The 56,686-nt window shown below is 71.8% G+C and carries 50 protein-coding genes and 1 other RNA gene (1 of these 51 cut by a window edge); 26 read left to right on the plus strand and 25 right to left on the minus strand.

The features are described from left to right. The 3 genes in view from JOL79_RS24880 to JOL79_RS24890 are tightly spaced (each overlapping or abutting the next) and all read right to left on the minus strand, a layout consistent with a single transcriptional unit that may run on beyond the window. A protein-coding gene (locus JOL79_RS24880; RefSeq protein WP_210158297.1) for an SCO2522 family protein crosses the window boundary here: on the minus strand, positions 1-134 show its 5' portion. 823 nt of this gene lie to the left of the window's left edge; the window shows 134 of its 957 coding nt (coding positions 1-134); it begins with the start codon at positions 132-134; its stop codon lies off the left edge, out of view. Then, positions 131-1,045 (minus strand): SCO2523 family variant P-loop protein, encoded by a 915-nt coding sequence (locus JOL79_RS24885; RefSeq protein WP_210158298.1) that lies wholly within the window; start codon positions 1,043-1,045, stop codon positions 131-133. The genes JOL79_RS24880 and JOL79_RS24885 overlap by 4 nt, the downstream gene beginning before the upstream one ends. Then, the gene (locus JOL79_RS24890) at positions 1,046-2,878 is read right to left on the minus strand and encodes an SCO2524 family protein (RefSeq protein ID WP_210158299.1); all 1,833 of its coding nucleotides are present in this window, start codon (positions 2,876-2,878) and stop codon (positions 1,046-1,048) included. A gap of 321 nt (positions 2,879-3,199) precedes the next feature. Here JOL79_RS24890 and JOL79_RS24895 point away from each other — a divergent pair, with 321 nt between their 5' ends. Beyond that, positions 3,200-4,162 carry a 2-hydroxyacid dehydrogenase gene (locus JOL79_RS24895; RefSeq protein WP_210158300.1) on the plus strand — a complete coding sequence of 321 codons (963 nt, stop codon included), beginning with the start codon at positions 3,200-3,202 and terminating at the stop codon, positions 4,160-4,162. A gap of 118 nt (positions 4,163-4,280) precedes the next feature. Continuing rightward, complete coding sequence (locus JOL79_RS35595; RefSeq protein ID WP_210158301.1) at positions 4,281-5,975, plus strand: thiamine pyrophosphate-binding protein; 1,695 nt, start codon at positions 4,281-4,283, stop codon at positions 5,973-5,975. Here JOL79_RS35595 and JOL79_RS24905 read toward each other — a convergent pair whose 3' ends face one another. Both JOL79_RS24905 and JOL79_RS24910 read right to left on the minus strand, forming a co-directional pair. Then, a complete protein-coding gene (locus JOL79_RS24905) occupies positions 5,976-7,274 on the minus strand; it encodes a sensor histidine kinase (protein ID WP_230985428.1) in 1,299 nt (432 codons plus the stop codon). It lies immediately after the preceding gene. 281 nt (positions 7,275-7,555) lie between these two features. Then, entirely contained in the window at positions 7,556-8,731 is a 1,176-nt protein-coding gene (locus JOL79_RS24910) for a M20/M25/M40 family metallo-hydrolase (RefSeq protein ID WP_307848707.1), read from the minus strand. A gap of 84 nt (positions 8,732-8,815) precedes the next feature. Between JOL79_RS24910 and JOL79_RS24915 the strand changes: the two genes are divergently transcribed. The 4 genes from JOL79_RS24915 to rnpB all read left to right on the plus strand — a co-directional run bounded on the left by JOL79_RS24915 (position 8,816) and on the right by rnpB (position 12,050). Next, a complete protein-coding gene (locus JOL79_RS24915; protein WP_210158303.1) occupies positions 8,816-9,679 on the plus strand; it encodes a Nif3-like dinuclear metal center hexameric protein in 864 nt (287 codons plus the stop codon). Continuing rightward, positions 9,676-10,416: a zinc ribbon domain-containing protein gene (locus tag JOL79_RS24920; protein ID WP_210158304.1), complete on the plus strand. Its 741-nt coding sequence runs from the start codon at positions 9,676-9,678 to the stop codon at positions 10,414-10,416. The genes JOL79_RS24915 and JOL79_RS24920 overlap by 4 nt, the downstream gene beginning before the upstream one ends. Further along, positions 10,413-11,615 (plus strand): bifunctional RNase H/acid phosphatase, encoded by a 1,203-nt coding sequence (locus tag JOL79_RS24925; RefSeq protein WP_210158305.1) that lies wholly within the window; start codon positions 10,413-10,415, stop codon positions 11,613-11,615. Before JOL79_RS24920 ends, JOL79_RS24925 begins: the two co-directional genes overlap by 4 nt. 41 nt (positions 11,616-11,656) lie before the next feature. Next, positions 11,657-12,050, plus strand: an RNA gene (gene rnpB / locus JOL79_RS24930) — RNase P RNA component class A. A 230-nt stretch (positions 12,051-12,280) separates the two neighbouring features. Here rnpB and JOL79_RS24935 read toward each other — a convergent pair. The 3 genes from JOL79_RS24935 to JOL79_RS35600 form a co-directional block, all read right to left on the minus strand. Next, a complete protein-coding gene (locus tag JOL79_RS24935) occupies positions 12,281-12,667 on the minus strand; it encodes a DUF6578 domain-containing protein (RefSeq protein ID WP_307848714.1) in 387 nt (128 codons plus the stop codon). 191 nt (positions 12,668-12,858) lie between these two features. Further along, a complete protein-coding gene (locus tag JOL79_RS24940; protein ID WP_210158307.1) occupies positions 12,859-13,311 on the minus strand; it encodes a hypothetical protein in 453 nt (150 codons plus the stop codon). Between the two features lie 105 nt (positions 13,312-13,416). After that, positions 13,417-14,163 carry an AraC family transcriptional regulator gene (locus JOL79_RS35600; RefSeq protein WP_210158308.1) on the minus strand — a complete coding sequence of 249 codons (747 nt, stop codon included), beginning with the start codon at positions 14,161-14,163 and terminating at the stop codon, positions 13,417-13,419. A gap of 217 nt (positions 14,164-14,380) precedes the next feature. Here JOL79_RS35600 and JOL79_RS24950 point away from each other — a divergent pair, with 217 nt between their 5' ends. Next, positions 14,381-15,103, plus strand: a complete 723-nt coding sequence (locus JOL79_RS24950; RefSeq protein WP_210158309.1) for an alpha/beta fold hydrolase — start codon at positions 14,381-14,383, stop codon at positions 15,101-15,103. 187 nt (positions 15,104-15,290) lie between these two features. On the opposite strand, the gene JOL79_RS24955 is transcribed toward JOL79_RS24950, so the two are convergent. Both JOL79_RS24955 and JOL79_RS24960 read right to left on the minus strand, forming a co-directional pair. After that, positions 15,291-16,769 carry a hypothetical protein gene (locus tag JOL79_RS24955; RefSeq protein WP_210158310.1) on the minus strand — a complete coding sequence of 493 codons (1,479 nt, stop codon included), beginning with the start codon at positions 16,767-16,769 and terminating at the stop codon, positions 15,291-15,293. A gap of 247 nt (positions 16,770-17,016) precedes the next feature. Then, on the minus strand, positions 17,017-17,514 hold the full coding sequence (locus JOL79_RS24960) for an FBP domain-containing protein (protein WP_210158311.1): 498 nt from the start codon (positions 17,512-17,514) through the stop codon (positions 17,017-17,019). A gap of 75 nt (positions 17,515-17,589) precedes the next feature. Here JOL79_RS24960 and JOL79_RS24965 point away from each other — a divergent pair, with 75 nt between their 5' ends. Next, positions 17,590-18,159, plus strand: a complete 570-nt coding sequence (locus JOL79_RS24965; protein ID WP_210158312.1) for a TetR/AcrR family transcriptional regulator — start codon at positions 17,590-17,592, stop codon at positions 18,157-18,159. Positions 18,160-18,399: 240 nt separating this feature from the next. On the opposite strand, the gene JOL79_RS24970 is transcribed toward JOL79_RS24965, so the two are convergent. From JOL79_RS24970 to JOL79_RS24990, 5 genes are all read right to left on the minus strand, one after another. Continuing rightward, entirely contained in the window at positions 18,400-18,708 is a 309-nt protein-coding gene (locus JOL79_RS24970) for an antibiotic biosynthesis monooxygenase family protein (protein ID WP_210158313.1), read from the minus strand. Beyond that, positions 18,705-19,727 (minus strand): NAD-dependent epimerase/dehydratase family protein, encoded by a 1,023-nt coding sequence (locus tag JOL79_RS24975; RefSeq protein WP_210158314.1) that lies wholly within the window; start codon positions 19,725-19,727, stop codon positions 18,705-18,707. Before JOL79_RS24975 ends, JOL79_RS24970 begins: the two co-directional genes overlap by 4 nt. Positions 19,728-19,812: 85 nt before the next feature. After that, on the minus strand, positions 19,813-22,131 hold the full coding sequence (locus tag JOL79_RS24980; protein WP_210158315.1) for a SulP family inorganic anion transporter: 2,319 nt from the start codon (positions 22,129-22,131) through the stop codon (positions 19,813-19,815). A gap of 52 nt (positions 22,132-22,183) precedes the next feature. Beyond that, entirely contained in the window at positions 22,184-24,175 is a 1,992-nt protein-coding gene (locus tag JOL79_RS24985; protein ID WP_210158316.1) for a hypothetical protein, read from the minus strand. A gap of 183 nt (positions 24,176-24,358) precedes the next feature. Further along, on the minus strand, positions 24,359-24,895 hold the full coding sequence (locus JOL79_RS24990) for a YbhB/YbcL family Raf kinase inhibitor-like protein (protein ID WP_210158317.1): 537 nt from the start codon (positions 24,893-24,895) through the stop codon (positions 24,359-24,361). A 253-nt stretch (positions 24,896-25,148) separates the two neighbouring features. Here JOL79_RS24990 and JOL79_RS24995 point away from each other — a divergent pair, with 253 nt between their 5' ends. Beyond that, positions 25,149-25,664 (plus strand): PH domain-containing protein, encoded by a 516-nt coding sequence (locus JOL79_RS24995; protein ID WP_307848708.1) that lies wholly within the window; start codon positions 25,149-25,151, stop codon positions 25,662-25,664. Then, positions 25,661-27,229, plus strand: coding sequence for a PH domain-containing protein (locus tag JOL79_RS25000; protein ID WP_307848709.1), 1,569 nt, complete (start codon positions 25,661-25,663; stop codon positions 27,227-27,229). Before JOL79_RS24995 ends, JOL79_RS25000 begins: the two co-directional genes overlap by 4 nt. A 29-nt stretch (positions 27,230-27,258) precedes the next feature. Here the strand turns inward: JOL79_RS25000 and sepH are convergent, their stop codons facing one another. From sepH to JOL79_RS25015, 3 genes are all read right to left on the minus strand, one after another. After that, entirely contained in the window at positions 27,259-29,136 is a 1,878-nt protein-coding gene (gene sepH / locus JOL79_RS35145) for a septation protein SepH (protein WP_269143909.1), read from the minus strand. A gap of 502 nt (positions 29,137-29,638) precedes the next feature. Further along, on the minus strand, positions 29,639-30,931 hold the full coding sequence (locus JOL79_RS25010; RefSeq protein WP_210158318.1) for a D-arabinono-1,4-lactone oxidase: 1,293 nt from the start codon (positions 30,929-30,931) through the stop codon (positions 29,639-29,641). Between the two features lie 117 nt (positions 30,932-31,048). After that, entirely contained in the window at positions 31,049-32,239 is a 1,191-nt protein-coding gene (locus tag JOL79_RS25015) for an MFS transporter (RefSeq protein ID WP_210158319.1), read from the minus strand. A gap of 181 nt (positions 32,240-32,420) precedes the next feature. Between JOL79_RS25015 and JOL79_RS25020 the strand changes: the two genes are divergently transcribed. Then, positions 32,421-33,611: a lytic transglycosylase domain-containing protein gene (locus tag JOL79_RS25020; protein WP_307848710.1), complete on the plus strand. Its 1,191-nt coding sequence runs from the start codon at positions 32,421-32,423 to the stop codon at positions 33,609-33,611. A gap of 28 nt (positions 33,612-33,639) precedes the next feature. Here JOL79_RS25020 and JOL79_RS25025 read toward each other — a convergent pair whose 3' ends face one another. Then, entirely contained in the window at positions 33,640-34,650 is a 1,011-nt protein-coding gene (locus tag JOL79_RS25025; protein ID WP_210158320.1) for a ferrochelatase, read from the minus strand. A gap of 113 nt (positions 34,651-34,763) precedes the next feature. On the opposite strand from JOL79_RS25025, the gene JOL79_RS25030 reads away from it, so the two are divergent. Together JOL79_RS25030 and JOL79_RS25035 are read left to right on the plus strand one after the other, a co-directional pair. After that, positions 34,764-36,734: a S9 family peptidase gene (locus tag JOL79_RS25030; RefSeq protein ID WP_210158321.1), complete on the plus strand. Its 1,971-nt coding sequence runs from the start codon at positions 34,764-34,766 to the stop codon at positions 36,732-36,734. Positions 36,735-36,814: 80 nt separating this feature from the next. Then, complete coding sequence (locus JOL79_RS25035; protein WP_210158322.1) at positions 36,815-37,645, plus strand: inositol monophosphatase family protein; 831 nt, start codon at positions 36,815-36,817, stop codon at positions 37,643-37,645. 145 nt (positions 37,646-37,790) lie between these two features. Here JOL79_RS25035 and JOL79_RS25040 read toward each other — a convergent pair whose 3' ends face one another. After that, on the minus strand, positions 37,791-37,955 hold the full coding sequence (locus JOL79_RS25040) for a hypothetical protein (protein ID WP_210158323.1): 165 nt from the start codon (positions 37,953-37,955) through the stop codon (positions 37,791-37,793). A gap of 239 nt (positions 37,956-38,194) precedes the next feature. Here JOL79_RS25040 and JOL79_RS25045 point away from each other — a divergent pair, with 239 nt between their 5' ends. The 5 genes from JOL79_RS25045 to JOL79_RS25065 all read left to right on the plus strand — a co-directional run bounded on the left by JOL79_RS25045 (position 38,195) and on the right by JOL79_RS25065 (position 43,133). Beyond that, complete coding sequence (locus tag JOL79_RS25045; RefSeq protein WP_210158324.1) at positions 38,195-38,848, plus strand: response regulator transcription factor; 654 nt, start codon at positions 38,195-38,197, stop codon at positions 38,846-38,848. Positions 38,849-38,885: 37 nt separating this feature from the next. Further along, positions 38,886-40,145 carry a sensor histidine kinase gene (locus JOL79_RS25050; protein ID WP_372446809.1) on the plus strand — a complete coding sequence of 420 codons (1,260 nt, stop codon included), beginning with the start codon at positions 38,886-38,888 and terminating at the stop codon, positions 40,143-40,145. Positions 40,146-40,416: 271 nt separating this feature from the next. Then, positions 40,417-40,716, plus strand: coding sequence for a DUF4193 domain-containing protein (locus JOL79_RS25055; protein WP_030505490.1), 300 nt, complete (start codon positions 40,417-40,419; stop codon positions 40,714-40,716). 54 nt (positions 40,717-40,770) lie between these two features. Beyond that, positions 40,771-41,493: a hypothetical protein gene (locus JOL79_RS25060; RefSeq protein WP_210158362.1), complete on the plus strand. Its 723-nt coding sequence runs from the start codon at positions 40,771-40,773 to the stop codon at positions 41,491-41,493. A 239-nt stretch (positions 41,494-41,732) separates the two neighbouring features. Continuing rightward, positions 41,733-43,133 (plus strand): alpha,alpha-trehalose-phosphate synthase (UDP-forming), encoded by a 1,401-nt coding sequence (locus tag JOL79_RS25065; RefSeq protein WP_210158325.1) that lies wholly within the window; start codon positions 41,733-41,735, stop codon positions 43,131-43,133. 27 nt (positions 43,134-43,160) lie between these two features. Here JOL79_RS25065 and JOL79_RS25070 read toward each other — a convergent pair whose 3' ends face one another. Then, complete coding sequence (locus tag JOL79_RS25070; RefSeq protein ID WP_210158326.1) at positions 43,161-43,478, minus strand: DUF4235 domain-containing protein; 318 nt, start codon at positions 43,476-43,478, stop codon at positions 43,161-43,163. A 68-nt stretch (positions 43,479-43,546) separates the two neighbouring features. On the opposite strand from JOL79_RS25070, the gene valS reads away from it, so the two are divergent. From valS to JOL79_RS25100, 6 genes are all read left to right on the plus strand, one after another. Further along, on the plus strand, positions 43,547-46,081 hold the full coding sequence (gene valS / locus JOL79_RS25075) for a valine--tRNA ligase (protein WP_210158327.1): 2,535 nt from the start codon (positions 43,547-43,549) through the stop codon (positions 46,079-46,081). A 165-nt stretch (positions 46,082-46,246) separates the two neighbouring features. After that, positions 46,247-47,563 (plus strand): AI-2E family transporter, encoded by a 1,317-nt coding sequence (locus tag JOL79_RS25080; protein ID WP_307848711.1) that lies wholly within the window; start codon positions 46,247-46,249, stop codon positions 47,561-47,563. 67 nt (positions 47,564-47,630) lie between these two features. Next, the gene (gene dut, locus JOL79_RS25085) at positions 47,631-48,068 is read left to right on the plus strand and encodes a dUTP diphosphatase (RefSeq protein ID WP_210158328.1); all 438 of its coding nucleotides are present in this window, start codon (positions 47,631-47,633) and stop codon (positions 48,066-48,068) included. A 118-nt stretch (positions 48,069-48,186) separates the two neighbouring features. After that, positions 48,187-48,912 (plus strand): DUF3710 domain-containing protein, encoded by a 726-nt coding sequence (locus tag JOL79_RS25090; protein ID WP_307848712.1) that lies wholly within the window; start codon positions 48,187-48,189, stop codon positions 48,910-48,912. A 175-nt stretch (positions 48,913-49,087) separates the two neighbouring features. Continuing rightward, positions 49,088-49,480 carry an OB-fold nucleic acid binding domain-containing protein gene (locus tag JOL79_RS25095; RefSeq protein ID WP_210158330.1) on the plus strand — a complete coding sequence of 131 codons (393 nt, stop codon included), beginning with the start codon at positions 49,088-49,090 and terminating at the stop codon, positions 49,478-49,480. 16 nt (positions 49,481-49,496) lie between these two features. Continuing rightward, the gene (locus tag JOL79_RS25100) at positions 49,497-50,174 is read left to right on the plus strand and encodes a DUF3159 domain-containing protein (RefSeq protein WP_210158331.1); all 678 of its coding nucleotides are present in this window, start codon (positions 49,497-49,499) and stop codon (positions 50,172-50,174) included. A gap of 114 nt (positions 50,175-50,288) precedes the next feature. On the opposite strand, the gene JOL79_RS25105 is transcribed toward JOL79_RS25100, so the two are convergent. Then, on the minus strand, positions 50,289-50,948 hold the full coding sequence (locus JOL79_RS25105) for a potassium channel family protein (RefSeq protein ID WP_210158332.1): 660 nt from the start codon (positions 50,946-50,948) through the stop codon (positions 50,289-50,291). Beyond that, entirely contained in the window at positions 50,948-51,616 is a 669-nt protein-coding gene (locus JOL79_RS25110; protein WP_210158333.1) for a potassium channel family protein, read from the minus strand. The genes JOL79_RS25105 and JOL79_RS25110 overlap by 1 nt, the downstream gene beginning before the upstream one ends. Before the next feature lie 106 nt (positions 51,617-51,722). Here JOL79_RS25110 and JOL79_RS25115 point away from each other — a divergent pair, with 106 nt between their 5' ends. Both JOL79_RS25115 and JOL79_RS25120 read left to right on the plus strand, forming a co-directional pair. Continuing rightward, positions 51,723-53,765, plus strand: coding sequence for an APC family permease (locus JOL79_RS25115; protein WP_210158334.1), 2,043 nt, complete (start codon positions 51,723-51,725; stop codon positions 53,763-53,765). Positions 53,766-53,773: 8 nt separating this feature from the next. Then, complete coding sequence (locus JOL79_RS25120) at positions 53,774-55,057, plus strand: class I SAM-dependent RNA methyltransferase (protein ID WP_230985396.1); 1,284 nt, start codon at positions 53,774-53,776, stop codon at positions 55,055-55,057. Here the strand turns inward: JOL79_RS25120 and JOL79_RS25125 are convergent. Next, complete coding sequence (locus tag JOL79_RS25125) at positions 55,015-55,290, minus strand: hypothetical protein (protein ID WP_210158335.1); 276 nt, start codon at positions 55,288-55,290, stop codon at positions 55,015-55,017. The two genes, JOL79_RS25120 and JOL79_RS25125, sit on opposite strands and share 43 nt — an antisense overlap. 202 nt (positions 55,291-55,492) lie before the next feature. Then, a complete protein-coding gene (locus tag JOL79_RS25130) occupies positions 55,493-56,662 on the minus strand; it encodes a glycoside hydrolase family 18 protein (RefSeq protein ID WP_210158336.1) in 1,170 nt (389 codons plus the stop codon). Between the last annotated feature and the right edge of the window lie 24 nt (positions 56,663-56,686).

Raw genomic sequence — 56,686 nt, forward strand, 5'->3', positions numbered from 1 at the left:
CGCAGCCGCTCCGGGCCGGCCTCGAAGTCTTCCATGTAGAGGTGCCCGAGTTCGATGGACACGTGGGAGAGCGGCGCGGAGGCGATGCGGCGTTCCGCCGCCAGCTCGCCGAACGCCGCGTTGACGGACGTCACAGACCCTCCCACGCGCTGTCGTCGACGATCTTCTTGGCCAGCTCGTCGAACGCCGCGGCGGTCTCCGCGTTGGCGATCTTGCTGGCCAGCACGTCCTCGTCGGAGATGAGCTGCTCGCGCCATTGCAGCACGGGGTCGAGCGGGACCTTGCCGAGCATCGCCGTACGGCCGACGCCGTGCCGCCCGGCGAGCTCGCGGAGCTCGGCGTCGCAGGCGCTCAGCCAGGCCCGCTGCTCGTCGCGGAGCCCGACCAGCTCGGCGGCGTCGGGTTCGAGCACGGCCGTGCGGACGAACCGGATGCGGTCGCGCAGCTCCTCGGGGTCGTGGCCGAACCTCGCCCCCGCGTCGAGCAGGCCGTCCGCGCCGGTGACGAGGCCGTCCGCCGCGATGATGTGCTGGCGGGTCCAGCGGTGGAAGACCAGCCAGCGGAACGGGATCGACGGCAGCCGCACGCTGGCCTGGAGCACCATCTCGGCCGTGAACGACCGGCCCGCGCTCACGTCGACCATGCACAGGTCGAACTCCTCCTCCAGCCGGCCGAAGAGCTGCACGCACCGGCGGACCATCTCGTCGTCCACGGCCGACAGCTCGCCGCCGCCCTCGCTGCCGGGCAGCAGCACCAGCCGTCCCGCGCCGGGCGGCTTGGTGCGCAGGCCCTCGCGGTCGGACTCGGTCCACACGTCCACCCGGTGGGGCTCGGCGCAGCCGCCGCGCAGGTATTCGTGCAGGCCGCCGTTCCTGGTGCCCCGGGCGACCGAGCTGACGCTGAAGATGGCCCCGGCCGTGGGGGAGCCGAAGTCGAAGTCGAGGTAGCAGACGTCGTTGCCCTGGAGGGCGTGGCGGTAGCCGATGTTCGTGCTCGTGACCGAACGCCCGGTGCCGCCCTTGTCGGAGATCGCGAAGATCAGCATTCAGGCCTCCGAGGCGCTGTCGCGAGCCGCCGCGAGGCGTTCGAGGTCGAGCAGGGCGTCGTTGACGAGTGCCTGCGCGGTGGCCGGTCGCTCACTGACGATCGTCCTGGCCCGTTGCAGCGTCGCCTGGATGCTGCGCAGCTTCGGCTGGATGGTCTGACCGGTGATCAGCGGCCGGGTGACCATCTCCTGGTCCAGCAGGTGCTCGGCCTCGCTCAGCATCTGGTAGGCCAGCTCGACGAGCTGCGGGCTGCGCAGCGGGGCCTCGCCGCTGGCCTGGGCGGCCGAGACGAGGAACTCCACGACCCGCTCGGTGAAATACCAGGAGGGCTCGTCGTGGGTCACCTCGACGTCGCCGAACACGTTGCCCGGCTGGTCCCACAGCCCGGCCGCCGGCCCGTTCGTGCAGCGCCGCGCGGCGATGTGCCGCCAGATCTGGTCGGCCAGGTTGATCAGCCGCTCTCTGGTCCGGGTGTTCTGCGCGATCGACGCGGCCCAGATCGTCCGTTTCAGCAGCGTGATGGCGAAGTCGGAGACGAGCCACACCAGGTTGGGGCCGAGCTCGTCGGAGCCCAGGAGGCTCACCGCCACGCCGGGGGAGTGCATGACCACCGGCGGGTCTCCCGCCACGGCCCTGCGGGTGATCCTCGCCCGTACGGCGAGTTCCTCCAGCACGCCGGCGACGCGGCCGAGGTCGACGTCGGACGCCCGGTTGTTCACGAGGCTCTGCACCACCATGGCGGTGACGACGAGGCTGTAGTAGTCCGACTCCTTCTCGTCGGTGGTCTTCCAGGGAATGTCCTCCAGCGGCCAGGTGCCCCGCCCGTAGGTCGCGATGGTCCGCCAGTAGAGCTGGGTGAGGTCCCAGCGGCGCTGGATCGCCTGAGCGAGGGTGAGCTGGGCGTCGTTGAGCAGGCCGAGGACACGGGTGCGCTCGGAGAACAGGTCGGCGATGCCGACGAGGGCGTTGACGGTGAAGTAGAGGAACGGGGTGTCCCTGGCCACGCCCTTGGGCTGCGATCCGATCTCCAGCGGTGTGACGATGCTCGGGGCGTCCTTCACGATGCCCCACGTCCACCCGCACTCGAACAGCAGGTTCTCGTTGTCGAGGTCGACCTGGCTGCCCGAGCCGATGGTCAGGTCGCGCAGTCCGGCCCGCACCGGGCGCAGCTCGCGCCGCAGGTCGTCGAGGACGCGGCGGTCCGGGGCACCGCTCTGGTTCACCGTGCGCAGCAGGGTGCGGCCCTGCGAGGAGGACGGATCGAAGGCGTTGACGGTGAAGCTCCGCAGCAGGCCCACCATGGCGGCCGACAGGCGGGCACTGGCCAGCTCCTCAAGCTCGCTGATCTCCCGGCGGATGGCCTCCCGCCTGACGCTCTGCCGGAAGACCTTGAGGAATCCCAGTGTGCCCAGGGCGAGCGTGACCGACATCGAGAAGGAGTCGACCACGTCGAGCTGGAGCTGCTCGGGGCTGACCTTCGCGTCGTCGTCGGCGGCCTTGAAGTAGGTGCCGCCGGAGAAGATGGGACGCCCGTCCTCGGCGCGGTACGTGCGCAGGTATTCGCCGATTACCTTTAGCAGCAGCTTGGGGATCTCCACGGCGTCGCCCATCCCGGACAGGGCGGCGAGCACGTCGTCGGCCGTCTCGTTCGGGGTGTCGAGGCGGAAGCCCGGCAACTCGGACGCCGGGTACATCAGGCAGAGCAACTGCTCGGCGTCGGCGATCGAGTTCGGGCCGTTCCGGCCGCCCCAGACCCAGTCGCCCCTCTGGTACGAGCTGCGGGCCGTGGCCGCCCAGACCTCCAGAAGCTGCTGACGGGGCTGAAGTTTCATGAAGACCTCTCCGCGCCGTGACTGTCCCAGTTGGCCGGGCGGTGCGGGCCCGGCGATCTCCGTGACCCCACACCGCATTTTCTTTTACCGGTTAGGTGGAGACAACCACCCAGACCCTTATACCATTAGAAATCAGCTCCGTCGCCTGGACCATGTCGGATACCCCCGCTGCCTGGTTTTTCGTGATAGGAGAGTAGCTTCCGCGAATACCGGATCCTTGAGAGATGCTAAATGTCCCATACAGTCGCGTTGAGGGATATATCGGACTTTCCTCTTGTTAAGGGAAACTCCGGAAATGGGGCGGGGCTGAGTGGTGGGACGGTGCTGGTCACCGGTACGGGTGTGGACATGTCGTTGTTCGAGCCTCTCGAACGGCGGGGGTTCGTGCCACGGCGGCCCGACCGTCAGCGTCTCTCCGAGGACGAGCTGATCCGGGAACTCAAGGACGTCGTCGCGTACATCCACGGTGGTGAGGAGCGGGCCACCGAGCGCGTGCTGAGCAGTGCGAGGCGGACCCTGAAGGTCGTCGCTTTCCTCGGGGTCGGCTACGAGAACTTCGTGGACGCGCCGGCCGCGGCCGCCCTCGGCATCGCCGTGACCAACACCGCGGGCGCCGCCACCGACTCGGTGGCCACGTTCACCATAGGCCAGATCATCAACGCCAACTGGCGTATCACGCAGTACCTGGGGAACCGCTATCCGGACTGGACGAACCCGCTGGAGCTACCGCACGAGCTCGGCGCACGGAAGATCGGCATCGTCGGGCTGGGGGCGATCGGCACCCGGATCGCCGGGATCCTGCGGACCGCGTTCGGCGCGGACGTCGCCTACTTCAGCCGCACCAGGAAGCCCGAGACGGAGGCGGCGCTGGGAGTCACCTTCCGGCCCCTCCACGAGCTCGCCGAACGCAGCGACATCCTCGTCGTCATGGTCCCCGAGACGGAGAAGACCCGGCACATGATCGACGCCGGGGTGCTGGCCCGGGTGCGGCCCGGGACGCTGCTCGTGAACACCGCCCGCCCGGCGATCGTGGAGCCCACGGCCCTGCACGCCAGCATGATGCGGGGCGATGTCGCCCTCGCCGTTTTCGACGGTTTCTACGCCCGCGACTCGGCGATCGCGGGTGATCTGCTCGACGATTTCGGCGACCGGCTCCTGGTAACCGGGCATATCGCCTCGCATACCCGGGAGGCGATGGACCGGATGATGCGCCAGGCGGTCAGATCCGTGGAAAACGTGCTGACCGGCGGAAACGACGATCACCTCGTCGGCGACCGGCTGTGACATCGCGCGAAAGCGATTCCGATACCGGCGAATTCCAGATACCGCGAACACGCTTGGCGCCGCGGCGAGAGGGGAACCGATTATTGGAGTAACCCCCTCCGCCCCCCGGGAGTGATGCGTGGCAGCACACCATCCGACCCCCGTTCCGCCGTCCACGGCGACAGCCACGGGAGCCGGCGCGCTCGTCGCCGCACTCGTCCGGCACGGGGTCGACACGATCTTCGGCATCCCGGGCACGCACAACCTCGCCATCTATGAGGAACTCGACCGGGCGGGTGTCCGGTGCGTGACTCCCCGCCACGAGCAGGGCGCGGGCTACGCGGCCGACGGGTACGCGCGCGCCACCGGCCGGCCGGGTGTCGTGGTCACCACGACCGGGCCCGGCGTGGTCAACGCGGCCACCGCGCTCGCCCAGGCGTACTCAGACTCCTCGCCGATCCTGCTCGTCTCGCCGGGCGTGCCGACCCGGCATCCCCGGCAGGGCCGCGGCTACCTGCACGAGAGCAGGGACCAGTCGCGGGCACTCGACGCGCTGTGCGAATGGAGCCACCGCGTCAGCTCGGTCAGGGAGGTCCCGGCCGCCGTCGCGCGGGCCTTCGCCCGGTTCGCCGAGGGACGGCCCCGGCCGGTCCACATCGAGATCCCCGAGGACCTGCTCGACGAGTCCGAGAGCGGCGTCAAGATCGTCTCGCCGTCGCGGATCATGCCCCGCATCCCCGACCCCGCCGCGCTCGACCAGGCCGCTCGGCTGCTGCGGGGGGCCGTGCGGCCCGGGTTCGTGCTCGGCGGCGGCGCCCAGGCGCCGGGTGACGGGGAGCCGGCTGTGGGCGGGACGGCGATGCTCCTCGCCGAGCGGGTGGGCGCCCGGGTGGTCACCACCGTGAACGGCAAGGGGGCGGTGCCGGAGAGCCATCCCCTCGTGCTGGGCGCCACGCTCCACCTCGCGGCGGTGCGGCGCTGGCTCGCGGACTGCGACGTGGTGCTCGCCGTCGGCACCGAGCTGGGCCCGGCCGAGCTGTGGCAGGATCCGTACTCCCTCGGGGGGACCCTCATCCGGGTGGACGTGGATCCCGGGCAGATGTACGGCGACCACGTGGCCGACGTGGCGATCGTCGCGGACGCCGGGCTCGCCCTGTCCGGACTGGCCGAGCGCGTGGCAGCGCCGAGGAGCGTGCCGGGGAGCGCTCCGGCGAGCGTGCCGGCACAGCGGTCGCGGGTCCATCCGGCCACGGCCTGGCATGAGCCGTCGCCGGGGCCCGACTACGAAGCCGAGCTCAGGGAGCTCACCCGCAGGTGGACCGGTTACCTTGAGGCCATCCGGCGGGCGCTGCCGGAGGACACGATCGTCGTGGGCGACAACTCGATGGTGGTCTACCACGGGGCCCTGGTGGCGATGCCGATGGATCCGCCGGGCCGCTTCCTGTTCCCCTCCGGGTACGGGACTCTCGGGTTCGCCCTCCCCGCCGGGATCGGCGCGAAGATCGGCTGCCCGGGCCGCCCGGTGGCCGTGCTCGCCGGCGACGGCGCATTCCAGTTCAGCCTGCAGGAGCTGGCCGCGGCCGTCGAGCTCGGCCTCAGCCTGCCGATCGTGGTCTGCGTGAACGGCGGCTACGGCCAGATCCGCGACGAGATGCGCGACCGCGGCATGCGTCCCGTCGCCGTCGACCTCCACGGGCCTGATCTGCCCGCGCTGGCCGTCTCGTACGGCGCCCTGGGGCGGGAGGTCAAGACGCCGGGGGAGCTGGAGGAGACCCTGGCGGAGGCCCTGCTCGTACCGCTCCCCACGGTGATCGTCATGACGGAGAACGAGTGATCAGGCATCCGCGGGGCATTCCGCGGCCGGCAGCCGGACCACGAACCGCGCTCCACAGGCGCTGTCCTCGATGGCGAGCGTCCCCCCGTGGCTCTCGGCGATCTGCCGGGCGATCGACAGGCCGAGGCCGGTGCCTCCGGCGTCCTTGCTGCGGGCCGCGTCGAGCCGGGTGAACCGCTGGAAGACCAGCTCCCTCTTGTCGGGCGGGATCCCGGTGCCGTCGTCCTGCACCTCCATGATCCCGTTCCCGTTCTCGCGGTAGACGCTGACCTTCAGCATCGAGACCGCGTGGCGCTCGCCGTTGTCCACGAGGTTGGTGAGCAGCCGGGCGAGGCTCAGCCGGTCGCCGATCACGTGCACCCCGTAGGTCAGGTCCCGCACCACCTCGACCTTCCGCTGGCGCCGGTCCAGCTCGTTGGCGGCCAGGTCGGCCAGGTCGGTGCGCTCCAGCCGGGGCGCCGCCCCCGCGTCGAGCCTGGCGAGCTGGAGAAGGTCGGTGACCAGGGCCTGCAACCGGTCGACGCTCTGCAGGAGGGACTCTCCCATCGCGGGCCAGTCGGTCTCGTCCGCGTTCATGAGCGCGTCCTCGATCTCCACGCGCATCGCCGTGAGCGGGCTGCGCAGGTCGTGGGACGCGTCGGAGGCGAAACGGCGCTGCTGTTCGACCGCCCGCTCTGCGCGGTTGAGCGTCTGGTTCGCGGTCTCGGCCAGCCGGCGGATCTCGTCCGCGAACTTCGGCAGCGGCACACGCTGGCTCAGGTCGGTCGCGGTGATCACGGCCAGCTTGTCGGTGATCGCGTCCACCGGCGCCAGGGCCTTGCGCACGGTCAGGTACGTCCCGAACCCGGTGAGCGCGATCAGCAGCAGCGACGAGGCGATGACGGCGGTGACCAGGGAGTCGTTGACGTGCCATGGCACCTCGTCGTCGGCCGCGTACACGGTCCACAGCCCGTCGGGCTGCTGGAAGCGGAACGCTGCGATGATCACGCACTTGCCGGGGAACGCCGGAGACTGGCAGAGGGTCCGGCTCGCCTGCGGGGTCACCACGTCGGGGCGGAAGGCGGCCATGCGGGGTTTGCCCACCAGGTTCACGCTCCGTGAGACGATCCGGCCCCGCGGGTCGATGACCTGCACGCCGCCGATGTTCTCGTCGAGCATGACCGGCGCGATCCGATCGCGTTTGACCTGGTAGGCGATGCGCACGGCGGTGGCGACCACCTCATCGGTCTTGTACGTCTGCGCGGTGCCCCGCACCACGGACAGCACGAAGACCACGGCGAAGGCGCACAGCAACGCCATCACCGCGCTCGCGATGACCGTAAGTCGTATCCTGACCGGCCATCCGCGCCACAAGCTCACCTGATTCCCCCCGGCGATCAGACGATCACACTAAGTCAACCTTCGACCAATCGTGGGAGATTCATGCTCAAAACTGGACAAAACTATGGCCAGCGCAATGCGCTCTCGAGGGCGCGGCCCTAGTGCGACGTGAATCGCCCGCCGTGGTGGGCCCCCGCGAGGGCCGGCGGACGTCTGGTAAGACGCGCTACCAGATTAACGCCTCGCCCGGCCTGAGCACGTCAGGGACCCGACCGGCCCCGCGACAGCACGTGGGACGTCAGCGCGGCCAGCAGGCGGGCCCGCCCCGGCATCTCCGCCACGACCACGTGCTCACCGGCCGCGTGCGCGCCGCCGCCCACCGCGCCCAGGCCGTCGAGGGTGGGGCAGCCGGCCCCCGCGGTGAAGTTGCCATCGGAGCCGCCGCCGACCGCCACGCCGCACAGGGGTCCGAGGCCGAGGCGCTCCGCGAGTGTGACCGCGAGATCGAACAGGCCGGCCGAGGCGGCCGGGTCGAGCGGTGGCCGGTTCGGGCCGCCGGTCAGCTCCAGACGGGTGCCGGCCGTCCGCGGGGTCAGCCCGCGCATCAGCTCGTCCACGTGCGCCTGCGCGGCGGCGTCGGGCACCCGGACGTCGATCGCCACCCGGCCGACGGCCGGGACGGTGTTTCCGCTGGTACCGGCCGACAGCATGGTCGGTGTCACCGACGTCAGCCCCGACTTCGAGGACGAGTCGATCCGCGCCGCGATGTCCGCGATGGCGAGCACCTGGTGCGCCAGCTCGACGCCCGCGTTCACGCCCAGCTCGGGCTCCAGCCCGGCGTGAGCGGCCCGGCCGTGCACCGTGAGCTCGTACCGGGAGACGCCCTTGCGCGCCGTCTTGAGCGCCCCGCCGTCCGCGCTGGCCTCCAGCACGAACGCGGCGGCGCAGCGCGTGGCCGTCTCCTCGATCAGCGGCCGCGACGTCGGCGAACCCAGCTCCTCGTCGCCGACGACGAGGACGTGCACCCCATCCGGCGAGGGGAGGGTGGCGACCGCATGGAACAACTGGACGAGTCCGGCCTTCATGTCGAAGACGCCCGGCCCTCGCGCCACCCCGTCCTCGACCGACCAGGGGTGGTCGCGTAGCGTGCCGACGGGCCAGACCGTGTCGTGGTGGCCGAGCAGCAGGACCCTTGGCGGGCCGAACGACCAGCGCAGATGGGTGACCCCGTCCACCACGATCGTCTCCGGTGGCGTCCCCATCACCCGGCGGCCCTGCTCGGCCACGACGGCGGCGCTGCGAGCCACGGCGTCGTGGTCGGCGGAGTAGGACTCGCAGAGCACCAGCTCCTCGAGATCGGCCAGCATGGCGTCCAGGCGCGGCGCGCGGTCCGCCCCTGCGGGGGCGCGCGGGTTGTCGACGTTGTCCACGGGCACGTCGGCTGTCCTTCCTGACCACGGAGCCTCCGATGGGGACGTTACCCTCCCGGAGGCGTGGCTCCCAGGCTGTAGTGTGCCCAGGTGGCTTTGATCTCCAACACGCTCGCCCAGGTCGTCGAGCGGATGGAAACGCTCTACGACCCGTCCTGGGCGGAGCCGTGGGACGCCGTCGGGCTCGTCTGCGGCGACCCCGGACAGCCCGTACGGAAGGTGCTGTTCGCGGTCGATCCCGTCGCGGCGGTCGTCGACGAGGCGCTCGACTGGGGCGCCGACCTCGTGATCACCCATCATCCCCTCTATCTGCGGGGCACGACGAGCGTCGCGGCGACCACGGCCAAGGGCCGGGTCGTCCACCGGCTGATCAGCGGCGGAGTGGCCCTGTACGCGGCGCACACGAACGCCGACGTGGCCGACCCGGGAGTCTCGGACGCGCTCGCCCGCGCCGTCGGCGTGACGGGCCCGCTGCGGCCGCTCCAGCCCTCCGCCGGCGAGCCGCGGCGCGGCCTGGGACGGATCGGCGACCTCGCCGCCCCGATGTCGCTGCGGGCGTTCGCGAACCTCGCCGCCGCCGGGCTTCCCCGTACGGCGGGGCCGCTCCGCGTCGCAGGGGACCCCGAGCGGCCGGTGCGCACGGTCGCCGTGTGCGGGGGCGCGGGCGACTCCCTGCTCGGCGCGGCCCGCGCGGCGGGCGTGGACGTGTACTTGACCGCCGATCTGCGGCACCACCCGGCCGGCGAGCACATGGAGGAGGACGGGCCTGCGCTCGTCGACGCCTCACACTGGGCCACGGAATGGCCCTGGCTCCCCGACGCCGCCCGGCGTCTGACGACGGCGGCGGCCGCCGCTGGCATTACTGTTGAGGCGCGCGTCTCGGCCGCCGTCACCGACGCCTGGACGGCGACGACATCGACTTGGACCCCCGAGCATCTTGAGGGATTGGGATGAAGGCCGCACCCGAAGCACAGAAGCGACTGCTCGACCTGGCGGAGCTCGACACCGGTCTCGATCGTCTGGGACACCGGCGTCGCACGCTGCCCGACCTCGCCGAGGTCGACGAGCAGTCGAGGAGGCTCGCCCAGCTCGCGACCCAGGTGATCGCCGCCGAGACGGAGGCGACCGACCTGGCCCGCGACCAGGCCAAGGCGGAGTCGGACGTGGACGCCGTACGCACCCGGGTCGACCGGGACACCAAGCGGCTCGACTCCGGGCAGGTCTCCTCGCCCAAGGATTTGGCCAGCCTGCAGTCCGAGATCGTCTCGCTCCGGCGGCGGCAGTCGGACCTCGAGGAGGTGGTCCTCGAGATCATGGAACGCCGTGAGGCGGCCGACGCCCGGGTGGGGACGCTCAAATCCGAGCGCGACAAGGTGACCGCGACCCTGCGGGGCGCGGAGGACCGCCGGGACACCGCGTTCGCGGAGATCGACAAGGAGCGGGGGGAGCTGCAGGGCAGGCGCTCATCCGTGTCCGCCGAGATCCCCGCCGACCTGCTGGGCCTCTACGAGAAGCTGCGCGAGCAGTCGGGCGTCGGGGCCGCGATGCTGCACGGAGGCCGCTGCCTCGGCTGCCGTACCAGCCTGTCGATCGCCGAGCTCAACCGCATCCGGGCCGTCGCCGCCGATGAGGTGGTGCGCTGTGAGGAGTGCCGCCGGATCCTGGTCCGCACCGCGGAGTCCGGCCTGTGACGGCCACGCCCGGCGGACGTTTCGTAATCGAGGCGGACGGAGGCTCCCGGGGCAATCCCGGGCCCGCCGGGTACGGCGCGGTGGTCAAGGACACCGATGACCGGGTGCTGGCCGAGGCCGCCGAGTCGATCGGGACCGCGACCAACAACGTCGCCGAGTATCGCGGGCTGATCGCGGGACTGCGGGCCCTGCTCACCGTCGCAGGTGAGGGCGCGCAGGTCGAGGTACGGATGGACTCCAAGCTGGTCATCGAGCAGATGGCCGGCCGGTGGAAGGTCAAGCACGAGGGCCTGCGCCCGCTCGCGGTCGAGGCGGCGGCCCTGGCCCGGCGTTTCCAGGTCACCTGGCGGTGGATCCCGCGCGAGCGGAACGCGCACGCCGACCGCCTGGCCAACGAGGCCATGGACGCCGCCGCGAGGGGAGAGACCTGGCAGGCCGCCGGAGTGTCCTCCGAGGTGGCCGCCGTCCCCGGCACGGCACCGGACGGAGCTGAGGTCGCCGCCTCGTCCGAGCCGCCCAACACCGACGCGGCGGAGAGCGCGTCCGGCCGGCGGGGCGGCGGCTGGATGCCCCGGGCCGCCCACACCGCCACGTCCCTGCTGCTGCTCCGGCACGGGGAGACCCCGCTGTCGGTCGACAAGCGGTTCTCCGGCCTCGGCGATCCGTCGCTGACGTCGGCCGGGCTGGCACAGGCCGAGGCCGCCGCGGCCCGGCTGACGGGCAAGCCGTACGACATCGAGGTGATCGTGAGCTCGCCGTTGACGCGAGCCAGGCAGACGGCGGAGGCCGTCGCGGCGAGCACCGGGGTGCCCGTGCTTGTGGAGGAGGACCTGCGGGAGACGGACTTCGGAGCGTGGGAGGGTCACACGTTCGCCGAGATCCAGCGGCGCTGGCCCGACGAGCTCGCCGCCTGGCTGGCGGACCCGGGCGTGGCCCCGCCCGGCGGGGAGAGCTTCGCCGACACCGAGCGCCGGGTGGAGCGGGCCAGGGACCGCCTGCTGCGGGCCCACGAGGGGCGCAGCGTGGTGGTGGTGTCACACGTCACGCCGATCAAGCTGCTCGTCCGGCTCGCGCTGGGGGCACCCGTCCAGTCCCTCTACCGCATGCACCTCGACCTCGCCTGCCTGTCCGCCGTCGACTACTACGCGGACGGTCCGGCCGTGCTGCGCCTGCTGAACGACACCTCTCATCTGGCTTGATCGGGATGCCGGCCGGAGCCGGTAGAGTTGTAAACGGTGGACGAGCCGGCCGGGCGGCCGCGTCAGGGCCTTGTGGCCCTGCCGAGGAAGGTCCGGGCTCCACAGGGCAGGGTGGTCGGTAACGCCGACCCGGGGTGACCCGCGGGACAGTGCCACAGAGAGCAGACCGCCCCCCTTCCCGGGGGGTAAGGGTGAAAGGGTGGTGTAAGAGACCACCAGCGCCCACGGTGACGTGGGCGGCTCGGTAAACCCCACCCGGAGCAAGGTCAAGAAGGGACGCTCCCTGGAGCGTCCCGCGCGCGACGTTCGAGGGCTGCCCGCCCGAGCCGCGCGGGTAGACCGCTTGAGGCCGCCGGCAACGGCGGTCCTAGATGGATGGCCGCCGATCAGCCCACAGGCTGATCACAGAACCCGGCCTACAGGCCGACTCGTCCACCTTCCGCCCCCGTGAGCTGGGCCGACTCCCAGACCTGCCCGGGGGAGCGCGGAACGGAACGCCTGATCGAGCGCCATACGAGCCCGCTCGGAGGCTTCAGGCACGAGATGCCCGTAGAGATCAACCGTCGGTGTCGGGCAGCAGACCGGCCGCCTTGATCGCGGCCTTCCAGAGCCGCACCCGATCAGGGATGCGTGCCCTCCGGGGTGGGTCGGCGGCAGACGAGAGATCAGGTCAAAGTGCGGAGCCGGACAATGTAGCCAATGAACCGAAGCTGCTTGTCCGGATGCTCAGCCTGACCATCTGCCTGATCGACGGTCGTAACCACTCCTGTACCCGGAACCGGATACATCACCGATGACTCTCCGTCGGGCCTGTGGGAAAATCGGCAATGAACGGCGACGAACGACTCGACGAGAGCAGTGGTCTGAAATCCGTCTCGGTCGGAGAAGTCATGGTGTTCCTGCCTCGCGTCGAGTTTGACCGAGCGCTGTTCGCCGAGAATCTCCGTCAGCCGTTCGGAGTCGGCGCTCTGCAACTCCCACGACACAGTAGACCCGACCCTGAACGGCTTACCGCAGCACTGCATCTGCCAGTCATCGACCCATACGACCATCTCCACTCTCCGATTTCAGCGCATACTATGCTGACCTGGCAAGAGCACGTGCACCTGAACCAGTGCAGAGCCAGTCGCCCGGCTTTCTGCGTGACGAACTGCGTGACAACGACGACGGACAACCCTGGACGCCGGTAGAGAGCGTGTAACCGGTTCGAAGACCCGTTGCCCTTGCCTGATAAGCAAGCGTGTCACGGCAGCGCGGGCCAGAATTGCAGGCGGTACGTCTCAAGTCCTTCGGGAGGCTGCTCGTCCGAGTAGCGCGCACCGGGACCAGGGCGGACATTCGCACGCACGAGCCAGTTCCGAGCTTGTTCGCGGAGGTCAATGAGTTTGCCGGAGGAATTACCGAAGGGTCCGACCATATGCAGCTTGCCGGAACTTGAATACAGCTCTACCGTCTCACCTCTGGCCCACAAGACGTCATCGGCCGGCGGTTCCCCATCCCAGAGTTCCAGCGTGACCTCAATTCTGTGCCATTCATCCGCCTCACTGGTGATGATGCCGACGTTCGCCGTGGCGATGAACCAGTTGGTCACGTTCGCGCGGTCCGAGAGTTCCCAGAGGTCCTCGGCCCATTCCGGTACTCCCTTCGCTCCATCGAGGTCCATGACCATAGCCTGTCGATACTCGACTGTGATCACGTCCGTGAGGCTGTCAACCAGGTGGGACATCGCTGTCCTTAACACGAGAGGGGCAGGTTAGGCGCGAAAAGCGGAAGCCGGATTTGCGGGCATTACGAGTTCGAATCATCCCGAGGGCTTGACCACGGTTGGGAGTCGCGATGTGGGAGTGGTGGTCTGGCGGCCGGTTCGGTAGCGGCCGGGGGTCGTTCCGATGATGTTGGTGAACGCCACGATGAAACTGCTCGGGTTGGCCCATCCGCAGGCGTAGGCGGTCTGGGTGGTGTCGTGGCCCTCGGCGAGGAGCACGAGTGCGTGGTAGACGCGTAGCTGCGTGCGCCATTCGTAGAAGGTCATCCCGAGTTCGTTGCGGAACAGCCGGCTGAGAGTGCGGGTGCCGGCTCCGATCCTCTTCCCGAGTTCGGCCAGTGAGGCGTTGTCCGCCGGGTTCTCATACAGCATCCGGGCGATTCCCTGCAGTCGGTCGTCCCGTGGCTCCGGCAGGTGAAGTGGCTGCTCGTGTGCTTCGCGTAGTTCGTCGACGAGGACGCGAAGGAGGCGATAGCGCGCGGCGCGGCTGTAGCCAGTGGCGGCGTCGTCGTAGTTGCGGGGGCCGGTCAGAGCGAGCAGGACCTCGCGGGCGAGGCCGGAGGTCAGGAACACGGCGGGTTGGTCCGGCAACAGCCGGGCGAGGGAGGGCGCGAGAAAGACGATCCGCATGTCGGTGTCGCCGTGGGCGCGGTGGTAGTGCGTGAACCCGGCGGGGGCCCAGGCGACCCGGTTGGCGGGAACGACCGACGTGCCGCGCTCGGTGTGAACCGCCAGGACGCCACCGGCCGCGTACACCAGGTGTCCCCGTGCGTGTGACTGCACCTCGCTTGTCTCACCGGATGGCCAGAGGTGGCGCCCGCCGGACGGCCAGATATGCGACGTCACACCGGCGTTCAGGCGAGATTGGCGGCGAACAGGCATCGGTTGGCATCGTATCGGTAGGCCGCCACACCGTGATCCGGTGACACTTCATCCATGCGGAGTGGTCTTCGGCCGTGCGGAGCGCCCGGCCGAACCACAGGTCATCGAGGAGAGACGCATGGCGACGTTCGTGCTCGTGCCCGGCGGTTGGAAGGGCTCCTGGTCGTTCGAGGCGGTGGTTCCGCTGCTTGAGCGTGCCGGTCATGCCGTGCACGCCCTGACGCTGACCGGTCTGCGGCCGGACGACGACACCGCGACGGTCGCGACCGCCAACCTCGACACGCACGCCGACGACGTACTGCGGCTCCTGGATCGCGCCCACATCACCGGCGCGACGCTGGTCGGCCACAGCTACGGCGGGATGGTGATCGCCGCCGCCGCCGATCGCGCCGGCGGCCGGATCTCCCGACTGGTGCATCTCGACGCCTACGTGCCGCGTGATGGCGAGTCGTGCTGGTCGTCGACGAACGACCGTTTCCGGGAGGTGTTCGCCGCCGGCGCTGCGACCACCGGCTACGCCGTCCGGCCGCCGGGCGGCGGCGATCCCCGCCGCCGCCCCCATCCCCTCGCCTCGTTCGTGCAGGCGATCCGGCTCACCGGCGCGCTCGCCCAGGTCCCCCGCCGGGAGTTCGTCTACTGCTCGGGCTGGGAAGACCGGACGCCGTTCGCCGGCCTCCGCACCCGGCTCCAAGCCGATCCCGAGTGGCGGGTCCACGACCTTCCAACCGGCCACGATGCGATGCACGAGGCCCCGGAGGCGGTCGCCGCACTCCTGCTCGGCGAATGCGTCGCGGACGAATCGTTGGACATATGCGGTGATGAGCGCAAAAGCAAGACGTGAAGGATATGGCGCACCACGTCAGCACATTGACGGGCGGACTTTTCGGGTGCGCTGAAGGTTATGGCAAAGGCCGTCGATCACCGTCTGTGTCGGAGGTTGCGGGGGAAATCAAGGCAATACAGTGATGATCTGCACAGATGGTGACACCGGCTGCGAACGGTGCCACCGCGGCCGCCGGCCTCAAGCCCTAGCCATGCTCCGAGTTCGGCACTCGCGGCCGGGCTCGTCCGGCGGCGACGGCCGTTTCCGCCGGTGAGCTCGGCTGGTGCGGCCCGTCCGGCGTCGGCGCGGCGCCGCCCTGCGCGACGTCGCCGTGCCGGGAGGAGCGCGCCAGAAGCAGTGCCCGGGCGACGAGCTGCCTGACCAGCGCCAGCGCCGGAGGCGTCATCAGATAGAGGGCCACGGCGAGCCCGTACAGCAGGTAGACGTACTGTTCGGCGGACAGACGCTGAGGGTGGACGAACGGATACCACAGCGCACTGAACTCCGGCGTGTAGAAGCACAGGGGATCGTAGAAGTAGGGGCTGTTCGTCCAGCACGCCTTGCTGGCGGGGCCGTCGCCGAAGACGGCCCCGTTCAGGCCGACCCATAGGGAGAGCCCGAGCGCCAGCAACGTGAGCGCGTTCGCCCGGATCGACGTGTCCGGCCGGTGCAGCCGGACCGCGAGCGCCAGGGACGCCGGGATCGAGGCGAACAGCAGATAGCGCGGTCCCCAGAAGATCTGCCCGCTCCACGACCAGTAGTGGGAGTAGAGGAGCACCAGCCCGGCGACGAACGCGATCCACAGGCCGTAAAGCCCCACCAGGTCGACAGTGGTGCGCTCGGAAAGGGCCCGCAAATGGCGTCGTACGGGCAGGAACAGACTCGGCGCGAAGAACAGCAGTCCCTTGCCGAACGACAAGATCAACGACAGGAGGCCGAAGAAGATCGGATAGCTGAATCCGGGCAGGCCGGAGTACGGCATGACCGTCCGGGGGCCCTGGTTGTCGCCATATCCGATGTTGAGGGGACTGCCCCTGCGTATCCAGTTCTCCAGCAGGATGACCGCCACGGCGGCCAGAGGAGCCCAGGCCAGGCGCAGGCGTCGCGTGTCCCAGACGCGCCGGGCGGTCAGCAGCGCCATGGCGACCAGGGTCGCCGGAGCGTTCGCGACGCCGAGCACGATCGGGGTCCATCCGCGACGCCGGACGACGAGGAGGACTGTGCCGACGCCGACCAGCATGGCGGAGAACACCTCGCCGTAATAGAAGAGCAGGTGGTTCGCGAACATCGAGGCGAAGGTCAGCAGCAGCAGGAAACAGCGCAGCAGCCGGCGTGGCAGGTGATCGCGCAGCAGGCGGTAGAAGACGAGCAGGCCGATCGCGAAAAGCAGCGCGTTGTACCGCTCGCACCACCATTCGGGTGTGCGGTAGAGCTTTCCCAGCAGCCAGAGTGGCGCCGAGAACAACGGGCCGATCAGCGAATACTTGTCCTGGCTCACCTCGCCCGACATCATCAGCTGCCAGAGCTGTACGTATCGGTAACCGCCGTCACCCCACAGGAGTGAGTGCGGCAACAGGACGATGATGCCGGCGAGCCCTCCGATGATCAGGGCGAACTCGGCCAGCGCGATCACTTTGGAGTCGCCGTCGTCCACGTGGCCGGAATCGTTTATGGCATTCGGCACGTTCCGTTCCCTTCATCCCCTCGGCGACGGACCGCAGTACGTACGGTCGCCGACGTGATCGAGGATGAGTGACCGGAGGGGTCTTCATGGGGAGCGGCGGGCAAAGTGTCGTTCAGGGTTTAGCTCGCCGCCATTTGGGCCCAATGCCGTAAATCGCGCTAGCCGGACTGTCGTCTGAACCCGTGTATTCATGTTCCGGGAGAAAGGCGCAGGCGGTAAGCGGCGTGCGCCGTCCTCATTCGCGCGGTCACGCGATCACCTTGGTCAGGAAGGCGCGCAGGTTGGCCCGGGTGCGGGCGGCCTTCTCCTCCGGGGTGAGGGACTCGTCGACCACCTGGCCCCCTGCGGCCTGCTTCTTTCCTCGTGCGTAGAGCGAGCAGGCCAGGTCGATACACAGGTAGTGTCCCACCGAGTTGCCCTGACGGCCGTTCTCGCCCGTGCGGCGGGCGGTCATCAGTGCGACACCCCCGCTCGTGTGGGTGGTGAGGCACAGTGAGCACATGCTGCGCGAGGTGAAGCCCCGCGACGCGCCGGACGTCACCCGCAGCGCGATGCCGACCAGTGGGCCGTCGTGTTCGGCGATCAGGTAGGCGCGCTCCGGTGCGCCCGGATCTCGCCATCCCAGGAAGTCGAGGTCTTCCCACGGAAGGTCGGCGAGGTCTCTGGGAAGGTTGACCCGCTTGGCCTCTCCCCGGGAGCAGTTGACGAACGATGTGCGGATGTCGTGTTCGGTGACCGGTCTCATGACCAGGGAGGTTAGCTCTCCCTAGAGGTACTAGGCAAACGATTAAAGCCTGTAAGCATGCGGGAAGGACGGCGGATGGTACGTGCGGGAGTGACCGTCGAACGCCTGGTCGAGGCGGCGGCGACTCTGGCCGATGAGATCGGGTTTCACAACGTGACCGTCTCGGCGCTCGCGCGCGTGTTCGGCGTCAGGCCGGCGGCCCTCTACGCGCACATCAGGGACGCGGAGGAGTTGCGGCTCAGGGTGGCGGCGCTGGCCCTGACGGAGCTCGCCGACAGGGCGGCCGCCGCCCTGGCCGGGCGTGCGGGCAAGGAGGCGCTGGTGGCCTTCGCGAGCGTCTACCGCGACTACGCGAAGGAGCATCCGGGGAGGTACGCCGCAATGCAGGTCGAGATCGACCCGCGGAGCCCGGCGGGACTGGCGGCGATCCGGCACGCGGAGCTGACCCGGGCCATCCTGCGTGGATACGAGCTTCCCGAGCCCGCCCAGACGGACGCGGTGCGGATGCTGCACAGCACCTTCCACGGGTACGTGAGCCTGGAACGGGCGGGCGGCTTCCGTCATCACCCGCGGGCGGTGGACGCCTCGTGGTCAAGAACCCTCGACGTCCTCGACGCCGCCCTCAAGAACTGGCCGCCGGCGTGACGGCCGCGACGGAGCACGCCCCGCGCCTCATCGTGGCGGCCTGCTCTCACCCGCTGCGACCATCCTCTGTATCGCTTGCCGAGTCACTCCCAGCTCGCGGGCGAGGTCGGCTTGGTCAATGTCAACCCCCCATTGTCGCCGCTTTCCCCGGCGGGCTCGGCGAGATGGGGCAGGCCATGGTCCGGCTGCCGCCGGCCTGTCCGTCCGCGGGCGCGGCCGCGACCGCGGACGGACCGCCGGTCAGGCCAGGTCGACGGTGACCTCGTGGTGGACGACCCGATCGTCCCAGCGGGTCAGGGCGAGGCGCGCGCCTTCCTCGACGACGGCCCGCTCCGGGTCCTCGCCGGCGAACGCCCGGATGGCGTCCATGCCGGTGAAGTAGGTGATCGAGGTGAACATCACCTCGTCACCGTCCGGCCGCCGGAGCAGGCGCGCGCCGGCGAATCCGGGCACATGCCGCAGGTGCTCGGCCACCTCCGATTCGTAATGACGCCGGTAGTCGTCGGCCTTCGCCGCCTCCGCCCATCCTCGCCACACTCGCGCGATCAACGCAGCCGCACCTCTTCCTCCCATTCGGCCAGAATCCGGGCCTCTTTGTCTGGATCCATCCCGCTGCGGGCCTGCCGGTTGCCGAAGCTGCGGCGTTCCTCGGGCACGCCCTTGAGCCAGTCCCACGTGTCGCGGACCGTCTCCGCGAGCGGGCGACAGGTGAGGCCGGCCGCGACCGCCCGGGCCGACGAGGTGGCCCACAGCGTCCGCCCGGTGGCGGCCGTCGTCCAGAGCGGCAGCTCGGTCCACTCCTCGGCGCCGCGCTCGACCAGGAAGGAGTCGTCCACCCAGACGAGCTCGGCCCCGGACCCGGTGGCGGCGACGCACTCCTCCAGCAGGCTCCCGAACGTGGCCCGGCCCGGCACGCCTCCGGTCAGGAAGCGGCCGCCCGCGCCCCGCGCCACCTGGTCGAGCGTGAACGCCGCGATGTCGCGGGCGTCGATGAGCTGGATCGGCAGGTCAGGGTCGCCCGGGGCGAGGACCCGGCCGCCACGTGCGATCCGGGTGAGCCACCAGGGCAACCGGCCGACGTTCTCGTGCGGCCCCAGGATCAGGCCCGGCTGCACGACCAGCGCCGTCCCCTCGAAGTGCTGCTCGACCGCGCGCTCGCAGCCCGCCTTGAGCACGCCGTAGTCGCCGAAACCGGCGTCGCCGTCGGGCGGGCACGGCCACAGCGGTGAGCTCTCGTCGACGCCCGCCGTGCCCGGCCAGCCGGCGATGGCCGAGACGCTGGAGATGAAGGTGTAGTGCGGGCTGTGCCCGGACAGCGCCCGTACCGACTCCAGGACGATCGACGGGGTGAAGCCGCAGACGTCGACGACGGCGTCCCACCGCCTGCCGTCCGCCAGCCGCGCCAGGTCCGCGGCGGCCTCCCGGTCGCCGCGCACGGCCTCCACACCCGGTACGTCGGCCCCGCTCACCCCCCGGTTGAACGTCGTGACCTCGTGGCCCCGGCGCAGGGCCTCTTCCGCGATGGCCCGGCCGAGGAACACGGATCCACCGATGATGAGCAACTTCATGACGCCATCCTGGCGGGGCGTTCCGCCCTGCCAACGGCGGTTCACGCTCGGCGTACGGGATCCGCCGTGAGCGGAAGCCGGGGCCTCAGCCGGTGCGCAGCGCCGGCACGGGCGCGTACGTCTCGGGGTCGAGCAGGTCGACGCGTGCCGCGCCGATGTCGAAGTACAGTCCGGCGAGCCGCAGCTGTCCCGCACGCACCAGTTCGTCCACGAACGGGTACGTGCGCAGGTTGTCGAGCTGCTGGATCACGTTGACCCGGCAGAGCCGGTCGAGCGGACCCCCGTCGTCGTCCTCCGCGGGCGTTGCGACGAAGCGGGCGAGGCTCTGCCTGCCGTGCCGCAGCCAGCCGCGCAGCGCGGGCAGGTCCGGCACCTCGCCCAGCAGCGCGGTCATCGCCCCGCAGCCGGAGTGACCGCACACCGTGATGGTCCGCACGCCCAGGATCCGCACGGCGTACTCGACCGCGGAGCCCACAGAATCGTCCGGCGGCAGGCTCGACGCCCGGGGCACGAGGTTGCCGACGTTCCTGACGGTGAACAGGTCGCCGGGCCCGCTCGCGGTGATGATGTTGGGTACGATCCGCGAGTCGGCGCACGTGATGAACAGGTGCGACGGCGACTGCGTCCGCGCCATTCGGTGCAGCAGCGGCCGGACGAGCGGCGCCGTCCGCCGCTGGAACTCCCGCATGCCGCTCACCAGATCGGGGACGGCGGCCGAGGCCGGGGTGGCTGCCCCCGTCGCGGTCTCCGTCGTAGTCTCCGTCGCAGTCTCCGTCGCAGTCTCCGTGGCGTCCCCTGCCGCCGCCGCTGTCGCCGCTCCGGGCGGCGTCCCGTCGAGCTGGGGACGTCCCTGAGAGTGGCGCCGGTAGCTCCACGGCAGCCAGCCCCGGTCGTGCGAGGGAGCGAGACGCGCGGGGTACAGCCCGGCGCCGCCCACCGCCGCCGCGTACCACTCGCCGTGCACCTCGTCGATGTCGATCGTGCCGCCCGCGCGTTCGTGGTCGAGCCGCCAGGCGTGCAGCGCCTCGAAGGCGGCGTTGTCCATGAAGTCGAGGTTCAGGTCGAGCTCCACCGCCGATCCGGGCGGGACCGCGGCGAGCGCCTCGGTCAGGCGTGGCACGCCGAGGAACGTCAGCGAACCGGTCACGACGATCCGCCAGCACCGGTCGCCCTCCGGGCGCACGACCACCTCGACGCGGGCGAGGCGGCGCAGCGAGAGCAGCGCGGCGAGGGCGAGCCCGATGGCCACGCCCTCGGCCAGGCCGATGAGCACGACGCCCCCCATCGTCGTGACGTAGACCGGCACCTCCCGGTGCCCGCGCAGGTTGCGCACATGAGCGAGGTTGATCATCTGGACGCCGATGAACACCAGCAGCGCGGCCAGGGCGGCCAGCGGGATGAGCGCGATCAGCCAGGCGAACACCACGGTGAACAGCAGCACCCAGACGCCGTGCAGCACGGTCGACCAGCGGCTGCGGGCGCCCGCCCGCGCGTTGGTGGTGGTGCGGACGACGACTCCCGCCACCGGGAGGCCGCCCAGGGCGCCGGACACGACGTTGGCCAGGCCCTGCGCCGCCAGCTCACGGTCGAGGTCGGCTCGCGGCCCGTCGTGCATCCGGTTGGTGGCGACGCAGGTGAGCAGCGACTCCACTCCGGCGAGGAGGGCGACGAGCAGGACGGCCGACGCGATGGCGTGCCAGTCGCCCTTGGGCATGACCGGGCCGAGCACGGAGGAGAAACCGCCGCCGAGGTCGACCCGGGTGGCGTCCCAGCCGAGGACGGCGGCCGTGACGGTCGCGCCGATGAGGGCGGCCAGTGGGGCGGGCACGGTGCGCAGCCGCGGCAGCCGGGCCCAGACGACCAGGATCGCGATGGTGAGCACGCCGGTCATGACGGCGTGGTTGTGGTTGTTCGCGATCTGCGACGGCAACTGCAGGATGTTCTCCAGCGCCGACCGCTGGGGGGTGCCGCCCAGCACGACGTGGAGCTGCGAGAGCGCGATCACGGCGCCGACGCCGGCGAGCATCCCGTGGACGACGGCGGGGGAGACCCCGAGCGCCGCCCGGGCCACCCGCAGACCGCCCAGCACGACCTGGACGATCCCGGCGAGCAGGGTGATGGTGCAGGTGGCCCGCCAGCCGTAGGTGTGCACGAGGTCGGCCACGACCAGCGCCAGCCCGGCGGCGGGGCCGCTCACCTGTACCACGCTCCCGCCGAGCGCCCCGGCCAGGACGCCGCCCACGACGGCGGCGACCAGACCGGCGGCCACGGGCGCGCCAGACGCCACGGCGACACCGAGTGAAAGCGGGACCGCCACGAGGAAGACGACCAGCGAGGCGGGCACGTCGTGCCGGAGGACGGACCTCCAGTCGCGCTCTGGAGTTGTACCACTACGCAGGGTCATGTGGCGACCATACGACAGCAGCCGCTGGGCCTTCAGGCAAGCAGAGGGAAAATCACCGGTAGTAGTCGGGATAGTCGCTGTCGGGATTGCGGTGGCGGCTGCCCCGCCGTGCGGTGGTCGACTCGGACGTGTCGCCGTACAGCTCGTCGTAGGGCGACTGACCCTCCGCGGGGGGCTGCGGCCACGACGCCTGCGCGCCCGGGTCGGCCGGCTGCCCCTGCTGCTGGTCGTACCCGTAGTAGCGCTGGCCGGACGGGGCGTCGTAGCCGGCCGACTCGTACGGCGAGGCCGGGCGGGCGGGGCCGCTCGGGACGCCGGTGCCGGCGTCGCGGCCCCCGAGTGCGTCGGAGTCGTCGATCGTCGCCCAGCCGGCGCTGACCTCGTAGGAGGAGGACGACGTGGGAACGGGCGACGACGGGACGGCGCCGGGAGCCGTCGGCTCGCCACCGGGGTATCCCGTCGCGTAACCGTCGTACGTGGGCGTCTGGTAGGTGTCGGCGTTGGGCCAGGAGGAGGGCGCTCGCGGCGGCTCGGGGTCGTCGAGCACGTCCCGGACCGCGGGCCACCCGCCGGACGAGGGGGTCGGCGTGGCGGCCGCCGGGGGATAGTCGCCGGCCGCGGGCCAGCCGCGGTCGGGGGTGGCCGCCGGGTCGGCCGGAATCGCCGGGTGGATCGGGGTGATGCCGCCCGGGGGCGGCGTGAGGTAGGACGAGCCCGTGGAGCCGGGGGCGGTGTCGTAGGTGTCGCCGCGCGGCGCGTCGTAGGCGTTCCACGTGTCGAAGGACCCCGCAACCGGTGTGCCGAGGGCGTCCGCCGGGGTGCGGGCGGCCGGGGGCGCAGACGGAGACGTCCTCTCGAACGGGCCGGTCTCACGCGTGGCGTCGAAAGGCCCGGTGCTCTGAGTGGAGTCGAACGAACCGCCGCCGGTCGAGTCGTACGAGCGGGTCGTGTCATAGGACGCCGCGCCCTCGCGGGGACCGGCGGCGTCGAGCGAGCCGAGGACGAACATGCCGGTGGTGGGCGGCGGCGAGGTCGTCTCGAACGGCCCGGTGCCGCCGACGGCGTCGAACGGGCCGCTCGCGCGGGGCGACTCCGCCTCGGGCGTGGACGAGCCGCGGCGGCCGCCCGGCCGTCCCGGCCTCGACGGGCGCGCGGGCCGTGAGGGGCGGGCGGGGCGCGAGGGGGCCGCCAGAGGGTCGGTCCCCTGCGCCGCGTCGAACGAGCCGCTCGTCGTGCCGGTCGCGCTCGCGGCCGCCGGGCTCTCACCCGGGGACGTCGCCGCGGAGCGCCGCCGGCCACGGCCCGGCGCGGCGCCCCGGTCGCCCGTGTCGAACGGGCCGGTGGACGGCGCGGTCGCGGTGGAGCCCGCCCCGCCGAGCGGGTCGGGCGTGGGGGCGGAGAACGTGACGGTCTTCTGGTCGGCGAGGGCGGAGGCCGAGGGGACGGGACGGACCGGATCCACCAGGTCGGCGAGGCCGCCGGGAGGCCGCTGCGGCAGCGGGGCCTGGACGGTGACGGCGTCCGCGTCGGCCTGCCGGACGGGATCCGCGGGCCCGGCGGAGTCCGCGGACGGGCCGGAAGGGTCGGAGACGGGCCGGGGCGCACCCACCCTGGCCGCGATGCTGCCGCCGAAGCCGCCGTCGTCGGCGCGGACCCGCGACCAGTAGTCGTCGTCGTAGTCGTCCGGCTCGCCCCACTCGTCCACGCCACGACGGCCGCGCGCCTGGGGCGGCTGTTTGCCCCCGCGCGGGGCGGGACGGGCCTGCCGGCCTCCGGGACGGCCCGCGGGGCGCGCCGGCCCGGACCGCTGCTTGTCGGCGTTCCGGTCGGCCGGCTCCTCGAAGGCGTCGAAGCCCTGGGGGAAGCTCTCGAAGAAGGTCTCCTCGGCGGGCCGCCGGGGCTTGGGCCCCTTGTTCTCCGCCATCGCCTTAATACGATCCGCCGAGAGCGCGCTCTCCCTGCGGTTCATCGACCGCATGCCCAGCGCCACGACCAGCAGCACAAGGAGCACGACGGCGACAAGACCCGAAATGACCGCAGTCATAGCACCACCCTCAAGGCCATGGCCTTCCTGCGGCGCCGGTGAGGTCGCGTGGCCGTCGACGCGACCTGTCCCCGCCGGTCACCTGCGCTCAGCAATTGGTTCCGATTCTGCTCGACCACAATGACCGTTGTCACACAGTAGGCGAAGTTTGGTGTAGCACGGCTGGCTCCGGTCTTCAGCATGTCACTCGATCGTGTCCGCCGTGAGGCGTCCGCGGGCGATGGTGTGCCCGGCGATGCTCCGGAGCGTGTCCGCGAGCGAGGCGTCCTGCGCGAGGTTGAGCTTCGCGTTGAGGGCGTAAACGGTGAAGCGGTAGTTGCCGTCCGTCTCGCAGGGGGGCGCGTAGCCCGCCTTGCCATATGTCGTCCTGCCCTGGTGGGCGCCCCGGGGCACATCGTCCTCGGCGAGCTCCGTGGTGTTCGGGTCGATGTCGAACACGACCCAGTGCACCGCCGAGCCCGTACGGGGATTGTTGTCGTCGACGACGAGGGCGACCGACTTGGCGCCCGAGGTCCCCGACCAGCGCAGAGGCGGATTGCCCTGGCCGCCCTTGCAGGAATAGTCATGCGGCAGCGGGGCGCCGTCCCGGAACCGGGGGCTCGACACGCTGATCACATCGAGATTCCTCGGCGACCCGCCGCCCAGGATTCCACAACCCGACGCCGTCAGCGCGACCGCCACGATGGTGGCGGCGACCGCTGGCTTTCTCGGCGACCCCATGCTGGATGATGCTACGCGGAATGAAATGGTGCCCCGACCGGTTCGCGCCGATCCGTTCGGGTGCTCAGGCCCGGTCAGGCCCCTCACCTGCTCCCATGTGCTCGGGTATGACTTGCGGCACTCAGGCCGAGCTGCCGCAGACGAGCTTTACCACACCTTCCCGCGCGCCGCCGTGCGGGGCCGTCGCTTCCGGCGGCGTCCGGCCGGTCGGCGGGGCGCTGACGGCCGGGGCCCGACCTTCTAGGGTGACAGTGTGAGAGGTCCGCTGCGGGATCCCGCCCTTCGCGTATCCCGTCGCGCCGTCGTGCTGTGGCTGATCGAGGCCATCACCGGGTTCGTCCTGCTGGTCGGCGCGGCGGCCGGGGTGGCGCTGTGGGTGGACGGCGCGGACTGGCCGGGCGCGGCCGGGTGGCTGTCGCACCACGCCTGGACGCTGCCCGCGGCCGTCGGGGCCGTCCTGCTCCCGTTCGTGGTCGTGGAGCCGCCACTGCGGTACGCGGTGCACCGGTGGGAGCTGTCCGGCGACGTCCTGTACGCCAGGTCGGGCTGGCTGAGCAGGGAGTGGGTGTTCGTGCCCGTCAGCAGGATCCAGACCGTGGACACCGCTCAGGGCTGGTACGAGCGGGTTCTCCGGCTGGCGACGCTGCGCGTCCGGACGGCCTCGCACGCCGGCTCGTCCACCATCATCGGCCTGGACGACCACGTGGCGGGCCGTCTCGCCGAGGAGCTCGCCCGCCGCGCCGAGCAGCTCAGGGACGACGCGACGTGACCGGCCCCGCGGTCCCGCCGCCCGGCGGGCGTCCCGCAGGGGCCCCGGGCGGTCCGCCGCCTCCGGGACACGAGCCGGGGGCCCACCGGCTGAGCCCCCGCCTCCTGCTCATCGACCCGATCCGCCTGCTGCCCTCGCTGGTCGTGCCGCTCGCGGGGGTGCTGGTCGCGGGCGGCTTCTCGGCCGCGTCGTTCGGCTGGGCGGCGGTCGGCGTGGCCGGCGCCGTCGTGTACTCGCTGCTGCGCTGGGCGACGTTCACCTACCGGGTGACCCCTGACCGCATCGAGCTCACCAAGTCGTTCGTCGGCCGGTCGGTCCGCGCCATCCCGCTCGAACGCATCCGTGGTGTCGACGTCACCGCCTCGCCGCTGCACCGGCTGCTCGGGCTCGCCGTACTCAAACTCGACACGGGCGCGGGCGGGGAAGACGAGGAGGGCGTGCTCGACGCCCTCACCCGCGAGCGGGCCGAGGCGCTGCGGGGGGTCCTGCTCGTCCGCCGGCCCGGTCCGTCCGCCGTGCCTGACTCGGGCGCCGCACCTCCACCGGCGCCGGAACGGCTGCACGCGCGTGTCCCGAGGACGTGGCTCGGGTACGGCCCCCTGTCCGGCGCCTACCTGCTGACGCCGTTCGCGCTGCTCGCGGGGGCGATCGGCCTGATCGTCCAGTGGGGAGACGAGTTCGGTCTGTCCGAGCGGACCGCCAGGCACGCCCTGGAGTGGGCCTGGGACCGTCCTTACCTGCTCCTCATGGCGGCCGTTCTGCTCGTGCTCGCCATGCCGCTCGCCGGTGGCGTGCTGTACGCCGTATTCAACTGGGACTTCACCCTCCGCTCCCGCGACGGATACCTGGTCGCCGAGCGCGGCCTGCTCACCCGCCGCACCGTGTCGCTGGAGCGTCGCCGCGTCCGGGGGTACGAGCTGGCCGACGGGCTGATCGAGCGCCGGGCCGGGCTCGTCCGGATGTGGGCTCTGGTGACCGGCCTCGGCGATTCGTCGACGAGGGGCCAGTTGCTGCCGGTCACGCCGCGGGCCTTCGCGGAGTGGGTGGCGGCCGACGTCGCCGGGCCGTTCCACGTCACGCTGCGCCCACACCCGCGGGGGGCGCTGCGGCGCAGGTTGTTCCGGGCCGTCGTGCCCTGGATCGCCGTCGCCCTCGCCGGGCTCGCGCTGGGCTGGCGAACGCTCGCCGTGGTCGCGCTGATCCCGGCCGTGCTCGGCGTCCCTCTCGCGTACGACCGATATCGGAGCCTGGGGCACGGTCACGACGGGATGCGGCTGTCCGTCCGGTCCGGGTCGCTGAGGCGGGCGCAGGCCGTCGTGGAGCGCCGCGCGGTGGTCGGGTGGCGGATCAGGCAGACCGTGTTCCAGCGCCGGTCCGGCCTGGTCACCGTAGTGGCGGGCGTCGGCGCGGGCAGCGGCGGCTACGCGGCGGTCGACACAGGGGAGGAACAGGGCGTCACCTTCGCCGCGGAGGTGACGCCCGAATGGCTCCGGCCCTTCCTCAGCTCCGCTCCCGGTGCGTTGGGCGGGTCCGGTGGTCCGGATGGCGGAGACGCGGCGGGCTGAGGACGCCGCCGGACACACCGGTCGCGGGCTCAGTCCGGCTTGCGCGCGCCGAACATGATCTCGTCCCACGTGGGCACCGAGGCCCGCCGGCCGCGCGACTTGCGTGGACGCGGCGGGGCGGGCTTGGGCACGGGCGGGGCCGGCGTCTCGGGCTTGCCGTCCTTCGGAACGTCCTTCGCGCCTTCCGTGGCGGACGCGCTCTTCGCCGAGACGGCCGCCGCCGCGGGCGCGGCGTCGCGTCGCGGGACCGCGCCGCCGCGGCCCTCGTTCGCGGCCTCGTCACCGGCCCTGCGGGGCACGGGCGGCTTCGGCACGGGCTTGGGCGTCGGCGCCCTGGGCGCCGGCTTCGGCACCGGGGGAGCGTCGCTTCGGGCAGCCGCAGGCTCAGGTGTCGGCGCAGGCGCAGGCGCGGGCTCAGGTGTCGAGGTGGCCGCGGGTGCGGAGATGGATGCGGGTGCGGAGATGGATGCGGGTTCCGCCGCCTCCGGACCGCCGTCGGGCCGGCCCTGGGCAGGGGCGTCTTCGCCCGCCTCCGAGGGCGCGCTGGTGACGTCCGCGTCCGGGCGCGCGGCGGCCGCCCGCGCCTCCGCCTCGCGGGCTTCGGCTTCGCGGGCTTCGGCTTCACGTGCTTCGGCTTCACGTGCTTCGGCTTCGCGTTCCGCGGCGCGGCGGGCTTCCACCTCGCGCGCCTCCGCCTCGCGGGCTTCGGCTTCACGTGCTTCGGCTTCGCGTTCCGCGGCGCGGCGGGCTTCCACCTCGCGCGCCTCCGCCTCGCGGGCCTCGGCTTCGCGTGCGGCCTCCCGTGCCGCGGCCTCGCGGGCTTCCGCCTCACGCGCTGCGGCTTCGCGGGCCTCGGCTTCGCGTGCGGCGGCCTGTCGTTCCGCGGCCTCGCGGGCTTCCGCCTCGCGTGCCGCGGCCTCGCGGGCTTCCGCCTCACGCGCTGCGGCTTCGCGGGCCTCGGCTTCGCGTGCGGCGGCCTGTCGTTCCGCGGCCTCGCGGGCTTCCGCCTCACGCGCTGCGGCTTCGCGGGCCTCGGCTTCGCGTGCTTCGGCCTGCCGCGCGGCGGCGAAGTGCGCGGAGTCGTCGGCCGCCGGCGTGGCGGCGGGTGTGGCCAGGGGAGCGAGGGGATCGGGCAGCCGGAAGGGGACCGGCGTGAGATCGGGCCGGTACGCCGCGGGATCGTCGTTCCGCTGGCCGGGCCAGCCGCCCGGTTCCGCGCGCTCCTGCCGCGACTGGTGCGGATCCTCGGGAAGCGAGGGCACGGGGGCGAGCTTGGACGCGAGCCGGGGCACGAACGGGCGGACGGTCGACTCGTCCCGTTCCGGCTCGACGTACTCGGCGGCCGACAGGCGCATGGCCTCGTCGTCGTTCGGGGTGATGTGGCGGCGGCGCGGGTCGAACAGCCACTCGGCGTGCCGGGTGTGGCCGTTCCAGACGAAGCCGAGCTTCACCCGCCAGAGGTTGTCGTCACGCTTGCAGGAGTCCCAGTCGATCTCGTCGGCGGGCACCCCGCGGCGGGTCAGCCGCTCGGCGACCAGCTCGCCAAGGGTGGGCCCGGGCGTCGTCTCCCCGGGCATCCGGACGGCGACGCGCTGGGCCTGCTGCGCCATGTACTCGCGCTCCTGGAGGACCGGTCCCTCGAACCAGCGGACTCGTTCCACCGGGATCCCGGCGGTGGCCGCGATCTCCTCCGCCGTCTCGCCCGCACGGATGCGTGCCTGGATCTCCTTGGGACGCAACGGACTCTCCACTTCGATCTCGTACTGGCCGAGACGGGAGAAGTTGCCGCGAACCGCAGCGCGGAGCCGATCGTCCACGGGTAGCGTGAACCGCGTCCCCCGCCCGGCTGTGGCCAGGACGAGGTACGTACCGTCCTCACTTACCGCGACGAGACGGAGCTCCTGCATGCGAGTCCCTTCGTCGTCGTGCTCTGTCTTCCCCCGGACCCTTGAGTCTCTCGCTTGAGCCGGTTGCCTTCCAGCACCGTACCCGGCATGTCCGAACATCGCCTCGCCCGGGGGCGAGGCAGTCGTTGTGACCCCGGTCACATTCGTGGCGTTCACTTTCCGGCAACCTCCTGGTCGCACGGAAGCGTCGGGGTCGCCATGGCCGTCCCGGACGGTCGCGGCCCGGCGGCGTGGCGGGCCCTCTCCGGGAGGCGAGAGCGAGGGTCGTGTCGCCTCGTTTCGTGCGCGCCGACCGCCCGCGTCCGCGCCGCGGTCGCCGAGGCGTGGACCGTCGGGCCAGAGCTGCGGGAGGGTCTCATCCTTCGTTGCTCCCTCGGTTCGAGTGGCGCGCCGGGCTCAGCTGTGCCCGCGTTCCGCAATCTGCCTGCCGGAGGGCGGGCGCGGGCAACGCGACACGCGGGAGAGGCCGGACCGTGGGAAGGGACTTTACGCGGCCGTGGCGTCAGCTCCCCGGCGACGCGCCGAGCACCCGGTCGGTGTAATCGTTGGCGAACAGGCCGCGTGGGTCCAGCTCATCGCGCAGCGCCAGGAAATCGGCGAACCGGGGATAGACCGTCCGGAGGTAGGCCGCGTCGCGGGTGTGCAGCTTCCCCCAGTGGGGACGGCCGCCCAGCCGAGTCATGATCTCTTCAACTCCGGCGAAGTACGCCGGGTTGGGGGTGGGCCGGTAGACGTGACACGCGACGTACGCCGAGTCCCTGCCGTACGCGGTGGACAGCCAGGCGTCCGACGGCGGCGTCACCCGCACCTCGACCGGGAAGGTGACGGTCCAGCCGGCGCGCTCGACCAGGTCCCGGGTCTCGCGCAGCGCCTGGGCCAGGTGCTCGCGCGGGATGGCGTACTCCATCTCCAGGAACCGCACCTCGCGTACGGAGCCGAAGACCTTGTAGGACGTGTCGGCGCACTCGGAGGCGGACAGCGCGGCGGCGGAGACGGCGTTGATGCGGGGGATCGCCCCGGGGAACCGGGCGCCCAGGCGGCAGGCGGCGCCGAAGAGCGTGTTCTCCAGGAAGACCTCGTCCCACCACCGCCGGGCGGCGGAGGGCGGCCGGGCCGGTCCGGCGTCGCGGTTGTTGCGTTTGACCAGGCAGGTGTCGGTGTGCGGCAGCCAGAAGAAGTCGAGATGGTCGTTGTCGCCGGTGAGCTCGTCGAGGGCGTCCAGGATTCCGCCGAACGACAGCGGCTCCCTGCGGCTGCGCAGCAGGAACGCGGGCTCGACCCGGAACGTCACCGCGGTGAGGACGCCGAGCGCGCCGAGGCCGACCCGGGCGGCGTCGAAGAGGTCGCCGTCGCGCACGCTCGTGACGGAGCCGTCGGCGAGCACCAGCTCCAGCTCGGTCACCTGGTCGGCGAGGCCGCCGACGTGGCGGCCGGTGCCGTGGGTGCCGGTCTGGATCGCCCCCGCGACGGTCTGCGCGGTGACGTCCCCCATGTTCGCCAGCGCCAGGCCGCGGCGGCCGAGCTCCACGTTGAGCGCGTGGATCGTAGTTCCCGCGGCGACCCTGACCCAGCCGTCCCCCGCGGACAGGACGCCGGTCAGCGCGCCGGGCCGCAGCAGCAGGCCGTCGGTGAGGGCGACGTCGGTGAAGGAGTGGCCGGTGCCCACCATGCGCACCCGCCGCCCGGCCGCCGCGGCGTGCGTCACGGCCTCGGCGACCTCGGCGGCCGACGCGGGCGTCCTGACCCGCCAGGGGGTGACGGACTGGTTGCCCGCCCAATTGACGAAGGAGTCCATGTTCCTCTTCCGTGGCCGCTGCCCGCGGGAGAAGACGAACATTACTCATCCGGAGGATGTCTGCCTATGGGCGTCCGGGCATCGGGGCGGGACGGATGCCCGGGACGAGGGGAGCGGTCACCCGGCCCCGTGCTCGGCCCGTACGAGCGGCGACCCGGCCAGTCCGACGACCACGGCGAGCAGCGCGCAGACGAAGGGCAGGGCGTACGCGTTCGACGCGCCGTACAGGTCGGTGAGCCGCCCGCCGGCCCAGGCGCCGATGGCCACGCCGAGGCCGATGGACGTCGAGATCCACGACATTCCCTCGGTCAGCTGCGCCGCCGGGACCAGGCGTTCCACCAGGGAGAAACCGGTGATGAGGGTGGGGGAGATGGCCAGCCCGGCGACGAAGAGGGCGAGGGCCATCGCCCCGATGCCGTTCATCAGCAGGACCGGCGTGAAACCGGCGGCGAACAGCGCGAGCCCGCGGACGAACCGGCTGCGCAGGGTGATCCGCCAGTGGCGTGAGCCGTACCAGAGGCCGGAGACCATGCTGCCGGACGAGATGGACGCCAGCAGCAGGCCGGCCGCGGCCTTGCTGCCGTGCTCGTCGGCGAAGGCGACGGTGATGATGTCGATGGAGCCGAACACGGCGCCCAGGGCGAGGAAGACCGCCGACAGCAGCGCGACGCCGGGGATCGCGATGGGCGTCCCGTTCTCGCCCCGCTCCCGTACGGCGGGGGGCTCGGTGCTCCGTAACGCGGCGAACGCCAGCGTGCCGGAGACGGTAAGGACGACCGCGACCACGAGCCCGGCGTAGTCGTTGACCCCGGTGGCGAGGAGGGTCACGAAGGCGGGCCCGGTGACGAAGACGACCTCGTCGGCCACGGACTCGAACGCGAACGCGGTGTGCACCCGGGAGGGGTCCTGGAGCACGTGCGACCAGCGGGCCCTGACCATCGAGCCGAGGGACACGGCCGTGGCGCCCGCCGCGACGCCGGTGGCGTACAGGGTCCAGACGGGGGCGTGGGCGTGGGCGCACAGCATCAGCCCGGTGAGGGAGGCGCCGTGCAGGAAGACCAGCGGCACGAGGACGCGGGACTGCCCGAACCTGTCGGTCAGGCGGCCCGACATGGGGGCGGCCACGGCGAAGGCGACGGACACCGTGGCGGAGACCGCGCCGGCGGTGGCGTACGACCGGGTGAGGGCGGAGACCAGCAGGGTGATGCCGATGCCCAGCATGGACATGGGCATCCGCCCGACGAATCCCGCGATGACGAAGCCCCTGACTCCGGGCGTGCCGAACAGCCCCCGATACGGCCCGACCATGCGATGTTTCCCTTTCGGCATGTCGTGCGTCCGGGCCGGCCGATCTGACGCGGCGGGCGGCTCTCGGGTGTCGTCACCCGGGCACGCGGACGTCAATATTCCAGCATGACCCTGTATCACCAGCCACATCCGCCGCAAGTGATTTTTCCCTCAATGGGGCGAAGAGGCTAACGTGGGCCGCGTGCGCACCCCTCCCACGTCCATGTCGCTCCGCATGATCGTGGCCGGGCTCGCCGTCGTCATCGTCGCCGTGACCGCCCTGTCCGGCGCCGTCCTGGCCGCGCAGCGCGGCCGCCCGTCCGCCGCCCCCATCCGCGGGGTGAGCGACGAGCAGGGCGATCGGCCGGGTGTCGGCACCGGTGCGGCCACGTTGCGGCCCGACACCACCCTGCCGTCGGACCCGCCCGTGGTGGGCGGGCCGGGCGTCCAGGTGACCCCGCCCCAGCTCATCGCCATCGCTCCGGCGAAGGTCTCACTCGCCACGCTGCGGAAGATCGCGAAGTTGCGGCACGTCGAGAAGGTGGCGTCGGCCGACGGCGGGAGCGTGCGGGTCTCCGGCACCGCCCTGCAGTTGCTGGCCGTGGACCCCGCCCAGTTCCGGTCGTGGACCCCGAAGGGGGTGGCCGAGCATCCGGAGGTGTGGAACGCGCTCGCGCACGACGAGTTCGTGGCGGACGCGACGGCGGTCAGGCGGCTGGGCCTGGTGCTCGGCGCGCAGTACCAGCTCGACGGCGGCCCCCGGCTGCGGGTCGCGGCCTCGGCCTCGTTCGGGTTGCCCGGGATCGACGGTCTCATCGGCCGGGACCTCGGTCGGCGGCTGGGCTTCTCGTCCGGCGTGGTCGTCCTCGTCCACGGCGACTCGGGGACACTCGACCCGGCCCGGGTGGGCCGCCTCCTGGGACCGAAGGCCCAGGTGGTCAGGGTCGGCCCGGAGCCGGCGAAGGGGACGCCGAGCCGGTCGCCCGCTCCGCCGGCGGAGGCCCTGGTCGGCAGGCCGGACAGTTACCTGGAGCTCTACCAGCGCGCCGCGGCCGTCTGCCCCGGTCTGTCCTGGACGGTGCTCGCGGCGATCGGGCAGGTGGAGAGCGGGCACGGGCGCAACAACGGGCCGTCGTCGGCGGGAGCGCTCGGGCCCATGCAGTTCATGCCGAGCACCTGGAAGGCGTACGGCGTCGACGGCGACGGCGACGGGGACAAGGACATCTGGAGTCCCTACGACGCCGTGCCCGCGGCGTCCCGCTACCTGTGCGCGAACGGCGCCGGCCGCGGCGGCGACAAGCTCAGGAAGGCCGTGTGGTTCTACAACCACTCCTGGGACTACGTGAACAACGTGCTGTCGCTCGCCGACGCCTACGCCCGCACTTACTCCTGACCGCTCCGCTGAGCGCCCGCCCGGCCGTCTACCGATCGCCGCCCGGGGCCGGCACGGAGGGACGTGAGGAGGCCGGCCGCACCGGTGCGGGGCAGCAGGTGGCGGCGCACCCGGCCGGCTCCGGCTCCGCCAGCAGCTCGCCGACCATGGAAACGAACGCCGGGTGGGTGCCCGCCGTCGCCGCGCGCGACAGGGCCATGCCGAGCTTGTCCGCGGTGGCCGCGGCCTCGACGTCGAGGTCGTAGACGACCTCCATGTGGTCGGACACGAATCCGATGGGCACCAAGACGGCCGCCCGCACCCCGTCGGCGTGCAGCGCCTCCAGGTGGTCGCAGACGTCGGGCTCCAGCCACGGCACCTGCGGCGGCCCGCTGCGGCTCTGCCAGACCAGGTCGAAGGCCCGCTCCGGGTCGACCCGCTCGGTCACCAGCGCCGCCGTCTCGCGCAGCTGGGCCTCGTACGCCCCGCCGGCGGGCCCGGCCGTGCGGGCCATCGACAGGGGGATGCTGTGCGCGGTGAAGACGAGCCGGGCCGTGTCGCGCTCGCCCTCGGGCAGCCGGGCGAGGGCCGCCCGGGTGTGGTCGGCCATCGCCGTGACGAAGCCGGGGTGATCGAAGTAATGCCGCAGTTTCACGATCTCCGGGGCCCCGGGCACGGCGGCGCGCGCCCTGGCGATGTCGTCGAGGTACTGCCGGCAGCTGGAGTACGAGCTGTAGGCGGCCGTGACGAGCGCCGCGGCCTTCCTGACGCCGTCCTCCGTCATCCGCCGGACGGTGTCCTCCAGGAACGGGTGCCAGTTGCGGTTGCCCCAGTAGACCGGCAGGCCGACGTCGAGCGCCGCGATCAGATCCCGGCACTGCCGGTTGATCGGGCTGACCCCGCCGAAGCGCTGGTAGTGGGCCTCCACCTCGAGCAGGCGCTCACGGGGGACCCCACGACCCCGGACCACGTTCTCCAGGAACGGCATGACGTCCTCGGGGCCCTCCGGCCCGCCGAAGGAGACGACGAGCAGGGCGTCGTATCCGTTGGTGCTCCCCATGTCCCCTCACCCTACGCGGCCGAGGCGCCGCCCTGATCCACACCCTGACCCCGAGTCCTGATCGTTGTGACAGGTCATTGGGCTGTGCGGCGAGATCCGGGTAGGTTCGAGCGGTGAGCCAATTTCCGGACATCCGTGAATATGTCGCTCTGCCGCGTGTTGTGTCGCTCCGCCTGTCCCCGGACGGTGCCAGGCTCGTGTCGGTGGTCCAGTCGCTCAACCCGGACGGCACGTCCTACGGGACGGCGCTGTGGGACATCCCGCTCGACCCGGAGGGGACCCCGCGGCGGCTGACCCGGTCGTCGAAGGGCGAGGCGGGCGCCGAGTTCACCCCGGACGGGAGTCTGCTGTTCGTCTCCCGCCGCGCGGACGAGACGGTCAAGGACCCCGGCGCGGAGACCCCCGCCCTGTGGCTGCTGCCCGAGCGGGGCGAGCCGGCGCGGGTGGCCGCCCGGCCCGGCGGGATCGGCGGCGTGCGCGCGGGCGGCGGCGCGGTCGTCTACACCGCGCAGGTGCTGCCGGGCGACGCCGCGACGGAGGAGGAGCGCCGCACGGCCCGCAAGGAGGCCGGGGTCAGCGCGATCCTGCATGAGAGCTACCCCGTCCGTTATTGGGACCAGGATCTCGGCCCGGCCGAGACGCGGCTGTTCGCGGCGTCCGGGATCGAGGGTCTCGGCGACGCGCGGGACCTGACCCCCGAGCCCGGCAGGTCGCTGGACAACGTCGCGTACGAGGTCACGCCCGACGGAGCCACCGTGATCACCACGTGGCGGACCCCGCAGGCCAACGGCGAGTCGCGGCAGGAACTCGTCGCGATCGACCTGGCGGACGGCGCACGGCGGACGCTGGCGGCCTCGCCGTCGCACGACTTCGACGGGCCCGTCAAGGTGTCGCCCGACGGGCGGTACGTGGCCTGCACCCGGGAACGGCACGGCGACCAGGAGCTGTCGACCACGCTGGAACTGTGGGTCGTCGACCTCCGGACGGGGGAGGGCCGGGCGCTCGGCGGGGAGCTGTTCCCCGTGGCCGTCGCCTGGGCGCCCTCGTCCCGGGAGATCTTTATCGCGGCCGACCATCTGGGCCGCCGGCCGGTCTTCCGCGTCACGCTCGACGGGGCGGTCACCCGGCTCACCCCGGACGACGGGGCCTACCTGGAGCTGTGCCCCGCTCCCGACGGCTCGGTCTACGCCCTGCGCGGCGCCGTCGACTCGCCGCCCCGGCCCGTGCGGATCTCCGCGGACGGCTCGGTCGTCACGCTGCCGTGCCCGACCCCGGACCTCGAACTGCCCGGCACGCTCACGGAGATCTCCGCCACCGCCGAGGACGGGACCGAGATCCGGGGCTGGCTGGTCCTGCCCGCCGAGGCCACGGCGGAGAACCCGGCGCCGTTCCTGCTCTGGATCCACGGCGGCCCGGTGTCGAGCTGGAACGACTGGAGCTGGCGCTGGAACCCGTGGCTCATGGCCCGGCACGGTTACGCCGTCCTGCTTCCCGATCCCTGCCTGTCCACCGGTTACGGCCAGGCCATGATCGACCGGGGCTGGGGCGACTGGGGGCCGGTCACCCACGCCGACCTCATGGCGATCACCGACGAGGCCCTGAAGCGGCCAGACGTCGACGACCAGAGGATCGCCGCCATGGGCGGCTCCTTCGGCGGCTACATGGCCAACTGGGTGGCCGGGCACACCGACCGGTTCCGCGCCGTCGTCACCCACGCCTCCCTGTGGAACCTCGACCAGTTCGCCGGGACGACCGACGCCTCGATGTACTGGCAGCGGGAGTTCGGCGCGTCGGGCTCCGCGCGGTACGAGCGGCTGTCGCCGCACCGGTCGCTGGAGTCGATCGGCACGCCGATGCTGGTGATCCACGGCGACAAGGACTACCGGGTGCCCATCGGCGAGGGCCTGCGCCTGTGGTGGGACCTGCAGCGCTCCGGCGTCGAGTCCAAGTTCCTCTACTTCCCGGACGAGAACCACTGGGTGCTCAAGCCGGGCAACGCGATCGCCTGGTACGAGACCGTCCTGGCCTTCCTCGGGCACCACGTCCTCGGCGAGGAGTGGGTCAGGCCGGATCTGCTGGGCTGAGTCGCCCCACACCCGTCACCTCCCATTAATGGCTATTTGGGAGGATGTCGGGGGTCCGTACGAGGAAGGGGCGATCGGGGATGAACGAGCACGGGCGGCCGGGCGACCAGGTGGAGCCGCCGGAGCCGGGCGAGCTGCTGGCGCTGGCGGTCGAGATCGCGGCGGAGGCAGGGGACATGCTGCTGGCCAAGCGGCCCGCCCGGCCAGAGGTCCTCGCCACGAAGTCGAGCCCGACCGACGTGGTGACCGCGCTTGACCGGGCCTGCGAGGAGCTGATCCGCTCCCGGATCGTCCAGGCGCGGCCGTACGACGCGATCCTCGGCGAGGAGGGCGGCGCCACGTCCGGCGACGGCCGGGTGCGCTGGGTGGTCGACCCGATCGACGGCACCGTCAACTTCCTGTACGGCCTGCCCGACTGGGCCGTGAGCATCGCCGTCGAGATCGACGGCGAGGTGGTGGCGGGCGCCGTGAACAACGTGCCGCGCGGCGAGCTGTTCTCCGCCTCGCGCGGCGGCGGGGCCTGGCTGAAGGGCGAGCGCCAGTCCTGCACCACCGGTGTGCCGCTCGACCGGGCGCTGGTCGCGACCGGCTTCGGCTACGACGCGGCGCGGCGGGCCGTGCAGGCCGAGGTGGTGGCGCGGGTGCTGCCCCGGGTCAGGGACATCAGGCGGGGCGGTTCCTGCGCGATCGACCTGTGCTCGGTCGCGGCGGGCCGGGTCGACGCCTACTACGAGCGGGGCACCAACCGCTGGGACCACGCCGCGGCCGGCCTGATCGCCACCGAGGCCGGCGCCCGGCTGGGCGGGATGCACGGCAGGCCCGCCGGCCCGGACATGGTCGTGTGCGCGACCCCTGGGCTGTTCGAGGAGCTGCACGACCTCCTCGCGCCGCTCGACCCCGAACGCGGCTGAGCGGGACGGCCGGAACGACGCCGGAACAGATCCGGAACGGGGCCGAAACGCGGTAGACGGCGGGGCTCGCCGGGCCCGGCCCGGGACACGAGGGCATGAGAAGGGGGCGCGCCGGCCGGGCGCGCCCCCTCATGGAACGACGTCGTCAGCGCTGGATCGGAATCCCGTGGTCCTCGGCGAGGCGGCGGAGGTCCTCGATCTCGGCGGTGAGGGTGTCGGCGAGGAAGTCGTCGCCGCTCGTCGTGGCCTCTTCAAGACCTTTGTAGGCCTGGTCGAGCCTGCTTTCGATCGTGGTGGTGAACTCGCCCATCTCACCTTCTCTCTCAGGGGGCGGATGCGCCGTGCTGGTCCCGGGGCGCGGTTCCTGGAGAGGGCTCGCGCCCTTCCCCGGCACACGACAATGGGGTGTAGGGGGTACCCACCTTGGGGCTTGCCGTAAACCACCCGATTTCTGTGTGTTGCGTCACCGGGGGCCGGGGAGCCGCTTACCGGGGTCTTACGCCGAAGACGGCCACAATGATGACGTCGTACCTGCTGAGGAGGACCGTGATGCGCGTGCTGGTGGTGGAGGACGAGAAGGTGCTCGCTGACGCGATCGCCACCGGGCTCCGCCGTGAGGCCATGGCGGTGGACGTCGCCTACGACGGCGCCGCCGCGCTGGAGAAGACCGGGTACATCGACTACGACGTGATCGTGCTCGACCGTGACCTGCCGAAGGTGCACGGCGACGAAGTGGCCCGGCGCCTGGTCGCCCAGCGCTCCGCCTCCCGGATCCTCATGCTGACCGCGGCGGGCGACGTCGACGACAAGGTCGAGGGCCTGGGGCTGGGCGCCGACGACTACCTCGCCAAGCCGTTCGTCTTCGTGGAACTGGTCGCCCGGGTGCGCGCGCTGGGCCGCCGGTCCGCGCCCGCGCTGCCGCCGGTCCTGGAGCGCGGGGGCATCCGGCTCGACCCCGGCAAGCGCCTGGTGACGAGGGACGGCGGCGAGGTCGCGCTGACCAAGAAGGAGTTCGCCGTGCTGGAGGAGCTGATGCGGGCCGAGGGCGCGGTGGTCAGCCAGGAGGACCTGCTCGACAAGGCCTGGGACGAGAACATCGACCCGTTCACGAACGTCGTGCGCGTGACGATGATGACACTGCGTAAGAAGCTCGGTGAGCCGCAGGTCATCGAGACCGTGCCGGGAGTCGGGTACCGCCTGTGAACGCCGCCCGCGCCTGCCGGAGATCGGAGGCGGCCCGGTGACCACGCCGCCGCCGCCCAGCGGCCCGCCCGCCTGGGACGGGCCGCCGCCGCTGGGCGCGCATCCCATCCAGCGCAATCTCATCGACGAGATCCGCGGGCTGCCGGGCCGGATCAGTGTCCGATGGCGGCTCACCCTCACCTATGGCGCGCTGTTCTTCGTCGCCGGGGCGCTCCTGCTCATGGTCATGTATGTGCTGGTGGGGCAGGCGATCAACGCAGGGTGGGGGAGCAATGTCTTCCTGCCATTCGGAGCGCCGTCCGACCTGGTGGACCAGTTCCAGACCTGGTACGCCCAGCAGCAGCAGGAAGTGATCGCCGTCGCGAAGGCCGAGCTGCTCAAGCGGTCGCTCATGGCGCTGTTCGGGGTGGGGATCCTGGCGCTCATCCTGGGCTACGTGGTGGCCGACCGGGCGCTGCGGCCGATCAAGAAGATGACCGGCACGGCCCGCAAGCTGTCGGAGACCTCGCTGGCCCACGAGCGGATCGACTTGAAGGGGCCCGACGACGAGCTCAAGGAGCTGGCCGACACCTTCGACGCCATGCTCACCCGGCTCAACACGGCCTTCGACGCCCAGCGCCGGTTCGTCGACAACGCCTCCCACGAGCTGCGCACGCCGCTCGCGATCAACCGGACCGTGCTGGAGGTCGCCCTCTCCGACCCGGAGGCGTCGGACGATCTCAAGGTGCTCGGCCGCACCCTTCTCGGGACCACCGCGCGTCACGAGCGGCTGATCGAGGGGCTGCTGCTGCTCGCCCGCAGCGAGCGGGAGCTGTCGGTCCGCAAACCGGTCGACGTCCAGGAGGTGGCGAAGACCGCCGTCGAGCAACTCGCCCCGTTCGCGGACGAGGAGGGCGTGGCCGTCGAGTACGACCTGCACCCGGCGGCGACGACCGGCGACCCGGTATTGATCGAGCGCTGCGTCTCGAACCTGGTTGAGAACGGCATTAAACACAACATCGGCACTTCAGGAAAAGTCTGGATCCGTACGGGAATGGTGGATGGGGGTGCCGTTGTTCAGGTCGCGAACACGGGACAACATGTTCCCGCGTACGAGGTGGAGAGCCTGTTCGAGCCGTTCCGGAGACTGAACGCCGACCGGGTCCAATCCGCCAAGGGCGCGGGACTCGGCCTGTCCATCGTGCGCGCGATCGTCCGGGCGCACGGGGGCCGGGTCACCGCCGTTCCCAGGGACGGAGGGGGCCTCGTGGTGACGGTGCGCCTGTCCGGGGCGGGTGCGACCTCGGGCGCGTCGTAGTCGGCGCGCTGAGGGAGCATGCGCGCCGTACATGTGGTTGGATGTGCCGTCGAACGCGGTGGGTCATACCGTCGATACTGTGGTTTTCGCCATATTTGGCTAACCAGAGCCTGGTACGGCATGCCCCTCGTGTTCCGGGTGGTTCAGCGTTCGTCCAAGCGGGTACCGATTGCACAATTTCCTGGCCCCCGCGGGCACAACGACGGCCTTCCGAGCGTTAAGACGCGCGACACCGGCGCAGGCAGATAGATGAGGGGGATGGAGTAGGCAGATGGCTACCGATTACGACAGCCCGCGCAAGACCGACGACGACCTGAACGAGGACAGTCTCCAGGAGCTCCAGGCACGCAGGAGCGACAAGTCGTCGGGCAGCATCGACATCGACGAGACCGACCTCGCCGAGTCGCTTGAGCTGCCTGGTGCGGACCTGTCGAACGAGGAACTCTCGCTCCGGGTGATCCCTCGGCAGGCTGATGAGTTCACCTGCTCGCGTTGCTTCCTGGTGCACCACCGCAGCCAGTTGGCCTCCGAGAAGAACGGCCAGCAGGTCTGCCGAGAGTGTGCCGCCTAGCAGTGCTTGGAGGGTCCGTTGACCTCGGACGCGGATCGATCGAACGACGACGAGATGGCCGGCCTGGTCGGGAAACTCGTCGCCCCTGGTGAGACGACGGACAGGGCCGAGCGGCGCCGGCTGCTCGGCCGCCTCGGCGCCTCGCTCGCCGAGTCGGCGAGACGGGCGCGCGCGTCGAAGGTGGGACGGGGGCGGTGGATGGCGGACGTGTTCATGAACATCGCCCCCCGCCTCCCGATCCGTGACCTCGCCACCCTCAAGGAACACCACTACGGGCTGACCGGGGAACAGCTCGCCGACGATCTCGTCCGCACCGCGGGAAAGGCGACCATGGCGGTCGGCGCGGTGGGCGGAGCGGTCGCCGCCGCGGAGTTCGTGGCGCCGCCCCTCCTGTTATCCGCTCCCGCGCAGATCGTCGCCGAGACCCTCGTCGTCGCGGCCATCGAGGTCAAGCTCATCGCCGAACTGCACGAGGTGTACGGCGTGAGCGTGCCGGGCAACGGCACCCAGCGGGCCACCGCCTTCACTCTCGCCTGGTCCAGGCAGCGCGGGGTCAACCCGCTCGCCCCCGGCTCGGCCACCGTCGCCCTCGGGACCGCCGCGAAGACCGCGCTGCGCAACCGCCTCATGCGCACCCTGGGCCGCAACCTGACCACCCTCGGCCCCTTCCTCACCGGGGCCGTCGCCGGCGGAGCCCTCAACCGGGCCGCCACCCGCAGGCTCGCCGAGGCCGTACGCGCCGACCTGCGGCGCCACCGCCCCCTGCCGCCCGCCTGATCCGTACCGGCCGAATCCGCCGACTCCGGACGCCCTGATCAGCGTGGGTTTTCGCCCGCTCGGGCCTGGTACGGAACTGTCACCCAGTGGTCTAAACCATTGGGACCTCCTGAGATGTTCTTGTGGCCCACCTGAGATCATGCTCACAGCAGCCCGGGCGAATTGTGCACGTCGTTACGGGTAAGTGCACTAACGGTGGTATTCCCCATTCGGTGGGTCACGGCGACCCTGGAGGCTTCATGCGTGACACCAGTTCGTTCCTGATCGTCGCGAACAGGCTCCCTGTCGACCGTGTCGGAGAGAAGGACTGGCGCCGCAGCCCCGGCGGGCTGGTCACGGCCATCGCGCCCGTGATGCAGCGCCGGGACGGAGCCTGGCTCGGCTGGACCGGCGCGGCCGGCGAGGAGCTGAAGCCGTTCGATCACGACGGGATGCACCTGATCCCGATCCCGCTGTCGGCCCTGGAGATGGAGCTCTACTACGAGGGCTTCTCCAACGCCACGCTCTGGCCGCTCTACCACGACGTCGTCGCCAAGCCCACGTACTCGCGGGTGCTCTGGGACGCCTACCGGGCCGTCAACGACCGCTTCGCCCGTGCCGCCGCGGACGCCGCCGCGCCCGGCGCCGTGGTCTGGGTGCAGGACTACCAGCTGCAACTGGTGCCCGCCATGCTGCGCAGGCTGCGGCCCGACCTGAAGATCGGCTTTTTCCTGCACATCCCGTTCCCGCCGGGTGAGCTGTTCAACCAGCTCCCGTGGCGCAACGAGATCCTGGAGGGCCTCCTCGGCGCCGACCTCGTCGGGTTCCAGCGGCCGGGCGGGGCGTCGAACTTCATCCGGCTGTCGCGCCGCCTCCTCGGCCTGCCGAACTCCCGCAACGAGATCCTGGTGGACGGCCGGACGGTCCGCGCCGAGGCGTTCCCCATCTCGGTGGACTTCGGCCAGCTCGACCAGCTCGTCCGCGAGCCGCGGATCGTCCGGCGGGCCGAGCAGATCCGGGCGGAGCTCGGCGACCCCGAGCACGTGCTGCTCGGCGTCGACCGGCTCGACTACACCAAGGGCATCGGCCAGCGGCTCAAGGCGTTCGGCGAGCTGCTCGACGACGGCGCGATCAAGCCGGGCGAGGCCGCCTTCGTGCAGGTGGCGACCCCCACCCGGGAACGCGTCGCCGAATACGTGCGCCTGCGCAACGACATCGAGCTGCGGGTGGGCCGGATCAACGGCGAGCACGGCATGCTGGGCCGCCAGCCGATCTCCTACCTCCACCAGTCGTACAACCATGACGAGCTCGCCGCGCTCTACTGCGCCGCGGACGTCATGGTCGTCACGCCGCTGCGCGACGGCATGAACCTGGTGGCCAAGGAGTATGTGGCGTGCCGGCACGACCTGCGCGGCGCGCTGGTCCTGAGCGAGTTCGCCGGTGCCGCGGACGAGCTGCGCCAGGCCTTCCTGGTGAACCCGTACGACATCGACGGCATGAAGCGGGCGATGCTGGCCGCGATGCGGGCGACCCCCCACGAGCTGGGCCGGCGGATGCGGTCGCTGCGCCGGAGGGTGGCCACCCACAACGTCGACAAGTGGGCGAGCGACTTCCTCACCGCGCTGGAGTCGGGACACCCGTCGGAGCCGCCTGCGGTCTGACGCCTGCGGCGCCCACGGTGCCGGCGCCTACGGTGTGACGTCCTTGGCGGCGTCCTTCCAGGACTTCCACTTCCTGGCCGCCGCGCGGGTGGCGATGATCCGGGTGACCTCCATGCCGAGCCCCATCACCACGGCGTAGGCGATCGCCTCCCGCAGACTGATGTCCGGCGAGTCGGCGCTCGCCGGGGGCTTCTTGCCCGTGGCCTTCTCCCAGGCGTACCCGAGCACCTTCCGGGAGGCGAAGCCGACGGCCAGCCCGAGAAGGCCGCCCACGATCCGCCACATCATGTCCGGCTTGTCGGCTTCGTCTAGTTCGCGCCTGGCCGCTCGAGCGATGTCCGCCATGATTCCTCCTCCGTAACGACCTTAGTGTCTCCCCGCGGGAGGTGGTGCACGCCATACCATGTGGTGGCATGACTGAACGGCGACTCCCCATGACCGTGCCCGGGAAACCGTCTCTCGACGGCCTGGAAGCGGTATGGGCCGAGCGCTGGGAGGCGGAGGGCGTCTACCGGTTCGACCGGACCCGCGGCCGCGACGAGGTCTACTCGATCGACACGCCGCCGCCCACGGTGTCCGGATCCCTGCATGTCGGCCACGTCTTCTCCTACACGCACACGGACACGATCGCCCGCTACCAGCGGATGCGCGGGCGTGCCGTCTTCTACCCGATGGGCTGGGACGACAACGGGCTGCCCACCGAGCGCCGGGTGCAGAACCACTTCGGGGTCCGCTGCGACCCCTCGATGCCGTACGACCCGTCGTTCCGGCCGCCCGACCGGCCCGACGCCAAGCGGCAGGTGCCGATCTCCCGGAGGAACTTCATCGAGCTGTGCGAACGGCTCACGGCCGAGGACGAGAAGGCGTTTGAGGAGCTGTGGCGGCGGCTGGGCCTGTCGGTCGACTGGTCGATGACGTACGCGACGATCGACGCGAACGCGCGGGCCGCCTCCCAGCGGGCGTTCCTGCGCAACCTGGCCCGCGGTGAGGCGTACGTCGCCGAGGCCCCCACCCTGTGGGACGTGACGTTCCGCACGGCCGTCGCGCAGGCGGAGCTGGAGGACCGGGAGTGGCCCGGGGCGTTCCACCGGATCGGGTTCGACGCGCCCTCGGGCGAGCGGGTGTGGATCGAGACCACCCGGCCCGAGTTGATCCCGGCCTGCGTGGCGCTGGTCGCCCACCCGGACGACGAGCGCTACCGGCCGCTGTTCGGCACCACCGTGCGCACCCCTCTCTTCGGGGTGGAGGTGCCGGTCGTCGCCCACCGCCTGGCCGAGCCGGACAAGGGGTCGGGCATCGCGATGATCTGCACTTTCGGCGACGTCACCGACGTCGTCTGGTGGCGCGAGCTCGACCTGCCCACCCGTCCCGTCCTGGGCTGGGACGGCCGGCTGCTGCCGGAGCCGCCCCCGGGCGTGCCCGCCGGGCCGTACGCCGAGCTGGCCGGCCGGACCACGCACGGTGCCCGGGAGCGGATCACCGAGATGCTGCGCGAGGCCGGGCACCTGGACGGCGAGCCCCGCCCGATCCGGCGGCCGGTGAAGTTCTACGAGAAGGGCGACCGGCCCCTGGAGATCGTCACCACCCGCCAGTGGTACATCCGCAACGGAGGCAGGGATGCCGCCCTGCGCGCCGCCCTGCTCGAACGCGGCCGGGAGCTGCGCTGGCACCCGCCACACATGCGGGTCAGGTACGAGACCTGGGTGGAGGGGCTGGCCGGTGACTGGCTCGTCTCCCGCCAGCGGTTCTTCGGCGTGCCGATCCCCGTGTGGTATCCCCTCGACTCCGAGGGAGAGCCGATCCACGACGCGCCGATCACGCCGCCGGAGTCCGCGCTGCCGGTCGACCCGTCGAGCGACGCCCCGCCCGGGTTCCCCGAGGACATGCGGGGCAAGCCGCTCGGCTTCGCGGCCGATCCCGACGTCATGGACACCTGGGCGACCTCCTCGCTCAGCCCGCAGATCGCGGGGGGCTGGGAGCGGGACGACGACCTGTTCCGGCGGGTGTTCCCCATGGACCTGCGGCCCCAGGCCCACGAGATCATCCGTACCTGGCTGTTCTCGACCGTGGTCCGCTCCCACCTGGAGCACGGCACGCTGCCCTGGCGCAACGCCGCGATCTCGGGCTGGATCCTCGACCCCGACCGCAAGAAGATGTCGAAGAGCAAGGGCAACGTCGTCACCCCGATGGGCCTGCTGGAGGAGTACGGCTCCGACGCCGTGCGCTACTGGGCGGCAGGCGGGCGTCCCGGCACCGACACGGCCTTCGACACCGGGCAGATCAAGATCGGCCGCCGGCTGGCCATCAAGATCCTCAACGTGTCGAAGTTCGTGCTGGGCTTCGGCCTGGGGGACTCGGGGGAGGGCGTGCCAGAGGTCCTCAGGCCACTCGACCGGTCGATGCTCGCCGCGCTGCGCGCCGTCGTGGCCGAGGCCACCGAGGCCTTCGACAGCTACGACTACGCGCGGGCGCTGGAGCGAGCCGAGCGCTTCTTCTGGGACTTCTGCGACGACTACGTGGAGCTCGTCAAGGCGCGGGCGTACGCCGGCGACCCGTCGGCCGTGGCGGCGCTGCGCACGGCCCTGGACGTGCTGCTGCGGCTGTTCGCGCCGTTCCTGCCGTTCGTGACCGAGGAGGCGTGGTCGTGGTGGCGGCCGGGCTCGGTGCACCGGGCCGCGTGGCCCGCCGGCGAGGAGTTCGCCGCCGGTGCGGACGGCGACCCGGCCGTGCTTGAGGCCGTGTCCGGCGTGCTGCGCCGGGTGCGGCGGGCCAAGTCGGAGGCCCGCGCGTCCATGCGCGCCGAGGTCGCCCGTCTGGTCGTGACGGGCGACGAGGCCGAGCGGGTGCGGATCGCCCAGGACGACCTGTGCGAGGCCGGGAACGTGGAGGAGTTCGTGCTGGAGCACGGTGCCGGGCCGCTGACGGTCACGGTGACGCTCGACGTGTGATTCCGGCGACGTGTGATTCCGGGGCGGCCCTATTGGGATACGGCGTCACAGAAGGGGCAAGACCGGGGTAAGGACCGGGCGGGCGGGGGGCGAGGGTGACCGTCGAGGGTGGGGCAGCGGTAAAACCGCTGCGCGTTGGGAGCATCGGCATGCCAGGCTGGACGAGTGATCCCGTCTAACCGGCGCGAGACCGGGAACGTTCCTCCGGTCCTCGCCACTCTCGCCGCGTGGAGCTGGCGCCTGCTGCTCGTCGGCGCGATGATCTACGTCTTCGCCCTGATCGTCGGCAGGATAGCCTTCGTCGTGCTGCCGGTGGCGGTCGCGCTGCTGCTCACCGCGCTGCTCTACCCGCTGACCCGGCGGCTGCGCCACGCCGGTCTGCGTCCCGTCTACGCGACGTGGATCACGATGCTGCTCGGCCTGGCGGTCATGGTCGGTATCGGCTTCATGATCGGCGTACGGGCCAACGACGAGTTCCCCAGACTCGTCGCGCAGATCCAGCTCACCGCGCGCAACGCGCAGAACTGGCTGCTGCACGGCCCCCTGCATCTGAAGGAGGCGCAGATCGCCGACTTCGTCGACCAGCTCAGCAGCCAGATCAACCAGCAGCGCAGCCAGCTCACCAGCACGCTGCTGACCGGCGCCACCGCGGTCGTCGAGGTGCTCGCGTCGATCATCCTGCTGCTGTTCGTGACGTTCTTCCTGCTCAAGGACGGCGACCGCATCTGGGCCTGGCTCCTGCGGATGTTCGGGAGCGCGGCGCCGCGGGTCGACCGGGCGGGGCGGGCGGCCTGGGTCACCATCTCCCACTACGTCTGGGGAACAGTCGCCATCGCCGCCATCCACGGAATCGTCATCGGGATCGTGCTGGCCGGCATGCGCGTGCCCCTGTGGGCGCCGCTCGCGGTGCTGATCTTCCTGGCGAGCTTCATCCCGATCGTCGGCATCTTCTTCGCGGGCGGCATCGCCACGCTCGTCACGTTCGGCTCCCAGGGCTGGGTTCTCGCGCTGATCTTCGTCGGCATCCTCGTGGTCGAGCAGCAGCTGGAGAACCACGTCCTCCAGCCGTTCATCGTCGGACGGGCCCTGGCCTTCCACCCACTGGCGATCATCCTGATTCTGGCGGTGGGCGGCATCCTGGGGGGCATCGCCGGTGCCGCCGTGGCCGTGCCGCTGGTCGCGGTCATCTACCGGGCGCTGCCCGAGCTGCGGCGCGACCAGCCGGCGCTCCCGCCCCCCGAGGAGCATCCGGAGGAGCCGCACGAGGAGGATCGTCCCTCCGGCACGCCCTCCGAGCGGGAAGCGGCCGGACGGCGGCCCGCCGGACAGGAACCGGGCGCATCCGCATCGACCGCATCGTCCGCGGCGATCCCGGCGTCCCGGGAGGAATCGGCCGGGCCCGCGACGTCCCCGGACGACGACGGCACGGCACGCGCCGCCGGGGCCCCTGGTGAGGCCATGGTTCACCGGCCCAACGGGTAGGGTCTTGCCTCGTGAACGGGCGTAGCGTGGACAGCGGCGGCCGAACGGCGGCAGGCGAGGCGATGGCATGAGTGTTGAGGTCCTGATCCACCGGCTCGACCCCGGCCTCCCGATCCCGACGTACGCCCATCCCGGCGACGCCGGGGCCGACCTGTACGCCGTCGAGGACGTCGAACTGCAGCCCGGCGAGCGGGCCGTGGTGGGCACGGGCGTGGCCATCGCGCTGCCCGACGGGTACGCGGCGTTCGTGCACCCGCGCTCGGGCCTGGCCGCCGCGTTCGGCGTGACGCTGGTCAACGCCCCCGGCACGGTCGACGCGGGCTACCGGGGGGAGATCAGGGTCACCTTGATCAACACCGACATGAAGGAGCCGGTACGGTTCCGGCGCGGCGACCGCATCGCGCAGCTCGTCGTCCAGCGGGTGGAGAAGGCCGCCTTCCACGAGGTGGACCGGCTGCCCGGATCGGTCCGGGGAGCCAACGGATTCGGCTCGACCGGGTCCTGAACGGCGGCCAGACGGCGGCCACTACGGCGGCCATTACGGCGACCCGGAAGGGGATCCGGCCCGGGCCGCCGACGACCCGCGGCGGGGACGCCGCGGACACGCGGAAGACATGAGGAGAGTGAACGAGGTGTTCGGACGACGGCGACGCGCGGAGGAGGAACGGGCAACGGCCGTCTCCAAGCCGGTCTCCGGGGAGGAGTCCAGCGCTTCGGCGCGGACGACCGGCCCGTGGGACGGGCAGGACGACTATCCGGAGGGCGAGCGGGTCGACCTCGGCGGGCTCCGGCTGCCCGTCGGTCCCGGGTTCGAGATCCAGCTCAGCATGACCGGCGACCAGATCGACGGCGCGATCGTCCTGGTGGAGGAGAGCGCCCTGCAGTTGCACGCGTTCGCCGCGCCCAGGCGCAGCGGGATCTGGGACGAGGTGCGGGCCGAGCTCGCCCGTGAGGTGGCGGCCGTCGGCGGCACCGTGACCGAGCAGGACGGTCCGTTCGGCGCCGAGCTCGCGGCGCGGGTGCCCGCGCAGGGGCAGGCGTCACAGGGCGCGCAGCAGGGGCCGCAGCCGGTCCGCTACCTCGGCGTGGACGGACCCCGCTGGTTCCTGCGGGCGGTGATCAGCGGCCGGGCGGCCGTCGACCCGTCCGCCGCGGGGATCCTGGAGGACGTGGTTCGCGGCACCGTGGTGATCCGCGGCGACGAGCCGATGCCGCCGAGGGAACCCATCCAGCTGCGGCTGCCCGCGGAGGCGCGCCAGGCGATGGAGCAGCACGCGGCCGAGCAGGCCGGCCGGCAGGACGACCTGCGGCCGTTCGAGCGGGGTCCGGAGATCAGCGAGATCCGCTGATCTGGGGACCTTCGCGGTCCGGCGGTCATTGACGGTCTCGGGGACATGTCCTGTCCGTTTCCGTCCTTCTGGCCGGAGAGCGCCTCACGTATGCTGCGGTGGGGCCGTCCCCTACGCTTGACGTCATGACCACCCGTTCGACGGGAATGTAGCGAGGAAGCCGGGTGAGCGACCGATGAGCACGCCGGAGCCTGCCAAACGCGGCGGACTGCGGGGCTTCTTCCAGCGCCTGACGACAAGCCAGGCCGAGCTGGAGGCCGCTGAGCTTCAGGAGGATCTGGGGCGGCAGGGCGCGACGCCGATCGCGCGCTGCGGGGGACGGCAGCGTTTCTGCGTGGCGGGGACGCTGCGGACCGTCACCCTGAGGCCGCGTGGAGGCGCGCCGGCCCTGGAGGCCGAGCTGTACGACGGCTCGGACGTCATCGACCTCGTCTGGCTCGGCCGCCGCAAGATCGCCGGTATTGAGCCGGGACGCGTCGTCCGGGCCGAGGGCCTGGTGAGCGTCCAGGACGGCCGCAAGGTCATGTTCAATCCCCGCTACGAGCTGCGCCCGGCTGGTGGCCCTTGATCCGGCAGGAGACCGAATGAGCACAGCGGACATGGCGGCCTCCTCCGGGGCCCACGCGACCGTCGAGGCGGCCGTGCGCGCGCAGCTGACGAAGGCGCTGGGCGGTGGCCGGGGAGTGATCGAGGCGGCCGTGCCGACGCTCGCGTTCACCGTGGCGTGGCTCGCGTCCGACGATCTCAAGCGTTCGCTGATCGCCGGGATCGGCTCCGCGGTGGTCCTCCTGCTGATCCGGATCGCGCAGCGGACGACCCCGCAGTTCGTGCTCAACAGCCTCGTCGGCATCGGCGTGGGGGCGTTCTTCGCCACCAGGAGCGGCGCCGCCAAGGACGTCTTCCTGCCCGGCATCCTCTACAACGGCGCGTACGCGGCCGGGATGCTGCTGTCGATCGTGGTCCGCTGGCCGATCGTGGGATTCCTGATCGGATCGGTCACCGGCGATCCGACGGCGTGGCACCGCGATTCCGGCCTGGTGCGGCTCTGCTCGCGGCTGACCTGGCTGCTCGTGCTGCCGTGCCTGCTGCGGGTCGTCGTGCAGCTCCCGCTCTACTGGGCCAACGAGGTCACCGCGCTCGGCGTCGCCAAGATCGCGCTGGGCTGGCCGCTGCAGATCGCCGGTCTCGCCGCGATGGTCTGGGTGCTCGCCCGGGGCAGGACGCCCATGCAGCCCGCGCCGCTGACCCCGCCCGGCACCTGAACCCCGGGCCCTGAACCCCGGGCACTGGCCGCCGCCCGGCCGGGACGACGTCCGGGCCGGGCGTACTTTTCTGTCGCGCCGCCGCCCAGCCCGGATCAGGCCGGATCGGGACGCTCAGCGCGCGGACAGCAGGCTGGACAGCTGCTGCTCGACCTCCTGGCTGGCGACGAACAGCAACTCGTCCCCGGCCTCCAGCGGGTCGTCCGCCGACGGGACCAGGACGCGTCCCTCGCGCAGGATCGCCACCAGCGCGGCGTCCACGGGCCATGGCACCGACCCGGCGCGCTGGCCGACCACCGGCGCGTCCTCGGCGAGGGTGAGCTCCACGAGGTTGGCCTGTCCCTGGCGGAACGTCATCAGGCGCACCAGGTCGCCCACGCTCACGGCCTCCTCCACCAGCGCGGACAGCAGGCGCGGCGTGGACACCGCCACGTCGACGCCCCAGGAGTCGTTGAACAGCCACTCGTTCTTCGGATGGTTGATCCGGGCGACCACGCGCGGCACGCCGTACTCGGTCTTGGCCAGCAGGGACACGACGAGGTTGACCTTGTCGTCCCCGGACGCGGCGATCATGACCTGGGAGCCGTTGAGTCCCGCCTCGTCGAGCGAGGAGATCTCGCAGGCGTCGGCCAGCAGCCACTCCGCCCGCGGAACGCTGTCGATCTTGATTGCCCGCGGGTCGATGTCGATGAGCAGGACCTCGTGGCCGTTCTCCAGCAGCTCCACTGCGATGGAACGGCCGACGGCGCCCGCGCCGGCGATGGTGACGCGCATCAGTGCTCCTCGTCGACGGGTGGGGCGGCGAGCGCCTTGTTGATCCGGTCCATGTTGTTCTCGGCGGCGACCAGATGCAGGAGGTCGCCTTCCTGGATCATCGTGTCGCCCTTCGGCACCAGCGCCTCGCCCATGCGGTTGAGAAAGGCGAGCCGGGCGCCGGTGGCCTCCTCCACGGCCCTGGCCCGCGTGCCGATCCAGGCGGGATGGAACGCCACCTCGGCCAGGACCACGGTGCCGGTGGGATCCCGCCACAGCGGCTCCGCGCCCTCCGGCAGCACGCGACGGAGGATCTGGTCGGCGGTCCACCGCACGGTCGCGACCGTCGGAATCCCCAGGCGCTGGTAGACCTCGGCGCGGCGCGGGTCGTAGATGCGGGCGACGACGTTGTCGACGCCGAACATCTCCCTGGCCACCCGGGCGGAGATGATGTTGGAGTTGTCGCCGCTGCTCACGGCGACGAAGGCGGTGGCCGAGCCGATCCCGGCCTCCTCAAGCACGTCGCGGTCGAAACCGATACCCGTCACGCGACGGCCGCGGAACCCGGCCCGGAGCCGCCGAAAGGCCTGCGGATCCCGGTCGATGACGGCGACCGAGTGTCCGTTGTCCTCCAAGATGTGGGCCAGGGTCGAGCCGACCCGGCCACATCCCATGATCACAATATGCATGTTTCCCCGCCGTACGTTTGGGCGGACTCCTAACGGAGACAGTATGTCGCGCTTGCCCAGCACCGCGTGAGCCGGGCGGCGCGGGAGACGACTAGGCTCAGCAGACGTGTCCAAGGTGACGGATCTTGTCAAGCGGCTCCTCGTGGGGCGCGCTCTCCGGAGTACGCAGCTCCACCACCAGCTGCTGCCCAAACGCGTGGCGCTGCCCGTCTTCGCCAGTGACGCGCTGTCCTCGGTGGCCTACGCGCCACAGGAGATCCTGGTCATCCTGTCGCTCGCGGGCGCGAGCTTCTACAGTTTCTCCCCGTGGGTCGCGGCGGCCGTCGTGCTCGTCATGCTCGTCGTCGTCGCGTCGTACCGGCAGAACGTGCACGCGTACCCGAGCGGCGGCGGCGACTACGAGGTGGCCACCACGAACCTCGGGCCGACCGCCGGCCTGACGGTCGCCAGCGCGCTGCTCGTCGACTACGTGCTCACCGTCGCGGTCTCCGTCGCCAACGGAGCCGACTACGTCGGCGCGACGATCCCGTTCGTGGCCGAGCACCGGGCCGTGGTGGCGATCGCCATCGTCATCCTGCTGACGATCATGAACCTCCGCGGCATCCGCGAGTCGGGGGTCGCGTTCGCCGTGCCGACGTATGCCTTCATGGCGGCGGTCATCGGCATGATCCTGTGGGGTCTGTTCCGGCTGATCGCGCTCGGCGACGAGCTGCGCGCGCCGACCGCCGACTACAAGATCATCGCCGAGCAGGCCGACATCGGCGGGCTGGCGCTGTCCTTCCTGGTGCTCCGGGCGTTCTCGTCCGGGTGCGCCGCCCTCACCGGTGTGGAGGCGATCAGCAACGGTGTGCCCGCGTTCCGCAAGCCCAAGAGCAAGAACGCCGCCACGACGCTGCTCATGATGGGCCTCATCGCCGTCACCATGTTCAGCGGGATCATCTTCCTCGGCCTGAAGTCAGGGGTGAAGGTCACCGACCCCGCGTTCGTCGCCCAGGGCATCATCATCAACGGGCATCCGGCCGGGCCGGACTACTACCAGCAGCCGATCATCGCGCAGGTCGCGTCGGCCGTCTTCGGTGACGGCTCCGTCCTGTTCGTCGCGATCGCCGCGGTGACGGCCCTCATCCTGTTCCTGGCGGCCAACACCGCCTTCAACGGGTTCCCCGTGCTCGGCTCGATCCTGGCCCAGGACCGCTACCTGCCCCGGCAGCTGCACACCCGGGGCGACCGCCTGGCCTTCAGCAACGGCATCGGGATCCTCGCGGCCGGCGCCTGCCTGCTCATCTGGGCCTTCGACGCCGATGTGAGCAAGTTGCTCAACCTTTACATCGTGGGCGTCTTCGTCTCGTTCACCCTCAGCCAGATCGGCATGGTGCGCCACTGGACGCGTCACCTGCGGACCGAGACCGACCCCAAGACGCGGTTCCACATGATGCGCTCCCGGGTGATCAACGGCATCGGCGCGATCATGACGGGCGTCGTCCTCGTCGTCGTGCTCGCCACCAAGTTCACCCACGGCGCCTACATCGTCTGCATCGCCATGCCCGTCCTCTTCCTGATGATGAAGGGCATCCGGCACCACTACGACCGGGTGGCCGCGGAGCTCTCCGCGCCGGAGGAGGGCGAGGCCGACGAGTCGATGCTGCCCGCCCGCAACCACGCCATCGTGCTGGTCTCGAAGATCCACAAGCCCACGCTGCGCGCGCTCGCGTACGCCAGGGCGACCCGGCCGTCCAGCCTTGAGGCGGTCACCGTCAGCGTCGACTCCGACGAGGCCGCCCGGCTCCAGGAGGAGTGGGACCGCAGGGGCATCCAGGTGCCGCTGAAGATCCTCGACTCTCCGTACCGCGAGATCACCGGCCCGATCCTCGACTATGTCAAGTCCCTCAGGCGCCGGTCGCCGCGCGACGTCGTGACCGTCTACATCCCCGAGTACGTGGTCGGCCGCTGGTGGGAACACCTGCTGCACAACCAGAGCGCCCTGCGGCTCAAGGGCCGGCTGCTCTTCAAACCGGGGGTCATGGTGACGAGCGTGCCCTGGCAGCTCGCCTCCTCCGACCGACTCAAGCGGCGCCGTGACCCGGTCACGGCCGGCGCCGTCCGCCGTCCGCAGCGTCACCCCGCGCCGGACCAGCAGGTAAAGGCATGATGAGACCCATGCGTGACTCATATCCGCCCGACGGCGGCGAACATATCTCCTCCCAGGTGGAGCTCACCGTCGGCCCGGTCGCCAACGGCGGCTGGTGCGTCGCCCGGCACGACGGCCGGGTCGTCTTCGTCCGGCACGCCCTTCCCGGCGAGCGGGTGGTGGCCCGGATCACCGAGGAGACCGCCCGCTTCCTCCGCGCGGACGCCGTGGAGATCCTGGAGCCGTCGGCCGACCGGGTGACGCCGCCCTGTCCCTACGCGGGTCCCGGGCGCTGCGGCGGCTGCGACTGGCAGCACGCCTCGCTCGACGCCCAGCGGCGCCTCAAGGCCGACGTGGTGGCCGAGCAGCTGCGCCGGCTGGCCGGGATCGATCGCAAGGTGGTCGTGGAGGAGGTGCCCGGCGCCCCCGACGGCCTCGGCTGGCGCACCCGCGTCCAGTTCGCCGTCGATCGCGACGGATCGGCCGGGCTGCGCCGCCACCGGTCCCACGACATCGAGCACATCGACCGGTGCCGCATCGCCCATCCCGCCGTCGAGGAGGTCGGCGCGGAACGCCACTCCTGGCGCGGCGCCGCCGCCGTCGAGGTGGTCGCCTCCTCCGGCGGCGACCACGCCGTGATCGTCGAGCCGGCCGGTCACCGGCGGGTGGACCTGCCCGACGTCGACGCCTCCGTCCTGCTCGACGAGGGCAGGCGCGGCACCCGGGCCCTCAGCGGGCGGGCGTCCCTCATCGAGCGGGTCGGCGGACGCGACTTCCGGGTCACGGCCAGCGGTTTCTGGCAGGTCCATCCCGGCGCCGCGGCGACCCTGCTGGAGACCGTGCTCGAACTCGGCCGGCCGGAGCCGGGGGAGTGGGCGCTCGACCTCTACTGCGGCGCCGGCCTGTTCGCGGCCGGTCTCGCCGAGGCCGTCGGCCCGGACGGAGCCGTACTCGGCATCGAGTCGGAGCCGCAGGCCGTCCAGGACGCGCGGTTCAACCTGCGCGACCTGCCCCAGGCGGCGGTCGAGCGCGGCAAGGTCGAGGAGGCGCTCGACCGGCTGGAGATCGAACGCGCCGCCCTGGTCGTCGCCGACCCGCCCCGGGCCGGTCTCGGCCGTCCGGTCGTCGACCGCGTCGCGTCCCTCGACGCCTCGCGAATCGTGTACGTGTCCTGCGACCCGGCCACGATGTCCCGCGACATCGCCTGGTTCGCCCCGTACGGCTATGAGCTGACCGACCTGCGGGCCTTCGACCAATACCCGATGACCCATCACGTGGAGTGCGTCGCGCTCCTGACGAGGTCGCCGGGCTGAGAGCGGACCCGCCCCACCAGGGCGGTGTCTCCTGGCGTCTCCTGGCCTCTCCTGGGGTCCTCCGCTGTCTCCTGGTGCTCGGCTCGATCGTGGCGGACCCGGGGGCGCGGGTGGCCGTCCGCCCGGGACAGCAGGAGCGCGACGGAGATGATGGCGACCCAGAGCACGACTCCGCCCAGCGTGACGATCACCAGATGCTCCCAGGCCAGAGCGGTGAATTGGGGTGCGTACATGGCGGGTCTTCCTTCCGTTGCGCCGCCGGTCGAGGGCTCGTTCGGCGACGGCCGGCCATATGGTCCATGGTGCGACGGCCACCCCTAGAGACGAAAGATTCCAGCCTGGGGGCGATTCTGCTGGGTGCGGCCGTACCGGGCGTGCGGAACATGGATTGGGCGTTCCGGGGTGTGACACACCCACCCTGCGGCGGTGGAGCCGTCAGCCCCCGGCGGGTGCGGGGACGGAAGTGGGGACGGGTGCGGCCAGCGCCTCGACGACGCCCGGGGCCGGGTCCGCGCCGCGGAGCGACAGCCAGCACAGTCCGTTCCGCGCGGCGAACGCCGCCAGCCGCCTGGCCTGCGCGAGATCGAGGTCGGCCGGGGTGGCCAGCACCGGCGTGAGGGCCAGGCGCCGCCAGGCCTCGGCCGCGCCGATGCCAAGCGCGTCTTCGAGCTGCCGGTGGGCGGCCCGCGCGGTCGCGGCGAGGCGGCGGAGGTTGTCCTTCGAACCGGGGGCGAACGGCACGAGCAGGTTGACGGCGCGGATGTCGGCGCCGGCCTCCCGGGTGGTGCCGAGCATGCCCGTGTCCGCGGGGGCCAGGCCGTACGGGGTCGCGGGCAGGGTGAACGTGAGGCCGAACGGGCGTCCGGCCGCCCGCGCCTCCCGCTGCACCGCGATGATCGCGGCGGCGCGGCGGAGCGTGACCGCGGTCGCGTCCGGTGCGCGCGGCTCGAAGTCGACACCACCCGGCCGGACCGCCTCGATCGCGGTGCGATAGGCGGCGGCCAGGCGGCCGCCGGTCCGGCAGGTCTGCGCCGGCTCGGCGCCGGCGGGGCCGCCGAACGCCAGGGTGATGTCGCGGCCGGGCACGCCCAGCCGCCGCACGCGGGCCGTCACGGGCTCGCTTGTCCGGGGGAGCCCGCTCCACCGCGGGGAACAGCCGTCCGGGCCGGCGACGAGATGGCCGACCGTGTAGGCCGCGGGGCCGGGGGCGCGGAGATCGTCCGGACCGGGACCGGCGGAGCGCGCCGCCGGACGCCCGTCGAGGTGCCCGTCGAGGTGCCCGTCCGGGTGTCCGGGCAGGCGCCCGGACAGGTGTTCGGCCTCCACGAATGCCACGTAGCGCCGTCGCGCCGCCTGATCCAGCGGGACGGGCGTCGTCCGGTGGCCCGCCGGCCGCGGGTCGCCGGAGGGGCCCGGCGTCATGTTCTGGCGCGCGGCGACCAGCGTTCCGGTCGGGGACGGCCGCGCGGCGCCGGCCCAGCCGGGCGGGGCGGCCGGCAGCAGCCACAGGGCCAGGCCGGTGGCGGACACGAGCGCCACGGCCGCGACGAGCACGAGAAACCCCGGCGGGTTTCCCGGATCACGGGCGTGACGTGCCGCGTCCACCAGCTGATCACTCCCAGTCGTCTC

Source organism: Microbispora oryzae, assembly GCF_017896165.1.
GTDB classification, from domain to species: domain Bacteria; phylum Actinomycetota; class Actinomycetes; order Streptosporangiales; family Streptosporangiaceae; genus Microbispora; species Microbispora oryzae.

Excerpts from the sequence above, each read along its gene's own strand:
- JOL79_RS24885 (WP_210158298.1), bottom strand. The coding sequence starts at position 1,045 with ATGCTGATCTTCGCGATCTCCGACAAGGGCGGCACCGGGCGTTCGGTC.
- JOL79_RS24890 (WP_210158299.1), bottom strand. The coding sequence starts at position 2,878 with ATGAAACTTCAGCCCCGTCAGCAGCTTCTGGAGGTCTGGGCGGCCACG.
- JOL79_RS24905 (WP_230985428.1), bottom strand. The coding sequence starts at position 7,274 with ATGGCGTTGCTGTGCGCCTTCGCCGTGGTCTTCGTGCTGTCCGTGGTG.
- JOL79_RS24920 (WP_210158304.1), top strand. The coding sequence starts at position 9,676 with ATGAAGGCCGCACCCGAAGCACAGAAGCGACTGCTCGACCTGGCGGAG.
- JOL79_RS24935 (WP_307848714.1), bottom strand. The coding sequence starts at position 12,667 with ATGGTCGTATGGGTCGATGACTGGCAGATGCAGTGCTGCGGTAAGCCG.
- JOL79_RS24950 (WP_210158309.1), top strand. The coding sequence starts at position 14,381 with ATGGCGACGTTCGTGCTCGTGCCCGGCGGTTGGAAGGGCTCCTGGTCG.
- JOL79_RS24960 (WP_210158311.1), bottom strand. The coding sequence starts at position 17,514 with ATGAGACCGGTCACCGAACACGACATCCGCACATCGTTCGTCAACTGC.
- JOL79_RS24965 (WP_210158312.1), top strand. The coding sequence starts at position 17,590 with ATGGTACGTGCGGGAGTGACCGTCGAACGCCTGGTCGAGGCGGCGGCG.
- JOL79_RS24975 (WP_210158314.1), bottom strand. The coding sequence starts at position 19,727 with ATGAAGTTGCTCATCATCGGTGGATCCGTGTTCCTCGGCCGGGCCATC.
- JOL79_RS24980 (WP_210158315.1), bottom strand. The coding sequence starts at position 22,131 with ATGACCCTGCGTAGTGGTACAACTCCAGAGCGCGACTGGAGGTCCGTC.
- JOL79_RS24985 (WP_210158316.1), bottom strand. The coding sequence starts at position 24,175 with ATGACTGCGGTCATTTCGGGTCTTGTCGCCGTCGTGCTCCTTGTGCTG.
- JOL79_RS24990 (WP_210158317.1), bottom strand. The coding sequence starts at position 24,895 with ATGGGGTCGCCGAGAAAGCCAGCGGTCGCCGCCACCATCGTGGCGGTC.
- sepH (WP_269143909.1), bottom strand. The coding sequence starts at position 29,136 with ATGCAGGAGCTCCGTCTCGTCGCGGTAAGTGAGGACGGTACGTACCTC.
- JOL79_RS25010 (WP_210158318.1), bottom strand. The coding sequence starts at position 30,931 with ATGGACTCCTTCGTCAATTGGGCGGGCAACCAGTCCGTCACCCCCTGG.
- JOL79_RS25015 (WP_210158319.1), bottom strand. The coding sequence starts at position 32,239 with ATGGTCGGGCCGTATCGGGGGCTGTTCGGCACGCCCGGAGTCAGGGGC.
- JOL79_RS25025 (WP_210158320.1), bottom strand. The coding sequence starts at position 34,650 with ATGGGGAGCACCAACGGATACGACGCCCTGCTCGTCGTCTCCTTCGGC.
- JOL79_RS25035 (WP_210158322.1), top strand. The coding sequence starts at position 36,815 with ATGAACGAGCACGGGCGGCCGGGCGACCAGGTGGAGCCGCCGGAGCCG.
- JOL79_RS25040 (WP_210158323.1), bottom strand. The coding sequence starts at position 37,955 with ATGGGCGAGTTCACCACCACGATCGAAAGCAGGCTCGACCAGGCCTAC.
- JOL79_RS25045 (WP_210158324.1), top strand. The coding sequence starts at position 38,195 with ATGCGCGTGCTGGTGGTGGAGGACGAGAAGGTGCTCGCTGACGCGATC.
- JOL79_RS25055 (WP_030505490.1), top strand. The coding sequence starts at position 40,417 with ATGGCTACCGATTACGACAGCCCGCGCAAGACCGACGACGACCTGAAC.
- JOL79_RS25060 (WP_210158362.1), top strand. The coding sequence starts at position 40,771 with ATGGCCGGCCTGGTCGGGAAACTCGTCGCCCCTGGTGAGACGACGGAC.
- JOL79_RS25065 (WP_210158325.1), top strand. The coding sequence starts at position 41,733 with ATGCGTGACACCAGTTCGTTCCTGATCGTCGCGAACAGGCTCCCTGTC.
- JOL79_RS25070 (WP_210158326.1), bottom strand. The coding sequence starts at position 43,478 with ATGGCGGACATCGCTCGAGCGGCCAGGCGCGAACTAGACGAAGCCGAC.
- valS (WP_210158327.1), top strand. The coding sequence starts at position 43,547 with ATGACTGAACGGCGACTCCCCATGACCGTGCCCGGGAAACCGTCTCTC.
- dut (WP_210158328.1), top strand. The coding sequence starts at position 47,631 with ATGAGTGTTGAGGTCCTGATCCACCGGCTCGACCCCGGCCTCCCGATC.
- JOL79_RS25095 (WP_210158330.1), top strand. The coding sequence starts at position 49,088 with ATGAGCACGCCGGAGCCTGCCAAACGCGGCGGACTGCGGGGCTTCTTC.
- JOL79_RS25100 (WP_210158331.1), top strand. The coding sequence starts at position 49,497 with ATGAGCACAGCGGACATGGCGGCCTCCTCCGGGGCCCACGCGACCGTC.
- JOL79_RS25105 (WP_210158332.1), bottom strand. The coding sequence starts at position 50,948 with ATGCGCGTCACCATCGCCGGCGCGGGCGCCGTCGGCCGTTCCATCGCA.
- JOL79_RS25110 (WP_210158333.1), bottom strand. The coding sequence starts at position 51,616 with ATGCATATTGTGATCATGGGATGTGGCCGGGTCGGCTCGACCCTGGCC.
- JOL79_RS25120 (WP_230985396.1), top strand. The coding sequence starts at position 53,774 with ATGCGTGACTCATATCCGCCCGACGGCGGCGAACATATCTCCTCCCAG.
- JOL79_RS25125 (WP_210158335.1), bottom strand. The coding sequence starts at position 55,290 with ATGTACGCACCCCAATTCACCGCTCTGGCCTGGGAGCATCTGGTGATC.